The 57,671-nt window shown below is 68.8% G+C and carries 44 protein-coding genes and 1 pseudogene (2 of these 45 running past the window's edge); 17 read left to right on the top strand and 28 right to left on the bottom strand.

Going from position 1 to position 57,671, the window contains the following annotated elements; genetic code table 11:
- Window positions 1-986, bottom strand: the 5' portion of a protein-coding gene (locus tag ACFVBH_RS22960; protein WP_379004221.1) for an esterase/lipase family protein. Its footprint begins 205 nt before the window's first position; the window shows 986 of its 1,191 coding nt (coding positions 1-986); the start codon lies at window positions 984-986; its stop codon lies off the left edge, out of view.
- Between the two features lie 411 nt (window positions 987-1,397).
- Here ACFVBH_RS22960 and ACFVBH_RS22955 point away from each other — a divergent pair, with 411 nt between their 5' ends.
- On the top strand, window positions 1,398-2,399 hold the full coding sequence (locus ACFVBH_RS22955; RefSeq protein WP_379004219.1) for a MaoC family dehydratase N-terminal domain-containing protein: 1,002 nt from the start codon (window positions 1,398-1,400) through the stop codon (window positions 2,397-2,399).
- On the opposite strand, the gene ACFVBH_RS22950 is transcribed toward ACFVBH_RS22955, so the two are convergent.
- A complete protein-coding gene (locus ACFVBH_RS22950; protein ID WP_354984773.1) occupies window positions 2,377-3,609 on the bottom strand; it encodes a helix-turn-helix domain-containing protein in 1,233 nt (410 codons plus the stop codon). The genes ACFVBH_RS22955 and ACFVBH_RS22950 overlap by 23 nt on opposite strands.
- 311 nt (window positions 3,610-3,920) lie before the next feature.
- Here ACFVBH_RS22950 and ACFVBH_RS22945 point away from each other — a divergent pair, with 311 nt between their 5' ends.
- Window positions 3,921-4,976 carry an alpha/beta hydrolase gene (locus tag ACFVBH_RS22945; RefSeq protein WP_379004217.1) on the top strand — a complete coding sequence of 352 codons (1,056 nt, stop codon included), beginning with the start codon at window positions 3,921-3,923 and terminating at the stop codon, window positions 4,974-4,976.
- A 9-nt stretch (window positions 4,977-4,985) separates the two neighbouring features.
- On the opposite strand, the gene ACFVBH_RS22940 is transcribed toward ACFVBH_RS22945, so the two are convergent.
- Genes ACFVBH_RS22940 through ACFVBH_RS22925 form a run of 4 tightly spaced genes read right to left on the bottom strand, consistent with a single transcriptional unit; the run spans window position 4,986 to window position 15,716 of the window.
- Entirely contained in the window at window positions 4,986-6,380 is a 1,395-nt protein-coding gene (locus ACFVBH_RS22940) for a condensation domain-containing protein (protein ID WP_354984771.1), read from the bottom strand.
- A gap of 38 nt (window positions 6,381-6,418) precedes the next feature.
- Window positions 6,419-7,993: an ArnT family glycosyltransferase gene (locus ACFVBH_RS22935; protein WP_379004213.1), complete on the bottom strand. Its 1,575-nt coding sequence runs from the start codon at window positions 7,991-7,993 to the stop codon at window positions 6,419-6,421.
- On the bottom strand, window positions 7,990-9,402 hold the full coding sequence (locus ACFVBH_RS22930; RefSeq protein WP_379004211.1) for an MFS transporter: 1,413 nt from the start codon (window positions 9,400-9,402) through the stop codon (window positions 7,990-7,992). The genes ACFVBH_RS22935 and ACFVBH_RS22930 overlap by 4 nt, the downstream gene beginning before the upstream one ends.
- Window positions 9,399-15,716, bottom strand: coding sequence for a type I polyketide synthase (locus ACFVBH_RS22925; protein WP_379004209.1), 6,318 nt, complete (start codon window positions 15,714-15,716; stop codon window positions 9,399-9,401). The genes ACFVBH_RS22930 and ACFVBH_RS22925 overlap by 4 nt, the downstream gene beginning before the upstream one ends.
- 307 nt (window positions 15,717-16,023) lie before the next feature.
- Between ACFVBH_RS22925 and ACFVBH_RS22920 the strand changes: the two genes are divergently transcribed.
- The gene (locus tag ACFVBH_RS22920; protein WP_379004207.1) at window positions 16,024-18,183 is read left to right on the top strand and encodes an MMPL family transporter; all 2,160 of its coding nucleotides are present in this window, start codon (window positions 16,024-16,026) and stop codon (window positions 18,181-18,183) included.
- Here ACFVBH_RS22920 and ACFVBH_RS22915 read toward each other — a convergent pair.
- Entirely contained in the window at window positions 18,175-19,659 is a 1,485-nt protein-coding gene (locus tag ACFVBH_RS22915; RefSeq protein WP_379004205.1) for a phosphatase PAP2 family protein, read from the bottom strand. The genes ACFVBH_RS22920 and ACFVBH_RS22915 overlap by 9 nt on opposite strands.
- Before the next feature lie 268 nt (window positions 19,660-19,927).
- Between ACFVBH_RS22915 and ACFVBH_RS22910 the strand changes: the two genes are divergently transcribed.
- Window positions 19,928-20,797, top strand: coding sequence for an alpha/beta fold hydrolase (locus ACFVBH_RS22910; protein ID WP_354984765.1), 870 nt, complete (start codon window positions 19,928-19,930; stop codon window positions 20,795-20,797).
- Window positions 20,798-20,855: 58 nt separating this feature from the next.
- Here the strand turns inward: ACFVBH_RS22910 and ACFVBH_RS22905 are convergent, their stop codons facing one another.
- Together ACFVBH_RS22905 and ACFVBH_RS22900 are read right to left on the bottom strand one after the other, a co-directional pair.
- Complete coding sequence (locus tag ACFVBH_RS22905) at window positions 20,856-21,872, bottom strand: helix-turn-helix domain-containing protein (protein WP_379004202.1); 1,017 nt, start codon at window positions 21,870-21,872, stop codon at window positions 20,856-20,858.
- Between the two features lie 185 nt (window positions 21,873-22,057).
- On the bottom strand, window positions 22,058-22,201 hold the full coding sequence (locus tag ACFVBH_RS22900) for a hypothetical protein (protein WP_379004200.1): 144 nt from the start codon (window positions 22,199-22,201) through the stop codon (window positions 22,058-22,060).
- Window positions 22,202-22,536: 335 nt separating this feature from the next.
- On the opposite strand from ACFVBH_RS22900, the gene ACFVBH_RS22895 reads away from it, so the two are divergent.
- A complete protein-coding gene (locus ACFVBH_RS22895; RefSeq protein ID WP_354984762.1) occupies window positions 22,537-23,439 on the top strand; it encodes an SGNH/GDSL hydrolase family protein in 903 nt (300 codons plus the stop codon).
- A 99-nt stretch (window positions 23,440-23,538) separates the two neighbouring features.
- Window positions 23,539-25,008 carry an NAD(P)-binding protein gene (locus ACFVBH_RS22890; protein ID WP_379004196.1) on the top strand — a complete coding sequence of 490 codons (1,470 nt, stop codon included), beginning with the start codon at window positions 23,539-23,541 and terminating at the stop codon, window positions 25,006-25,008.
- Window positions 25,009-25,030: 22 nt separating this feature from the next.
- Here the strand turns inward: ACFVBH_RS22890 and ACFVBH_RS22885 are convergent, their stop codons facing one another.
- On the bottom strand, window positions 25,031-25,579 hold the full coding sequence (locus ACFVBH_RS22885; RefSeq protein WP_379004194.1) for a hypothetical protein: 549 nt from the start codon (window positions 25,577-25,579) through the stop codon (window positions 25,031-25,033).
- Window positions 25,580-25,789: 210 nt separating this feature from the next.
- Here ACFVBH_RS22885 and ACFVBH_RS22880 point away from each other — a divergent pair, with 210 nt between their 5' ends.
- From ACFVBH_RS22880 to ACFVBH_RS22870, 3 genes and pseudogenes are all read left to right on the top strand, one after another.
- Window positions 25,790-27,136 (top strand): DoxX family protein, encoded by a 1,347-nt coding sequence (locus ACFVBH_RS22880; RefSeq protein WP_379004192.1) that lies wholly within the window; start codon window positions 25,790-25,792, stop codon window positions 27,134-27,136.
- Window positions 27,137-27,199: 63 nt separating this feature from the next.
- The gene (locus ACFVBH_RS22875; protein WP_379004190.1) at window positions 27,200-28,291 is read left to right on the top strand and encodes an alpha/beta hydrolase family protein; all 1,092 of its coding nucleotides are present in this window, start codon (window positions 27,200-27,202) and stop codon (window positions 28,289-28,291) included.
- 92 nt (window positions 28,292-28,383) lie between these two features.
- A pseudogene (locus tag ACFVBH_RS22870) lies at window positions 28,384-28,569 on the top strand (DUF222 domain-containing protein); the annotation flags it as partial.
- A gap of 21 nt (window positions 28,570-28,590) precedes the next feature.
- On the opposite strand, the gene ACFVBH_RS22865 reads toward ACFVBH_RS22870, so the two are convergent.
- The 3 genes from ACFVBH_RS22865 to ACFVBH_RS22855 all read right to left on the bottom strand — a co-directional run bounded on the left by ACFVBH_RS22865 (window position 28,591) and on the right by ACFVBH_RS22855 (window position 37,009).
- Window positions 28,591-33,627 carry a DNA repair ATPase gene (locus tag ACFVBH_RS22865; protein WP_379004187.1) on the bottom strand — a complete coding sequence of 1,679 codons (5,037 nt, stop codon included), beginning with the start codon at window positions 33,625-33,627 and terminating at the stop codon, window positions 28,591-28,593.
- Window positions 33,624-35,534, bottom strand: coding sequence for a flotillin family protein (locus ACFVBH_RS22860; RefSeq protein WP_379004185.1), 1,911 nt, complete (start codon window positions 35,532-35,534; stop codon window positions 33,624-33,626). The genes ACFVBH_RS22865 and ACFVBH_RS22860 overlap by 4 nt, the downstream gene beginning before the upstream one ends.
- A gap of 1,010 nt (window positions 35,535-36,544) precedes the next feature.
- Window positions 36,545-37,009, bottom strand: a complete 465-nt coding sequence (locus tag ACFVBH_RS22855; protein ID WP_379004183.1) for an RDD family protein — start codon at window positions 37,007-37,009, stop codon at window positions 36,545-36,547.
- A gap of 235 nt (window positions 37,010-37,244) precedes the next feature.
- On the opposite strand from ACFVBH_RS22855, the gene ACFVBH_RS22850 reads away from it, so the two are divergent.
- The gene (locus ACFVBH_RS22850; RefSeq protein ID WP_379004181.1) at window positions 37,245-38,504 is read left to right on the top strand and encodes a VWA domain-containing protein; all 1,260 of its coding nucleotides are present in this window, start codon (window positions 37,245-37,247) and stop codon (window positions 38,502-38,504) included.
- A gap of 128 nt (window positions 38,505-38,632) precedes the next feature.
- A complete protein-coding gene (locus tag ACFVBH_RS22845; RefSeq protein ID WP_379004179.1) occupies window positions 38,633-39,133 on the top strand; it encodes a hypothetical protein in 501 nt (166 codons plus the stop codon).
- 269 nt (window positions 39,134-39,402) lie between these two features.
- On the opposite strand, the gene ACFVBH_RS22840 is transcribed toward ACFVBH_RS22845, so the two are convergent.
- From ACFVBH_RS22840 to ACFVBH_RS22820, 5 genes are all read right to left on the bottom strand, one after another.
- Window positions 39,403-40,044: an HD domain-containing protein gene (locus tag ACFVBH_RS22840; protein WP_379004177.1), complete on the bottom strand. Its 642-nt coding sequence runs from the start codon at window positions 40,042-40,044 to the stop codon at window positions 39,403-39,405.
- A gap of 268 nt (window positions 40,045-40,312) precedes the next feature.
- On the bottom strand, window positions 40,313-41,296 hold the full coding sequence (locus ACFVBH_RS22835; protein WP_379004175.1) for a GlxA family transcriptional regulator: 984 nt from the start codon (window positions 41,294-41,296) through the stop codon (window positions 40,313-40,315).
- A 48-nt stretch (window positions 41,297-41,344) separates the two neighbouring features.
- Window positions 41,345-42,055: a hypothetical protein gene (locus tag ACFVBH_RS22830; RefSeq protein WP_379004173.1), complete on the bottom strand. Its 711-nt coding sequence runs from the start codon at window positions 42,053-42,055 to the stop codon at window positions 41,345-41,347.
- 46 nt (window positions 42,056-42,101) lie between these two features.
- Window positions 42,102-43,061, bottom strand: a complete 960-nt coding sequence (locus ACFVBH_RS22825) for an alpha/beta hydrolase (RefSeq protein WP_379004171.1) — start codon at window positions 43,059-43,061, stop codon at window positions 42,102-42,104.
- 141 nt (window positions 43,062-43,202) lie between these two features.
- A complete protein-coding gene (locus ACFVBH_RS22820) occupies window positions 43,203-44,096 on the bottom strand; it encodes a DUF4437 domain-containing protein (protein WP_354984749.1) in 894 nt (297 codons plus the stop codon).
- An 83-nt stretch (window positions 44,097-44,179) separates the two neighbouring features.
- Between ACFVBH_RS22820 and ACFVBH_RS22815 the strand changes: the two genes are divergently transcribed.
- The 3 genes from ACFVBH_RS22815 to ACFVBH_RS22805 are packed head-to-tail and all read left to right on the top strand — an operon-like array spanning window position 44,180 to window position 46,392.
- Window positions 44,180-44,740, top strand: a complete 561-nt coding sequence (locus ACFVBH_RS22815; protein ID WP_354984748.1) for a TetR/AcrR family transcriptional regulator C-terminal ligand-binding domain-containing protein — start codon at window positions 44,180-44,182, stop codon at window positions 44,738-44,740.
- Between the two features lie 39 nt (window positions 44,741-44,779).
- The gene (locus tag ACFVBH_RS22810; RefSeq protein ID WP_379004168.1) at window positions 44,780-45,523 is read left to right on the top strand and encodes an arylmalonate decarboxylase; all 744 of its coding nucleotides are present in this window, start codon (window positions 44,780-44,782) and stop codon (window positions 45,521-45,523) included.
- Window positions 45,523-46,392 carry an HpcH/HpaI aldolase/citrate lyase family protein gene (locus ACFVBH_RS22805; protein ID WP_379004166.1) on the top strand — a complete coding sequence of 290 codons (870 nt, stop codon included), beginning with the start codon at window positions 45,523-45,525 and terminating at the stop codon, window positions 46,390-46,392. The genes ACFVBH_RS22810 and ACFVBH_RS22805 overlap by 1 nt, the downstream gene beginning before the upstream one ends.
- Before the next feature lie 97 nt (window positions 46,393-46,489).
- Here ACFVBH_RS22805 and ACFVBH_RS22800 read toward each other — a convergent pair whose 3' ends face one another.
- From ACFVBH_RS22800 to ACFVBH_RS22760, 9 genes are read right to left on the bottom strand one after another with little or no spacing between them, the layout of a single operon-like run.
- Window positions 46,490-47,233, bottom strand: a complete 744-nt coding sequence (locus ACFVBH_RS22800; protein ID WP_379004164.1) for an arylmalonate decarboxylase — start codon at window positions 47,231-47,233, stop codon at window positions 46,490-46,492.
- Window positions 47,230-47,880 carry a hypothetical protein gene (locus ACFVBH_RS22795; protein WP_354984744.1) on the bottom strand — a complete coding sequence of 217 codons (651 nt, stop codon included), beginning with the start codon at window positions 47,878-47,880 and terminating at the stop codon, window positions 47,230-47,232. The genes ACFVBH_RS22800 and ACFVBH_RS22795 overlap by 4 nt, the downstream gene beginning before the upstream one ends.
- A complete protein-coding gene (locus ACFVBH_RS22790) occupies window positions 47,877-48,647 on the bottom strand; it encodes an SDR family oxidoreductase (protein WP_379004162.1) in 771 nt (256 codons plus the stop codon). Before ACFVBH_RS22790 ends, ACFVBH_RS22795 begins: the two co-directional genes overlap by 4 nt.
- Complete coding sequence (locus tag ACFVBH_RS22785) at window positions 48,644-49,552, bottom strand: hypothetical protein (RefSeq protein WP_379004160.1); 909 nt, start codon at window positions 49,550-49,552, stop codon at window positions 48,644-48,646. Before ACFVBH_RS22785 ends, ACFVBH_RS22790 begins: the two co-directional genes overlap by 4 nt.
- On the bottom strand, window positions 49,549-50,247 hold the full coding sequence (locus tag ACFVBH_RS22780) for a hypothetical protein (RefSeq protein WP_379004158.1): 699 nt from the start codon (window positions 50,245-50,247) through the stop codon (window positions 49,549-49,551). Before ACFVBH_RS22780 ends, ACFVBH_RS22785 begins: the two co-directional genes overlap by 4 nt.
- A complete protein-coding gene (locus tag ACFVBH_RS22775; RefSeq protein ID WP_379004156.1) occupies window positions 50,244-51,365 on the bottom strand; it encodes a Rieske 2Fe-2S domain-containing protein in 1,122 nt (373 codons plus the stop codon). The genes ACFVBH_RS22780 and ACFVBH_RS22775 overlap by 4 nt, the downstream gene beginning before the upstream one ends.
- A 12-nt stretch (window positions 51,366-51,377) precedes the next feature.
- Entirely contained in the window at window positions 51,378-52,337 is a 960-nt protein-coding gene (locus ACFVBH_RS22770; RefSeq protein WP_354984739.1) for a dienelactone hydrolase family protein, read from the bottom strand.
- A gap of 26 nt (window positions 52,338-52,363) precedes the next feature.
- Complete coding sequence (locus tag ACFVBH_RS22765) at window positions 52,364-53,173, bottom strand: oxidoreductase (protein ID WP_379004153.1); 810 nt, start codon at window positions 53,171-53,173, stop codon at window positions 52,364-52,366.
- 45 nt (window positions 53,174-53,218) lie between these two features.
- Complete coding sequence (locus ACFVBH_RS22760) at window positions 53,219-54,823, bottom strand: nitrilase-related carbon-nitrogen hydrolase (RefSeq protein ID WP_379004151.1); 1,605 nt, start codon at window positions 54,821-54,823, stop codon at window positions 53,219-53,221.
- Window positions 54,824-55,079: 256 nt separating this feature from the next.
- Here ACFVBH_RS22760 and ACFVBH_RS22755 point away from each other — a divergent pair, with 256 nt between their 5' ends.
- From ACFVBH_RS22755 to ACFVBH_RS22745, 3 genes are read left to right on the top strand one after another with little or no spacing between them, the layout of a single operon-like run.
- Window positions 55,080-56,210, top strand: coding sequence for a hypothetical protein (locus tag ACFVBH_RS22755; RefSeq protein WP_379004149.1), 1,131 nt, complete (start codon window positions 55,080-55,082; stop codon window positions 56,208-56,210).
- Entirely contained in the window at window positions 56,207-56,809 is a 603-nt protein-coding gene (locus ACFVBH_RS22750; RefSeq protein ID WP_354984735.1) for a neocarzinostatin apoprotein domain-containing protein, read from the top strand. Before ACFVBH_RS22755 ends, ACFVBH_RS22750 begins: the two co-directional genes overlap by 4 nt.
- A 2-nt stretch (window positions 56,810-56,811) precedes the next feature.
- Window positions 56,812-57,390 carry a neocarzinostatin apoprotein domain-containing protein gene (locus ACFVBH_RS22745; protein ID WP_379004147.1) on the top strand — a complete coding sequence of 193 codons (579 nt, stop codon included), beginning with the start codon at window positions 56,812-56,814 and terminating at the stop codon, window positions 57,388-57,390.
- 56 nt (window positions 57,391-57,446) lie between these two features.
- Here ACFVBH_RS22745 and ACFVBH_RS22740 read toward each other — a convergent pair whose 3' ends face one another.
- Window positions 57,447-57,671 carry the 3' end of a helix-turn-helix transcriptional regulator gene (locus tag ACFVBH_RS22740; RefSeq protein ID WP_379004145.1) on the bottom strand. It continues 753 nt past the right edge of the window, so 225 of the gene's 978 nt are visible here — the last part of the coding sequence; its start codon lies off the right edge, out of view; the stop codon is at window positions 57,447-57,449.

The following is a 57,671-nucleotide window of genomic DNA, read 5'->3' as shown; positions in this document are numbered from 1 at the left end:
AGCTCGTACGGGTTGGTGATCTCGTCGTACCGGCTGCCGACGATCGTGTAGTCGATGCCCGGCACGGTGTCCCCGTTTGCGTTGAGCTTGTTCACGAAGTCCGAGCCGACGGTCTGCTGGATGCCCGCGTGGCCCACGAAGATCTCGACCAGGCCCAGCACGTCGATGCCGAAGTTGTTGACGGCCCGGCCCAGCGCCCCGATCCCGACGAGGGAGGTCCCGTGGTGGGTCGCCCCGTAGGTGATCAGATTCTGCGTCTTGGCCGCACCGCCCTCGAACTTGGTGTACCAGTTGGCCATCGAGCCGCCCTGCGAGTGCGCCACGATGTCGGCCTTGCCCGCACCGGTCGCGGCCAGCACCCGATCCACGAACACGGCCAGCTGTTTGGCCGAATCCTGGATGTAGCCGGTGCCCATCACACCGGGTATCAGCGACCCGAGACCGCCGCCCTGTACCAGGTCGGATCGGCCGTAGTTGAAGGTGAAGGTGCAGAATCCGGCGTCGGTGATGGGCTTGCTCATGTACGCGAAGCCGTTGTAGGCGTTCATCCAGGTGCCGTGCACCAGCACGACCGGACGCGGATGCTCCGCGGTGGGTTTGCAGTTCCAGTCGTTGGTGCCCGGCGGCGCGGCATCGGGATTGAGCAGCCCGTATCCGAAGGCCGCCGTCCACGAGGTCATCTCCGGGCCGTACTGCTGGGTGTCGGACGAGCGCCCGCCCGAGGAGCCCGAGCTGGACCCGGATCCGCCCAGGCAGTCCCCGGACCCGTTGCCCGAGCCCGCCCCGCTGCCGGAGGTGCAGGCGGATCCGGTCCCCGCGATCGGTCCCCCCTTGACCCCCGCCGCGATGTAGTCGGCCAGTTGCTGTTCGGTGGCCGGTGCTTCGGGTTCGGCCCGGGTCGTCGATCCGGTGAATCCCAGGGCCAGCATCGCCACCCCGGTCAGCACCGCCACCCGTATCGCCCCGGGGCGTTTGCTTCGTGTCATTCCTTGCCTTTCTCCAGCGCATTTCTCGGTGCGAGTCGTATTGCCACGGAAGTGGTTTCGGATCTCGCGACCACGGCAACGCTAGGACCGGCGCACCGGCGTCCGGACCCGCTGAAACCCGGTTCTGGATAGGTCACCAATTCGGTGGGTGCAAACCATGAGGCTCGACAAGATATGCGCGTCGCGCGGGCATTCGCGCCGAAACCGCGAGGTTGCGCCGGGCCTTGCCCGCTGGTTCGGCGGATGCTGCACCGTCACAAGTCGAAGCGGCGGCCGGTGGTGAATTCACCCAGACATCGAAATCGATTCCACACTCGCGTTTCCGGAAGGCGAATCATGGTCCGAACCGGCGTGCCGATTCCGGACGCGGGAACCGCCGCACGGCGGCGTCTCACCCGAAAGGAACCGATGATGAGTGGTCCCCAGCGAGTAGCGCCGGCCCGGTCCCGGGAATTGGTCGGCAAGCGGTTCCGGTGCGCGAGCCCGTTTCCGGTGGAACGCGGCCGAATTCGGGAATTCGCTCGCGCCGTGCAGGCCTATCATCCCGCGCACTGGCACGAATCCGCGGCTCGCCAGCTGGGATTCGGCGCGGTGGTCGCACCGCCCACCTTCGCCACGCTGGTCTGGCAGCGCGCGCGATCGGAGATCCTCGCGCGGTTGCTGTCGGGCCACCGGATCGATCGGGTGGTCCACGTGGATCAGACCCTCGAGATCGACCGCCCGCTCCTGGCCGGTGACGTGCTCGAGTGCGAGATCACCTTCGAATCGGTCAGGCACCTGCGCTCGTTCGACGTCGTAACGGTGACCGGGGTGCTCACCGACCAGCTCGGCGCGGTGGTGCAGCGCGGATCGGCGGCGCTGCTCACCAGCACCCTGTCCGCCGGTGACGGCGCGATCCGCACCGCGCGCCCGGCCCCGGTCACGGCGACGCCGGGCCGGCGGGTGATCCGCAACAGCCGCACGGCGTGGACAGGCATCGACTTCGACGCCCTGGTGGTCGGCACCGAACTGCCCACCGCGGACTTCACCCTCGCGGCCGGCGATATCGTGAATTACGGCCTCGCCGTGGGCGATCCGGAACCCGGGACGGTGTCGGACCGCTTCCTGTCCCGCGACCGGCCCGCGTTGGTGGTGCCGAGCATGCTGGTCTCGGCGCTGGCCACCGGCTACGTCAGCGACTGGACGCGGGATCCGGCCGCGGTCACCAAGTACTGGGTCGAGTACTCCGACCGCATGCACCACCTGGCGGTGCCCGACATCGGCGGCGCGGGACTGGAATTCAACGGCCGGGTCGTGGCCTGCGATCGCCGCCGCCGGGTAGCCACCATCGCCATCGACGCGAAGTCGCAGGGCGCCAAGCTCTTCGGCTACGCGACCGCCGAGGTGAGCTTCACCCCGGATCGGCGGCGTTGAACGAGCGCGCGATCAGCGCCGCGCGCAGCTGCCACAGTCCCGAGGCCGCCGCGGGGTCGAATCCGGTGAGCTGGCAGATCCGTTTGATCCGGTAGTCCACGGTGTTGGTGTGCACGTGCAGCAGGCGCGCGGTGCGCTGGCGATTGAGATTGGTGCTGATGTGGCAGCGCAGGGTCTGGAGCAGTTCCGGGTGGTTGTCCAGCGGATCCAGCAGCGCGCCGAGCATCTCCCGGCCCAATCCCGGCCGGGTCAGCTGATATTCCAGGGCCATGTCCGCGAAGCGGAACAGCCCGGCCTCGCAGTTCAGGCGCTGCACCATGTCCAGCAGCTCGTGCGCGCGATCGGCCGCGGACGGCACATCGCCGGGTGTCGTGACGACCACGGTCGCGGTGACCGGGACCCGGGCCGCCGCCGAGAGCCGGGCGAGCAGTTCGTCCAGCCCGGCGGGGTCGGTCGCCACGGTGGGCACGAGCAGGGTGCCGCCGTCCACGCTCAGCAGCGCCAGCGCGGTGTCACCGCAGCGGGTGGCGAGTTCGGCCTGCAGGCGGCGCAGTTTGCGGCGGGCGACCACCCGGCCGTCGAGCATGGGATGGCGTTCGTCCGGGTGCTCCGGAATCGACAGCGCCAGCACCGAATACTCGGGCGCGATGTCGATGCCGCATTCGCGGGCCATGGTCGAGGTGGCGTGCCCGCTCAGCAGCGCCGAGGTCAGCGTGTGCACCGAGGTGTGGTGCTCGCTCACGACCGCACGGTGCTCGCGCACGTACGCGGCGACCACCGGCACCGAGATGGTGTCCAGCATCTCCACCACGAGCTTCGCCCCTGTCACGAGACTGCGGTAGTCCTCGTGGGCCGCGGCGTCGGACAGGATCAGATCCATCCCGAGTTTGAAGCCCTCGTGAATCGAGTGCAGGACGGTGTCGATCGGCACGCCTTCGCGGGCCCAGCCGGCCGCCGCCTCGCTCAGCCGCCCGGTCTTGGCGGGGATGTCCTGGCCGTCCAGCATGCTCACCGCCAGCTCGAGGCAGACGCGGGTGATGGCGGTGACCTCCCCGGAGATGACGTCGCCGGGCAGCGTGCCGCACGGGATCACGTTGTCTATGAAGTGCCCCACCAGTTTTCGAGATACCTTGCCCACATCCCGCAGTGGGCCGGACATCGGCTCGCCCGAGACCATCAGTCCCGTTCCGTGTGCTCTGTCGGATGTCATCGTCGACTCCCTTCGAGATGGATACCGCACGTCAACGGCGCCAACCGAACTCTAAGGTGATCTTCGGCTCACCTTCTACTCCCTTCCGCCTCCGGTTTCCGTGCTCGGTGAAATCGGCTTCCACCTGCTGTTATCGCCGTTCGTTCAGCGTGCGGGGACCCAATGCGGGCGATAGATGTGCGCGGTCGCTCATCTTTTCGGCGCGATCGTGGTTGTGGCCGATACCAGCCCGGGCGCGGTCCGACTGGAGTGTTCTCCAGGATTCGGGTGACCTGCGATTTCCGTGGCCGCGCGGGCCTACTTTCGTCCGCATGATGCGCGTGGCCCTGCTGTTCGTCACCCTGCTGTTCCTGGCCTCGCTCGGCACGGTCCGCGCCGAGCCGGTCGTGGAGATCCAGGCCCCGCTGCCCGAGCGGGCGATGGTCGCCGCCCGGCCGGGAGCCGATGGCGCGCACCTGATCTCGGCCGGACAGGGGCCCGGGCGCATCGTGAACCTCAGCGTGTACTCGACGGCCATGGGCCGCCCGATTCCGGTGGAAATACTGCCGGCGCAAGATGATTCACGATCGGCCCCGGTGCTGTATCTGCTCAACGGCGTCGACGGCGGCTCGGACACCGGGCTGTGGAGCGACGGCGCGAACTGGCTCACCAGAACCGACGCCGAACGCTTCTTCGCGGACAAACAGGTGACCGTGGTGATGCCGGTCGGCGGCGGGGGCAGCTTCTTCGCGGACTGGCGGACCGACGACCCGGTCCTGGGCCGCCAGCGCTGGATCACCTTCCTGACCGCGGAACTGCCCCCGGTCATCGATTCGGCCTTCCGCGGCACCGGGGCCAACGCCGTCGCGGGCCTGTCGATGGCGAGCTCGTCGGTGTTCCGCCTGGCCCTGGCCGCCCCCGGCAGGTACCGCGCGATCGGTTCCTACAGCGGCTGCGTGCGCACCAGCGATCCGTCGGGGCAGTTGATGGTCAATGCCATCGTGGCCTCGCGGCGCGGCAATCCGCTCAATATGTGGGGGCCGCCGGGGGATCCGGCCTGGGCGGTCAACGATCCGTACCTGCACGCGGACGGCCTGCGCGGGCTGGCGATCTACGTCGCCACCGGAACGGGCATCCCGGGTCCCTACGACACCCTCGGCGGGCCGGGGGTGAACGGGAATTCGGTCAAGCTGGTCGACCAACTGGTGATCGGCGGCATCCTGGACGCGGTGACGGCTCGATGCACCGGTCAGCTACGGGATCGACTGCGCGAGTTGGATATTCCGGCGACCTTCGACATGCGCCCGAGCGGCACGCACTCCTGGCCGTACTGGCAGCAGGATCTGCACAACTCCTGGCCGCTGTTCGAAGCGGCCCTGGCTCGGTGACCGCTCGGCTCAGCCATCCACGCCCGCGGCGCGCAGGAAGCCCGCCCGCATGACGGTGAGATAGCGATCCACCGATTCGTGCGCGACGGGGGTGTCGGGATAGATGACGCTCAGCGACGTGCCTGCGGGCAGCCGGTTGATCCACATCAGAACCTGCTCGCTCGCAGCGCGATTGGCGTACACCCCGCCGTTGGCCACGTCGAACAGTTCGTTGCCCACGAAGTCCCGGGCATCGACGTAGGAGATCATCGGGGTCACCCAGCCGGCGGGCACCGCGACGGTGGCGTCGTCGGCGGCCAGTTCCAGCACGCGATGGAACGAGACCCCGGTCAGGCGCACCCCGTTCTCGTACGCGCGCTGGGCGCGAGTCACGGTGCGGTCGAAGTCCGCGGTGGCGCTCACCGGGAACGCGACCGGGACGAGGGTGACGAACCAGCCCACGGTGGCGATCTCGGCGAAGGTCGCGCGGGTGCTGATGGGGGTCATGCCGAAGTAGTAGTCACCGCCGGTGAGTTCGCGCTGGGTCAGCGCCGCGATCGCGAAGATGCCACCGGTGAACTCCGCGCCGTTCGCCTCGCAGGCGCTCTCGAAGCGGCGGGCCTGGGCTTCGTCGAACAGCGGCAGCGTGCGATGGGCGCTGCGGCTGTAACCGTCCAGCCGGGTGCCCAGATCCAAAGGAAAAGACGGCAATTCACCGTCGTTGCCGCGCACCAGCTCCAGCCATCTGCGCACCCCCGGGGACGCCGCGGTGAGCTGGGCCGAGCGTTCGCGTTCGCGCGCGCAGTAATCCACGAAGCTGGCCGGTTCCATGAGCGGCTCGGTGAGCTCGCCGATCTCGCGGGCGTACAACTGGGCCAGGTCGAAGCACGAGATGTACTGTGCGACACCGTCGGTGTGCAGATGATCGACCGCCAGGTACAGGGTGGTGGCGTCCCCGTGCTCGATGGCCCCGAAGGTGAAGCAGTCCCACTGGAATGGACCCGGTGTGGTCTTGTGCACGTGCTGGCGAATGGCTTCGGAGTTGTCTATCTCGCCGTGGTCGGTGGGTTCGAAGGCGACCGCCTCGGGCGGCAGCAGATGCCGCAGCAGTTCGCCGCCCTCGGCGCGCTCGAACCAGGTGCGGAAGGTGTCGTGCCGCAGCAGGAACGCGTTGATCGCCCGCGTCATGGCGTCCCGGTCCAGCAGTCCGGGCACCTCGGCGGTGACCAGGCACAGTCCGGAGAAGCGGAAGTCCGTGCCGGAGTTGCGGTCCGCGGCGCGCAGGTACTCCTCCTGCTGATGGGACGGCGGTGCGGGATGGACCGGTGCGATCGCCGCGGCGGCCAGTGCCGCGGGCGTGGCCGCCCAGGTCAGTACCCGGCCCGAGGCGGGCTCCCACTCGTCGATCAATCCGAAACTCACCATGGTTCATCCCTGTTCGTTGCTGCCGGAGTCCGGCACTGTCACTTGCTCGTGCCGTCGACCATGCGCAGGGTGCGCAGGCTCGGCCAGTCGGTGGACCAGTGCACCCGAGGTTCGCGGCACAACCACACCGTCACATCGCGATTCACGCTCGGGAAGCCGAGCGGCCGGTCGATACGGGTCAGAGCGATCACTTCGGCGCACTCGACGCCGAGCCCCGTGTCGGGGGCGTCGACGCCCACGTACAGCACGGTGGTCGCGGTGTCGGGCGGCGGCGGGAAGTACCCGTAGCCGCGATTGAGGCTGTAGATCGGCGGCAGGCGCACGGTGCGGCCGAAGTGTTCGAGTCCGGCGGCCTGCCAATAGTTCTGGGTGATGATGATCAGCCCGGGGCGTTCGGCGGCGGGCACCCGGCCGTGCGCGTCCTCCACGCCCGCGAGCAGGTCGTTCCAACCGGAGGGGCCGAAGAGTCGTGCGCGCCAGTCGATCTGGGCGTAGGTGTCGGTGGGCCGCAGGTGGGTCTCGGAGATCGGCAGGGCCAGCACGGCCAGCACACTGATCGCCACACCCAGCGCCACGAGCGCGAGACCGCAGGCGCGCAGCCAGGATCCGACGCCGCGCCAGGCCAGATATGCCGCGCCGGCCGCGAACAATCCGGGGAACGCGCCCACCACGTAGTAGGTGCGCAGGCCACCGAGCAGCACGGCCAGCAGCCAGGCACACACGATGGGAATCAGGAATCGGTAGGGGCGCAGCGCCTCCCAGCGTGCCCCGGCCCACATGCCGATCAGCAGCAGTGCTCCCATCGGCCCGGTCACCATGATGATCTGCCACGGCATGGCCCAGGTTCCGCCGCTGGTGGCCAGCTGCTCACCGCGAATCACCGCGCCCATCCCCAACTGCGGCCAGCCGTTGACCTGCTGCCACCACAGTGTGGGCAGCGCGGCCGCGGTGAACAGCGCGGCCCCGAGCCAGAAAGCTCCGCGGCGCAGCATCTCCCGCGGACCGAACAGCAGCACGCCCGCGATCAGCCCCGCCCATACCAGGGGGACCAGCCATTTCACCTGTAGATCCAGGGCGGCCACCAGCCACGCCGCCACCAGCAGCGGGTCCCGCCGGGTGCGCACCCAGCGGATCAGCAGCCAGCTGATCGCGGCGGTGAACGTGGCGTCCAGGGCGAACGTGGTCAGGATCGCCGACTGCATGACCGCGGCGGGCGTGGCCGCGTAGGCCAGCGCCGCCAGGGTCTGCGCGGCGCGGCCGCCGCCGAATTCGCGGGTGATCGCGGCGCAGAGCACGATCGCGACCAGGGTCGCGACCAGCGCCGGCAGCCGCAGCGCCACGGTGGAACCGGGGTCGAGGGCGTCCGCGGCGGCGGCGAGCAGCGGTATCAGCGGGCCCTGATCGGCGTAGCCGAAGGCGGGATGCTTTCCGGCCGCGATGAAATACAGTTCGTCCCCGCCGAATTCGTACCGGCCGAGGCCGGCCGCGAACAACACGCCCGCGGCCGCGGTGACGATGGCGACCGCGCGCCAGGCGAACGGGGGCGGTTCGTCCGGCGCATGCCGTGCCGGCCGTGCCGTGTGCCCGGGATCGACGGCACGCGGGAACGTCATTGCCGCGCCGCCGGTTCGGGCAATGCCAGGGTCGCGATCGCCAGCAGCGCCGCCACCACCGCGATGGCCGCGAACATGGTGATGCTGCCCGTCATGCTGTGCGAACGGAAGAACACCGCGCTCAACAGGGCCAGCCCCAGCCCGTTGCCGATCTGCTCGACGGTCGGCAGCAGACCCGAGGCCGCGTCCATGCGTGCCTGGTCCAGGGCGGACAACATGATGGGCTGCAATTGCACGCCGAAGAGCCCGACGCCCAAGCCGGACAGGAAGATCGGCCCGGCGGCCAGCGGCAGCGCGGGCACGCTCTCCATGATGTACAGGTACGTGGTGCCGAACGCGATGCAGCCGGCGTACAGCGCCATACCCGCCGCCAGGGTACGAACGCCCCACCGTCCCACCACGATCGGCGACACCACCGCGCCCGCGCCCGCCCCGAGTGCGAACGGGGTCATGAGCAGGCCGGTATGCCAGGGCGAGAGGCCCATCTCGTCCTGCAGGGTGACCGACACGGTGAAGACGAACGCGGTGAACAGCCCGAAGAACACCGCGACCAGGCCCGCGCCGATCGCGAAACCGCGATCGGCGAACAGGTCGAAGCGCAGCAGCGGGTCGGCGCCGTGCCGGGTGGCGCGGCGCTGCTGGGCGATGAACACCGCGCCCCAGAGCAGCGCGACGCCCAGTTGAACCGCGGTGACCGCGCGCCAGCCGTGCTGTTGCAGATCGGTCAGCGCGTACAGCAGGGCGAACAGGCTCACGGTGGACAGGACCGCGCCGCCCGGATCGAAGCGGACCCGTTCGCGCGGCCTGCCCAGTTTCAGGTATCGCGCGCCCAGCGCGAACGCGAGCACGCCGAGCGGCAGGTTGATCATGAACACCGAATGCCAGCCCAGATCCCAGGGATTCGCGGTCACCAGCGCCCCGCCCAGAATCGGCCCGAGCATGCCCGCGAAGCCCGCGACGCCGCCGTAGAGGGCGAAGACCTGCCCGTGCAGGCGACGCGGGAAGGTGGCGGTCAGGATGGCGATGGTCTGCGCGCCCATGCCCGCGCCCGCCGCGCCCTGCACGGTGCGCGCGGCCACCAGTTCCACGGCGCTGTCCGCCATTCCACACCACACCGAGGCCGCGGTGAACGCCACCACCGCACCCAGGAACATGGCGCGCCGCCCGAGCAGCTGGCCCAGGCGCGCCGCGGTGAGCAGCGTGCAGGCGAAGGCCAGCGAATACGCGGTGACGAACAGCAATTGCTGCTGCCGGGTCGCGGACAGGTCCGCGGACATGGCCGGGAGCGCGGTGTTCACGATGGTCACATCGATCATCTGCATGAACACCGCGATCAGGCAGCCGGCGAAGCCGAGCCAGGCGGTCGCGCCGCCGGGCTCGGCGCGCTGATCGGCGGCGATCTCGGTCACGGATGGGCTCCGACGGGCTCACCGGTGGCCAGGATGAGTTCGGCCACCTTGGGCCCGGCCTGCAGCAGACTGAACGTGCGGCCCATCTGCAGCGACATGAGTTCGATCCCGAGCTGTTTGGCCACGCGCGCACCGAATTCGACGGCCATGAGCGAATCCAGGCCCAGTTCGGGGACCGGCACCGTGAGGTCGATCGATTCCGGGGCCACGCCCATGACGACCGCCAGCTGATCGGCCAGCATCCGGGCCACGGCCTGCCCGCGCTTGCTCTCCTCGAGGGCGCCCAACTCGGTCTTCAATTGCGCCAGTGCGGAATTGTCCCGGACCGAGGTCGCCACCAGGGTCGCGACCCGGCCGATCCGGGCCATCTGCGGGAAGGCGGCGGTGAGCTTGCCCCAGTCGGTGGGGATGATCGCGGCCCGGGTCACGCCCAGGCGCAGCGACTGCTCCAGATACGACGTGCCGTCGGACATGTCGATGGGCGCGAACCCGACCAGGTCGAGGTACTTGGAGACCTTCTCCTCCGCCGCCATGCCGCCGGTCGCGCCGGACATGTGGCCCCAGCCGATGCAGAGCGCGGGCACACCCGTGCGCGCCCACTGCTCGGCCAGCGCCTCCACCGCGACATTCGCGGCGGTGTAGTTGTACTGGCCGAAGATGCCGAACATGGAGCCGCCCGAGGAATACAGCACGAAGGCGTCCAGATCGATGCCCGCGGAGATCACCGCGCGGTGCAGGGCGCGCGCACCGTGCACCTTCGGGCGGTACACCCGCGCGAGCTGATCCAGATCCATGGCCGCCACGCGATTGTCCGACACCGCGCCCGCGGCGTGGAAGATGCCGCGCAGCGGATGGGCGGCGCTGTGCGCCCGGGCGACGAAACCGGCCACCGCCGCGAAATCGGTGACGTCGGCGGCCTCCTCGACGACCTCGACCCCCAGCGCGCGCCAGGCCGCGATCTGTTGGCGGGCAGCGGCCGTGGCCGCCCCACTGCGACCGACGAGCACCAGTCGGCGCGCGCCCTTGCTCACCAGCCAGCGACCGGTGGTCAGGCCGAAGCCGCCGAAGCCGCCGGTCACCAGATAGGTTGCCGCGCCGTCGATTCGGACCTCGGGCAGGTTCGGCCGCACCGGCGGGGCTTCCGCGTCGATGCGCAGGGCGACCCGCGAGGTTCGCGTGGAGCGGATGACCTCGTCGAAAGCCTGTGCCACCTCGTGGGTTTCGAAGCTCTCGTAGGGCAGTGCGCGATAGAACCCGGCCTCGATCTTGCTGTAGACCCGGCGCAGCAGCTCGGCCAACTGCCGCGGCCGCACCGCGCACATGCGGTCCAGATCGATGGAGAAGTAGGTGAGGTTCTTGTCGAAGTTGGCGAGTTCGAGCAGGCCGCCGGTGTAGACGTCGGCCTTGCCGACCTCCACGATCCGGCCGAATTCGGCCACGGCCTTGAAGTTCTGGCGCAGGATCTCACCCGGTGCGGTGGACAGCACCACGTCCGCGCCCTGCCCGTCGGTCAGGGCCAGCACGTCGTCGGCGAAATTGAGCGACCGCGAATTCAGTGCGTGATCGGCCCCCAGCTCCAGGATGTGTGCGCGGCGCTCATCGGTGCCCGCGGTGCCGATGACCCGCGCGCCCAGCGCCTTCGCGACCTGAATGGCCGCCGAGCCGACGCCGCCTGCCGCGCCGTGGATCAGCACCGTCTCGCCGTTCAGCAGCCGGGCCAGATCGAGCAGCGCGTACTCCGCGGTTCCGAAAGCGGTGGTGCTGGTGCACAATTCGGGCTCGGCCCCGGCGGGCAGGCGGATCACCAGGTGTTCGTTCACGATGCGGAAGCGCCGCATCATGTCCTTGGCGGCCACGGCCACCACATCGCCGATCGCGACCCCGGCCACCCCGGGACCGACGCGTTCCACCGTGCCGACGCCCTCCATGCCGGGCGCGGTGCCGAAGAAGGTGGCGGCGAGTTCGCGTTCCCCGAGGATGCCCATGACCTTGAGCGGGTCCTTGTAGTTGAGCCCGACCACCCGCATGCGCACTTCGACCTCGCCCGGACCGGGATCAGGCCGTGCACAGGCCCGCCATGTCAGTGCCGAGAGCAGTCGCGAACGCGGTTGTTCCAGTGCGAAATTGGCGTCGGGATCGGCCAGCGGGGTCGCAGTATCCAGGACGTCGACCCGGTCCTGCAGCGCGCGCTGGATCACCGGCGCCCAGCGTTTGCCGCCGCGCAGCAGGATCTCGTCGGAGTTGTCGAGGGTGAACGCCCCCGGCACCGCGAGTTCGGTGATCAGATCGATCAGGGCGATGCCCGGCTCGATGTCCACCAGCCGCCAGCGCAGGCGCAATTGCTCGTTGAGCAGCACGCGCCGGGCTCCGGCCAGGGCCGCCTGCGCCGAGTTCGGCAGCACCGTGCTGCCGGGCAGGGTGAAGGCGCGCTCGGTGATCAGGGTGGCGCGGTAGCGGCCGGCCTCGGTGGACATCGCGTCCGCGTCCTCGGTGGCGGCCGCGTACTCGTCCACGGCGACGGCGATGCGCTTGAACGCCCACAGCGCGGCCAGGTCGTCCTCGATCGCGCCCGCGACCACGCAGACGTGCACCTGGCGCACACCGGGTTCGGCCGCGGCCGCCGCCAGGTGGGCGGTCAGCTCGGCTTCCAGTTCGGCGTCGGCGGCATCGGCGTGCAGGTACCGGGACGGCTGCAGGACGGTGGCGAGCCGATCGGCGCGGCCGCCGGGGCCCAGCGCGACCACCACGCTGGCGGTGCCGTTGGTCGGGGGCAGGGCGCTGGGATCGAGCGGGTCGCGCTGCTCCATGGAGTCGGTGTAGAAGAAGTCGACCATGCGGCGCAGCGGGTCCGCACCCGGATTGAGCGCCCCGACCCGCACGCCGATCAGGCGCAGGCACAGGTTGCGATCCTGGTCGAGCAGATCCACGTCCGCGCACAGCGACGTCGACCGATCGCGGCGGGCCACCACGGTGATGTGTTCGGGCAGTGGACCGTACAGGCGCACGTCCTCGACGCCGACCGGCACCATCGCGCCCTCGCCCATGCTCGCGTCCGCGAACAGCAGCGCGACCGTCTGCATGGCGGCGTCGACCACGGCGGGATGTGCGAGATGCCCGGAATCGACACCGATGGCGGCGTCCACCGCGGCGACCACCGTGTCGACCGTGGCGCGCACCGAGGTCACCCGCCGGAACGCGGGGCCGTACTGGAGCCCGCGCGCGGCCAGGGCGGCGTAGAACAGTTCCGGGTCGAACTCGGTGGCCGAATCATCCTCGGGAACCGTGACTTTCGAGGGCTCGTAGCCGTCGGTCAGCAGGCGGCCGGTGGCGTTCACCGTCCATACCGAGCCGGTCGCGGCGCGCGAGCGGATGAGGAAGCGCCCGCTGGAATCCTCGACGCTGGTCTCCAGCAGCGGAATATCGGAGGGCGCCATGATGAGCGGCGCGACGAATCGCACGCCCTCGAGCGCCACCCGCCCGTGCCGGGAGCGGCCCGCCGCGGCGCTGAGCGCGGCGTCCAGATACGCCGCGCCGGGCAGGATTCGCGAGCCCGCGACCACGTGATCGGCGATCCACGGCAGGGTCTGCGCCCCGACCTGCAACTGCCAGCCGGAGCGGCCCTCCAGATCGGGATCGCCGAGCATGGCGTAGCCGCCCGGGGTGCCCAGGCGCAGCTGCTCGAACAGCGGGTGCGGGGCGTGCAGGCGGACGTGCTGCCAGGGGTAGCGGGGGAGCGGCAGATGCGCGGTCACCGGATGATCGGCAGGGAACAGCGTGTCGGCGTTCAGGACGCCCGCGGCGTACAGGCCGATGAGTGTGCGGCGCAGGCTCACCGAATCAGGCTGCTTGCGATCGAGGGTCGCGACCGTGACGCCGGTGTCGTCGACCCCCAGCAGCACCTCGCGAATGTTGCCCGACAGCACCGGATGCGGGCCGACCTCGAGGAAGACCCGGTGTTCGGCGCTTGCCAGGGCCGCGATGGCGGCCGCGAAACGCACGGGCTGCCGCACGTTCGCGCACCAGTAGTCACCGTCCCAGTTCCCCTCGGTGACAACCGCTCCGGTCACCGTGGAATACAGCGGCAGCCGGGGCGCGCGCGGGGTGATGTTGGCCAGCGCGGTGCGCAGCTCGTCCAGGATCGGATCCATCAGCCGACTGTGGTACGGCACCTCCACATGCAGTCGGCGCGCGAATACGCCTTCATCGGTGAGGGTTTCGGCGATCTCGTCCAGTCGGTCGACATCGCCGGACAGCGTCAGCGAGCCCGAGCTGTTGATGGCGGCGATGTCCACCCGCTCATCGCCCTCGACCAGGGCCGCGGCCCGGTCGGCGGGCAGACCGACCGCGAGCATCCCGCCGGACCCGGCCGTGGTGGCCTGCAGGCGAGCGCGGTGATACGCGACGGTCACCGCGTCCTCGAGCGACAGCACGCCCGCGACGTAGGCGGCCGCGACCTCACCGACGCTGTGGCCCACGATGGCGGCCGGGACGACGCCGAACTCGGCCAGCGCGTCCACCAGCGCGACCTGCACCAGGAAGTTGGCGGGCTGGGCCACTTCGGTGGCGGTCACCCGGGATTGTTCCTCGGGCCGCAGCAGCTCCTCGACGATCGACCAGCCGGCCACCGCCGCGAACGCCTCGTCCACGCGGCGCGCGGTGCGCGCGAAAACGCCATCCGCGCCGAGCAATTCACGCGCCATACCCCACCACTGCGGGCCCATGCCCGAGAAGACGAAGACCGGCTCGGGAACGCGGTGCGCGAGTGTGCGCACCGCGTCCCTGCCGTCGCCCGCGCAATAGCGACGTAATTCCCGCCCGAGGTCGTCCCCGACGGGGACCCCGGTGCGGTACGGATGATGGGCCATGCGGGTCCAAGCCGCCTCGGCCAGGTGATCCCGGTCCGCGCCGGCGGCGAGCAGATCGGCGAATCGCCCGGCCAGCTCGCGCACCGCCGCCGGACTGCGCCCCGACACCGGCAGCACCCCGAAATGCTTGGGTGCGTGCGGTTCCGGACCCGCTGCCGCGGCATGCTCGGTCAGGATGACGTGCGCGTTGGTGCCGCCGTAACCGAATCCGTTGACCGCGATGGTCATGCGCTCGACCGCGGGGTCGACGGGTTCGGGCTCGAGCTGGACGTGCAGGTTCAGCTCGGCGAAGGGAATGTCCGGGTGGGCGGTGTCGAACCAGCCCTGCGGCGGAATGGTGCGGTGGGAGATGGCGAGTGCGGACTTGATCACGCTCGCCACGCCGGACGCGGCCTCGGTGTGGCCGAGCGTGGCCTTGAGCGAGCCCACGCCCAGGGTGCCCGCGCGCCCGCCCGCAGCGCCGTAGACCCGGCCCAGGGCGCGCAGTTCGATCGGGTCGCCGACCGGGGTGCCGGTGCCGTGCGCCTCCACGTAGGTGATGTCCTCGGGATCCAATCCCGCACGGGCGCAGACCGTTCGAGCCAGCGACTCCTGCGCGGTGGCATTGGGCACGGTGATGGCCGTGGTGCGCCCGTCCTGATTGGTGCCGCTGGCCTTGATCACCGCGTAGATCCGGTCGCGGTCGCGTACCGCGTCGTCGAGCCGCTTGAGCACGATCATGCCGCCGCCCTCGCCGCGGCCGTAGCCGTCACCTGCGGCGTCGAAGGATTTGCACCGGCCGTCGGCGGCCAGGAACCCGCCCTTGCACATCATGACGAACGTCTCGGGCTGGAGCATGATGTTCACCCCGCCCGCCAGCGCCACCGCGCAGTCGCCGCGATCGAGCGCCTGGCAGGCCAGATCCACCGCGACGAGCGAGGACGAGCAGGCGGTGTCGACGGTGAGCGCGGGGCCGGTCAGGTTGAGCGCGTACGCGATTCGATTGGAGAGCATGGTGTAGGAGGCGCTGGCGGCGGTGTGCATGTCCACCTGCGGCAGCGCCGGGCCGACGACCCCGACCACCGACTGGTCCACCACGAAACCGCCCACGTACACCCCGACCGGAGCGCCGGCCGCGCGGGCCGCCACGCCCGCGTCATCGAGTGCCTCCCAGGTGATTTCGAGCAGGAGCCGCTGCTGCGGATCGAGACCGGTCGCCTCCCGGCGGGAGATGCCGAAGAAGTCGGGGTCGAACTCCCACGGATCGGTGGTCAGGAACGCGCCGTGCTTGGTGTAGCTGCGGGCCGGAGCCCGCCGGTCCTCGTCGTACCAGCGCCGGTAATCCCAGCGGCCGGCCGGTATCTCCACGACCCCGTCCCGCTTCTCGACCACGAAATCCCAGAAACTCTGCGGTGAATCGATTCCGCCGGCATAACGGCACCCGATACCGACGACAGCGATATCCGACATAGGTTTCCTTTCGAAGGGGGTGCGCAAATACGGCGGTCTCTCGAAGGGGAACGACGCCGGATCATCCGGAGGTGCGGCACGACCGGATCTCGCGGCCGTGGAGATCGGCCGCCCACCGCGCTGTGGTGCGGCCGATATTAACGCTGCCACAAGGGGTTTCGTCTTGCGAGCGGCCAGGTTGATCCACGGCCACAAAGGTTCGTCCGGCGCACTGTGAGGCGCCACGAATGCGATCGTGTACCCCGTGCGGGCGTTCGGGATTCGGTAGCATCGGCGCGCGTTACCCACGAATCTCTGGAGTTGATCTTTGTTCATCGGGTTCGCGCTGTGGGCGGATTTCGTCGTGCGTCGGCGGTTGCTGGTGCTGGGCCTGGTGTCGGCGGGGTTGCTCGCGCTCGGCGGATACGGGCTGGGTCTGCACGAGCAGCTGAGTTCGGGCGGTTGGGACGATCCGCGCTCGGAGTCGGTGCGCGCGGCGTGGTTGCGCGAGAGCGCTTTCGGACGCGACCGCGCCGGTGACGTGATCCTGCTGTTCCGCGCCCCCGAGGGCGCGACGATCGATGATCCGGGGTTCGCGGCCACCGTGTCCGGCTTCCTGGACAGCCTGCCGCGCGAGCACCCCGGCGAGATCTCGAAGGTGAACGGGGCCTACTGGCCGACCGAAACCGGTGTGGCGCAGCGCAATGTCTTCGGCACCGCGGATCGGCAGTACGCCTTCGCCTCGATCGCCCTGACCGGCGACGACGAGACGGCGATCATGCGCGACTACCGCACGGTCGCCGGGGCGTTCCACCTCGACGGGGTGGATATGCAGGTCGCGGGCGGGCAGGCCGTGGGCGGCGCGCTCAACGACACCATGGTGCAGGATCAGCTGCGCATGGAACTGCTGGCCATTCCGGCGGTGGCGGTGCTGCTGTTCTTCGTCTTCGGCGGTGTCGTGGCCGCCGCGCTGCCACTGGTGATCGGTGCGCTGACGGTGCTGGCCGCCTGGGGCGTCATGCGGGTCGTCGCGATCGGCATGGACGTGAATTCCTTCGTCTCACCGGTCGTTTCGATGATCGGGCTCGGGCTGGCGGTCGACTACGGGCTGTTCATCGTGAGCCGTTTTCGGGAGCAGCTCGAGGCGGGCGACGAGGTGAACGACGCGGTCCGGCGTGCGGTGACCACGGCCGGGCGCACGGTGGGCTTCTCCGCGATCATCGTGGTCGCGGCCAGCGGCGGCGTGCTGCTGTTCCCGCAGAACTTCCTGCGCTCCTTCGCGATCGGGGCGATGGTGACGGTGGCACTGGCCGCAATCACCGCGCTGACGGTGCTGCCCGCCCTGCTGACACTGCTCGGGCGGCGGGTGAATCTGCTGGGGGTGAGCTGGTTCCAGGGTCGCGGATCCGGACAGCGGTGGTATCGGCTCATCTCCGGTGTGGTGAAACACCGTGTCGCGGTGCTGGTTTCGGTGTGCGCTGGGCTGTTGCTGCTCATCGCCCCGATCGCCGATATGAGCTTCGGCGGCATCAGTGAACGGTTCCTGCCGCCGGACCATCCCACACGGGTGGCGCAGGAGCAGTTCGACGAGTTGTTCCCCCAGCGCCGCGTCGATCCGGTTCACCTGATCATCCGGACCTCCGATCCCACCGCGGCGGGCGCGGTCTGGACCGCGGCCAATTCCGTCCCGGGTCTGGCCGCTCCCTTCGGCGTACCCCGGCGCAGCACCGAGTTGCCCGACGTCTTCACCACCGAAGCGCCGCTGGTGGACCCGCACGCCGCGGGCCCCACCGTCGACGCCCTGCGCGCCATCGCTGTTCCGGACGATGCCACCGTGCTGGTCGGCGGTTCTCCCGCGATACTGCGAGACAGCCTGCGCGCGTTGGCGGATCGGCTGCCGCTCATGCTCGCGATCGTGCTGCTGACCACCTCGGTGCTGCTGTGGCTGGCCTTCGGCTCGGTGGTGCTGCCGCTGAAGGTGGCGCTGTTGAACGCACTCGGGCTCGGGGCCACCCTGGGCATCCTGACCTGGGTCTTCATCGAAGGGCACGGCGCGGGTCTGCTCGAATTCACCCCGCAGCCGATCATGGCCCTGATCCTGGTGGTGGTCATCGCGGTGATCTACGGTCTGTCCACCGACTACGAGGTGTTCCTGCTGTCCCGGATAGCCGAGGCCCGGGCCGCGGGGCTGTCCACCCACGAGGCCATTCGCACCGCCACCGCCGAGACCGCGCGCATCATCACCGCCGCCGCGCTCATCCTGCTCGTGGTGGTCGGGGCCTTCGCCTTCTCGGATCTGCTGATGATGAAGTACATCGCGTACGGAATGATGGCGGCGCTGTTCATCGACGCCACCATCCTGCGCATTCTGCTGGTCCCGGCGTCCATGGCCGTGCTGGGCGAGTGGTGCTGGTGGGCTCCGCGATGGCTGCGGCGCGCCCGACCGGCCGCCCCCGAAAGCCCAGCGCAGCACCTGGTTTCACAGTGACGCGGTGTGGGACGCCCGCGCGGGCACCGGGTCGATGACCCGCCAGGCGACCGTCGTCCACAGCACGGCCAGGGTGATCGAGCCGAGGATGTCGGTGGGGTGGTGCGCGCCCGCGTAGAGGCGCTGCACCGCCACCAGGACCGGGATCAGCAGCACCGTTCCGGCCAGGACCCGGTAGGGCCACCCGGTGGTCGTGAACCACAGCAGGACGGCGATGCTCAGGTAGAGCGTCAGGGCGGCGGCGACGTGCCCGGACGGAAAGCTGGAGGTCGGTGGCAGATCCGGGTTGAGATGATCGACCCGGGGGCGGTCGCGTTCGACGATGGCGGTGGTGGCCAGGAACAGGGTGATCTCGCCGACCATCGCCGTGGCCAGAAACAGCGCGGGCCGCCAGTCGCGTCGCGCGCCCAGGGCGATGACCGCGACGATCAGGGCGACGACGATCACCGCGGCGGTGTTGCCCACCTCTCCGAACACGCCGAGCACGGAATTGAGTGCGCCGTTGCGGTTCTCGGACAGCGAGGCCACGATCGCGTGATCCCAATGCAGCACGGTGGTGTCGGATTGCAGGGCCCGGATGGACATTCCCAGGCCGATGAGCAGTGCGGCGATGAGCAGCCACGCCACCGCGAGCCGGGCCGTTCCGCGCCACGGGTGAGACAGGATGGGGGCGTGCGGATTCGGGACGGGGCGCAGTTCCTGCTCGTCGTCCTCGGGCAGGTCGCCCGGCAGCGGCCCGGCATCCGGGAGCCCCGAGTCCTCCCGCCAGCGCAGGTAGGCGAACGTCGCCGAGGCCAGCCACAGCGCACCGAGCAGCCAGCCGCCCACCACGTCGGTGGCATAGTGCACGCCCAGGGCGATTCGGCTGAAACCGATGGCAACGACGAGCAGCGTGACGAACGCGATGACCGCGCGCCCGGTCTTCGCGCCCAGCACGGGGGTGAACACCAGCAGCAGAATCCCGTAGCACACCAGGGAATTCATCGAGTGCCCGCTGGGGAAGCTCCATCCGCCCGCCGTGTAGACGGGGTTGTCCACTTCGGGGCGCAATCGTTCGACGACCGCTTTGACGGCCACATTGAGCAGGAAACCGCCTGCGCTGGTGAGAATCACGTAGACCGCCAGGCGTTGCTGTCCGCGCTGTGCCAGCCAGATCGCGGCCAGCGCGAGCAGCACCACCAGGGTGACGCTCGACCCGAACCGGGTCAGGACCTCCAGCCCGCTGCGCAGCCCGTCGTTCGCCGAGACCGCCGAGACCACCCGGTCGATGATCCGCTGGTCCATCCGCTGCATGGGCTCCCAGCGCGTACGGGCCAGCACCGCCAGCACACCGAACCCGGCGCCGACCGCCACGGCCACCACCAGCGCAACACCGCTGCGCACGGCGAACCGCTCGGCGGCCAGCAGTTCCTCGTGCTGCGCGCCGGGATCGGCCTCCCGCGCCGGGACTTCGATGTCGTGCCGGTCGACAGACAATCCGAACCTCCTGCCATCGTGCGACGCCCGCCGGAATGGCGGATGCCGGTCGTTGTCCCCGGTTTCCCGGAACGGGCCGTTGCAATCAGGCCGGATCGATTCGGGGTGTGCACCGGCCGGCGCGGGGCGAACTCATCCGACGTCGCGACGGCAATACTTCCGGATGGGGGAGTTGGCGTGCGAGGTCCCCTCGCTGACGTGTGTTGACCTCCCCGGGGCGTGCGCACCCGGCATAGGCTCGCGCGGTCCACACGATTCGAGGGATTCGATGAGCACAGAACTTTTCAGTTTCACCAGTGCCGGCGACCGGCTGGCGGGGGTCCTGCACCTGCCGGTGGGGGAGCCGCTCGGCGCGGTGGTCACCAGCGGTCCGCTGACCTCGGTCAAGGAGCAGGCGGCGGGCGCGTACGCGCGGGCGCTGGCCGAACGCGGATACGCCGCGCTCGCGTTCGATCACCGCACCTTCGGGGAGAGCGAGGGGCAGCCGCGGCAGTTCGAGAATCCGTACGGCAAGGCCGAGGACATTCGCGCGGCGGTGACCGCGTTGCTCGCCGACGAGCGGACCCGGGAACTGCCGGTGGTGGCCGTCGGGGTGTGCGCGGGGGCCGGGTACATGGCGCGCGCGGTCGCCGATGATCCGCGGATCAAGGCGTTCGCCGGGGTCGCGGGGTACTACTCCGACACCTCGGTCGCGACGCCCAGCCCGGAGGCCATCGCGCGCGGTCGGGCCGCCGAAGCGCGCTGGCGCGAAACCGGTGTCGCCGAGATGATTCCGGCGGTCGCCCCGGACGGCGGCGACGTGGGTATGCCGCTGCGCGAGGCGTACGAGTACTACGGCACGCCCCGGGGTGCGGTGCCGAACTACACCAACGGTTTCGCGGTCCAATCCTTCGCCTACACCAGCGAATTCGACACCATCGAGGCCGCCGCCCGCATCGCGGTGCCCTACGTCATGGTGCATTCGGAGCACGCGCTGGCTCCGGCGTTCGCGCGCAAGTTCTACGCCACGGTGTCGAGCCCGAAGTCCGAGCTCTGGCTGGAATCGGTGGGGCAGATCGACTTCTACGACGATCCCCGGCTGATCGACGCCGCCGCCGACGCGGCCGCGCAACTTTTCCGGTCGGTGCTCGAGCGCTGAATCGGCTGCGCCGGAATCGGTGTGCCGCCACGGGTCTGGGCACGAGGGGTACCCGCGGCTAGCGCGCCGATTCCAGGACGCGCGCGGGATCGGCACGAAATTCGTTGGGATTGCGGCCGGTCCACTGCATGAACGCGCGGCGCAGCGCCCGGGCGTCGGAATAGCCCACCCGGCCGGCGACCGCCTGCACGGTCAGGTCGGTCTCGCGCAGCAGCGTCATGGCGCGCTGGCGCCGCACCCGGTCCACTTCCGCGCGCCAGCTGGTCTCGGATTCGGTGAGTCGCCGTTGCAGGGTGCGCGGGCTGAGCGTCATGCGCGCGGCGACAGCGCCGAGGCCCAGGTCGCCGGCGGTGAGCGCTTCGGCGAGGGCGGTGCGAAAGCGGTCCAGCCAACTCGGCAGCGGACGGGCCGTCGTGAGCGAGAGTCGCGCGTAATCGCAGAGCAGTTCACCCAGGCGCGGATCGCCGCCGGTGGGCAGCCGTGCGCCGTCGCGAAAACTGATCTCCGAATGCGTCGCGCCGAATTCGATTCTGGTGGTGCCGAATTCGGCGGTCATAGCGGCGTACCGCGCGCTGGTCCGGTGCGTGAATGCCACCCGGGCCGGAATCACGCCGGTTCTCGTGGCTTCGCGAATCCGCCGCAACACCAGCGCGAGCACGAATTCCTCCACCGGCACGAAGACCGGGTCGGCCTCCTGCGCCACCCCCACCCGCACGGTGAGCAGCCTGCCTGCTTCGATCACCTGCCAGTCGACAGCGGGATCGGTGACCGCGGCCCGCAATTCCATGACCGTGCGCAGACTCTCGCCCAGCGTCTCTCCGCTGGAAAACAGGTAGTCCCACACCCCCAGCGCCCCCGGCGCGGCCGCCCCGCTCGCGCACAACCCGGCCCCCGGCCCGCCCGCGGCGCCGATCATCTCCCACATGCGCCACGCGGACTCGATAGGCACCCGGAACCGATCGCCCTGATCGGCCCCCAACTCCACTCCGGCCACCTGCACCGGCGAGACCCCGACCGCCGCGGCGGTCTGCCTGAGCACGAGCGCGGTACGGGTGGGGATGGTGCCTTCGATCACCGGCGCAGCATATCGGCACATCGGCAGCTACCCGATGGCCCGGGTGCCTTCCGACCTGCGAAAACTTACCGAATGGAAGGGATTGCAATTCGCATTCGAATAACGGACTCCGACTCGGAATTCACGTCCCGGAGCAATCGGTCCCACTCGGCGGGATGGCAATCGCTCCGGGAGCTGTTCACCCGTCAGTTCGGAGTATCGCCCTCGTTGTCCATGTTGGCCGCCGGATCTTCGGTCGTGGCAATGGGGTCCGGCTCGGCCTCGGGCCGCTCGTCGTCCCGCTCGCGTTCGCGCTCATCGTGACGTGCGGCATCGGGGGAGGTGGTCATGGTTACGTGTCCTTTCGTCGCTTCGGTCCGAGCTCTACCCGTCGGCTACCCGGAAAGATCGAATGCAATCGCGCCGCCGGTCGGGGACCGGTGCGAGCAGTCGGGCGGCCGGTAGTCAAGCCGGTAAAGTAATTGGCGTCCATTCGGATTCTCGGGGAGGAAAGCGTAAGAGTTCCCTTCGAATTCTCTCGACGCCGAGCCAGGCGTTGCCGGAGAAATGGGTCTGCAGTACTGTCTGGCCGAAAGTTCATACGGCCGCACCGCATGGAATCGCGCGCGATTCATCGGTCATCGAGGTCGGCGGCGGGCAATTCGGTATAAGGCGGGAAGTTCGAGTGTTCGGCAATGGCGTGCGGTGGCTGTGTACCGCTGCGGTGGCGGTTTCCGCGTCGGTGAGCGGGGCCGGGGTGGCGGGAGCGGACGCGCCCGAGGGCAAAGAGCTTGTCGTACTCGGGGATTCGTTCTCGGCGAACGTGTGGAACATCATCGAGCAGGAGACCGACTGCCGCCGGCACGGCCCGACCGCGTGGCCGACGCAGCTGGGCAAGCTGATGGGGGTGGACGGGACCGACCAGATGTCGAACCCGTCGTGCCCCGGGGCCTCGATCGACAGCGGGCCCGGCTGGACCCTGGCCATGCAGGCCAAGCGGGCGGACGAGGAGGGCGCGTTCGGGCCTCGGACCAAAGTGGTGACACTCCAGTTCGGGCTCAACGACAAGTGGGGCAAATCCGAGCAGACCCTGTGGAACTCGCTGGAGCAGTGCGTGTTCAACCTCGAGCTCGGCTGTGGCCCGGAGGCCGTGGACGAGGGTCGCATGACCGACTACACCGGAGTCTCGGGCAAGCTCTTCGCCGAGCGCATGCGCAACGCGGTGACCTACATCCGCTACTACGCGCCGAACGCCCGCATCGTCCTGGTCGGCTACCCGGAACTGTTCGTCTCGGGCTCGGATACGGTGTGCCTCAACTTCTTCGGTGTAGCGCCGTTCATCAACCCCCGCGGCCGCGCCGCGGTCGAGTATTTCGACCGCATCGACCGGGCCCAGCGCGAAGCCGCCCAGATCCTGAACCTCGAGTTCATCGACGCCCGCGCCCTGACCGCGGGTCACGGCCTGTGCTCCGCCACCCCGTGGGTGAACGGGGTCTTCGACCCCCGCGCCGACTTCGGTGGTCTGTTCTTTCACCCCTCGACCCAGGGTGATGCCGTGGTGGCCAACGCGATCCACGCCGGCCGCTGAATCGAAGCCCGGGCCGGGACCGCATCGTGCGAACACGCGGTGCGGTCCCGGCCCGAGGCGCATACTCGGGGTTCCGCGTTCGTGTCGATGGGAGCTCCCATGGATGTCACCGCACCCGTATGTGTCGTAGGGGCCGGTCAGAGCGGCATTCTGGCGGCGGCGCAGTTGCGCGGGCTCGGATACGAGCGGATCGACATCCTGGAGGCCGGGCCGGAGCCGGGCGGGTACTGCCGAACTGCCGAGGTCGATGGTGAAATCTATGATTTCCAAGCGCATCTCATCATTCAGCAGGACTTCGGGGCGGACATGTCCGGCACCGCCATCGACGAGCTGGTGCGGCGGCATCCGGTGGAACTCCAGCCCGAAGCGCTGTACTTCGTCTCCCGAACCGATTCCGGCAAGCCGGGATTCGCGGTGCCCCCGCATTTCCTGCCGCTGCTGACCACGCTCACCGCCGAGCAGTCGGTGGATCAGCTGGTCGAGGCGTGGAACATCATCGAGCGGGCTGTCCGCGCCAAGCACGGGCCGGGTCTGAGCGGGCTGAACTTCGACCGGGTGCCGGGGGAGACCTGGGAGACTTGGCGGGCGCGGCACGCCCCACTCGTGGGCGAGGTGCTGCAGGGGATCGCGCTGTACGCGAACATGCGCCGGCCCCGGCAGCCGGTCGAGACGATCATCAACATCAATGCCCATATCTCCGGCCATGTTTCGCAACTCGCCAAGATGCTGCTGTCCCTGCACTCGGGCCGGCGCGCGGAGCTCCTGGCCCGCATGCCCGCCTCGCTGGTCGCCCAGATCGGTTCACGCCGCCCGGTGACCCTGAGCTTCCGTCGGGGCTTCATCAGCTTCCTGCGCCGAATCGTGGACGACAACCGCTTGGAGATCCAGGTGAACAGTCGCGTCACCGCGATAGAACCCGTTGGTCCCCGGCAGGTTCGGGTGACCTGGCAGCGCTCGGGCGCGGAGCACAGCGCGATCTACTCCCACGTGGTCGTCACCGTACGCCCCACGCAGATCCGGGAAATCTTCCCGCGGGGCGACATCCACGACCTCTTCGCCGAGCGGAACTGCCCCCGCACCTGGACCCGCAGCTACCTGATCAAGGCGCCCGAGGACATCGTCACCTTCCCCACCACGGCCCCCGACCCCCTCGGCTTCTGGCTCATGGACCCCCACGGCAGCCTCACCGATACCGACCCCGACCGGTCCCTGCACCGCATCACCGCCGCGAACAAGCAGCACCCCGGCCCCTACTGGGTCTGCTTCAGCAACTCCGACCTCTCGGTGAGCGCCGATGAAGCCTGGGCCCTGGCGAAGGAGAGCCTGTTCCTGTTCCACAATCCCGAACTGATCACCGAAGCCATAGCCGAGTGGCCGGTCTACCCGAGCGCATCCGCGATCCGCTCCGGCTGGTTCGATCGGGTGGCGAAGGTGCAGGGCAGCCACGACATCTACTTCACCGGCGAGGTTCTCTCCGGCCCGACCGCCGAGTGCATCAGCACGTTCGCCCGCGAGGTGATCCCGGGCTGGTTCGGCGCCGGCGCGGATGCCGTCGCCGGACAGCGGTGAATGAACGGTTCCCCGGTGTGAGTTACCAGCGGTGCGCGACGTCGATGACGATTCGACTGCCGCTGCCGGGACCGTCGAGGGTGAAGACCCGGAACGGCAGGCGGGCACGAACACCCAGTCCGATGGTGGTCTGGCCTTCGAACGTTCCGGCCCAGGCCAATTGGCGGAAAGTGTCGTAGCCGCCGACGTTGGTCAGCTCGTTGCGATTGCCCGGGTTGTAGGTCAGGTTGCCCGAGTTGTCATAGGCGGGAGCAAATATCACGACCTGTAGAAAGGCGCTGCCGCGCAACGAAACCGGAGCGCCCGAGGCATCCATGTACACCTGGTCGACATACCCGGCCCGGTACCCCGCGACCGGCCCCGCGAGGTCGACGACCATCCGGTCGTAGCAGTCCTGCCGCCCGGTCCGCACGTTGGTCAACGTGGCAGTCGAATGGTCCGGATCGGACTTGTCGAGCGACCCCCAGGTCAGCCCGCAGTAGGACGGTGTGGCGCTCGCCGATCCGATCGGCACGAGGAGGGTTAGAAACAGCGCGGACAGCGCGACGAATATCGAGAGTATGCGACGCATGTCGCACCAGCCTTCGGCAGAGAGTCAGTTGATACCGGATAGATCGGCTGGTCCGAACACCGCGTTAGACACGGGACGGTCGCTACTGGATATCGATCCGGGTGCATCGGAGGTTCCTGTTGCACGCGGGGCCCGGTCTTGTTGCGCGCGGGAGGCGTACCGCGATCTTGTTTCCGGAGGGGTTGTGCCCTTGGGGGAAAGGGACCGGGGATGAGTGCTGGATTTGTTGTATCGGGCCGGGCTGCGGCAGAGGCGGATTCGGGGGAGGCGGCGGGGTGGCGGCCGGTTACCAGGGTTCTGTTTCGATTCGGGCTGGTGTACTTCGGGTTGTTCGCGATCCTGACCCAGGTCATTCTGGAATTGCCGGGAATGGCGTTGTGGTGGAAGCCGATCGGACTGGGGTTGCCGGAGCCGGGCGTCGAATGGGTGGGACGAGCGGTTTTCGGGGTGGAGGTCGTGCGGCGGGACTCCGGCAGCGGTGACACCGCGTACGACTGGGTGTTGTTGTTCTGCATCCTCGTCACGGCGGCGGGCGCGACGGTTGTGTGGAGTGTTCTGGACCGCAAGCGCGTCGACTATCGTGCGGCGGCAGGCTGGTCGATGGTGTTTCTTCGCGTCTGCCTCGCCGCGACGATGCTGAGCTACGGCATCGTCAAAGTCTTCCAGTTGCAAATGCCGTCGCCGTCCCTCGCGAGGCTGGTCCAGCCCTTCGGCGAGCTCACGCCCATGGAGGTGCTGTGGAGTCAGGTGGGCGTGTCACCGGTGTACGAAAGCGTGCTCGGAGCCACTGAAATCCTCTGCGGCGTATTACTTCTGATCCCGCGCACAGCGGCTGCGGGAGCGCTGGCGACCGCGTTCGGCGGGGCGCAGATCTGGATCCTGAACATGACCTACGACGTGCCGGTCAAGATCCTCTCGTTCAACATTCTGCTGATGGCCCTGGCCCTCGCGGCCCCCGAGGCTCGCCGAATCGCAACCGTATTCCTGGGCAACGCAACCGGCCCTTCCACCGCACCCCGCGCCGGTGGAACGGTCCGCCAACGCCGAGTCGTCGCGACCCTGCAGATTGTCCTGCTGCTGTGGCTGCTCATAGCGGGCACGGCCAAAGGCGCGGTGTCCTGGCAGCAGCGCCAGGACACCCCGGAGCTGTACGGGATCTGGGAAGTCGCCACCTTTGTTCGTGACGGCGAGTCGATCGCGCCTCTGGTGGGAGACGAAAACCGCTGGCGACGAATTATATTCGACCGTCAGGACACCGTGACCATCCAAACGATGACCGATCGATTCAGCTCCGCCCGAGCGGAGTTCGCCGATGGCACGCTCGCGCTCCATGCCCGCACCGACGCCGATGCCACACCCTGGGCAACGTTCATCGTCGAACGCCCCACCTCTGACCACCTCCGCCTGATCGGCGAAGCGAACGGCCACCTACTCGTCCTCGAACTGACCCTCCGCGACCCGTCCGCCTTCTCCCTACGCCGAGAAGGCTTCCACTGGGTCAACGAGTACCCCAACAACAACTGTGTCTCCGGTCGCCCGGCCTGTCCTGCGCGATAGGGCGAGTTCGATCCTGGATAAAACGTACATATCTAGTACGCTCGGATCTGATACGTTAGTTTTATGGAGAATGCAGGTGGCTCGGCAGCCGCCCCGGACCCAGCGGCAGCTCCGGAAGGTGTGGACCGCCCGCGGCGCTGGTTGCGGCGCGCAGTCGTCGCGGTCGGCTGCGTGATCGCCCTGGCCGTCGGCGCGGGCGCGTGGGTGGTCTATGTGAACGACTTCGCCTTCCGGCGGCAAGAACTGACCATTCCGGGACCCGCGCAGCCGCTGCACGCGGTCCTGGCTCTGCCCGAGCAGGGCGACGGCCCGTTCGGCTTGGTCGTCTTCGTGCATGGCGACGGCCCCGCCGACGCCACTCGTGACTCGTTCTACGAACCGATCTGGGAGTCGTTCGCCGAGGCGGGGTACGCCTCGGTGTCCTGGGCCAAGCCGGGAGTCGCTGGGGCGCCGGGGAACTGGCTCGACCAGACCATGCACGACCGTGCCGGCGAGACCGAAGCGGTGATCGAGTGGGCGCGGCAGCGGGCCGACATCGACCCGCGTCGCATCGGTCTGTGGGGAATCAGCCAGGCCGGATGGGTGGCGCCCGAGGTCGCCGCGAACCTGCCGGGCCTGCAATTCCTGATTCTCGTTGGCGGGGCGGTGAATTGGCTACGTCAGGGCGAGTACAACCTGCTCGCCGAACTTCGGCACCGAGGTGCCACCGAGTCCGACATAGCCGCCGCCCTCGATCGCCGCGCGATCGGCCTGCGACTGCTCCGTGAGAACGCCACCTACGAGCAATACCTTGCCGCCGGGTACGACCCGGATCCGATGTCCGAGGCCCGCTGGAATTTCGTTCGCGCGAACTATCTCTCCGACGTGACCGCGGTCCTGCCCCGGCTCGAGCTGCCGGTCCTGCTGGTGCTCGGCGACGATGACCTGAACGTCGACGTGGACGAAACGGAACGCACCTATCGAGCTCTGCTCGCGCCGGAACTCTTGACGGTCCAGCGCTTTCCGGACGCTTCCCACAGCATCGCCAAGGCGTCCTACGAGAACGATCGAGACTGGCGCGCGACGGCGACGGCCCTGTTCGCTCCCCGCGCCCTCTACGCCCCCGGCTACCTCGATCTCCTCCGTGACTATGCGGGATCTCGGCCGGTTCGCTGAGCGGGTCGATTTGCGGGAAAAGCTTGAAGATCGGGAGAGCATTTCTGAACGGGTCGTAAGTCTGAATAGCGTTGTACCTCGCGGCTCGTGCGGTGTTGCGCGCTGCAGCCAAGCGCGATCACCGCTCCGAAGCCCAGCGCAATCACGATGCGCTGCTGCGGTTCCTGCACCCCGATATCGGACCCACCAAGCTCGGGTATCACCGTGGTTTGCCGGCCTCGACGGTGGTCACCATGCGTCTGACCGACTTGGAGCAGCGCACCGGGGTCGCGACCACCGCGACCGGCGGTGCGGGCAACTCATACAGCTGGGTCGTGACGGCCACCGCGGGTGCTCAGCGCGATCCCGCGCAGAGCGGATTCGATTCCTCCCATCTGTTCGGTCAGCGTTGCGAGCGCGGTTACCGCGCGGGCTACCGGATCATCGTCGGCGCCGCCCAGGGCTTGTTCGCGGCGGTAGGCCGCGGTCACCTCGGACCACCTGCGCGATTGATCGGGCGTGAGCAGGTTGCGGAGTTCCGCGAGTTTCAAGAGGTTGGACTCGGCTCCGGAAGCCAGGGTCTGGGCCTCGGCGCGGTAGTGGTCGTCGATGACGGATTCGAGTTCGGCAGTGTTCATCACCGGCACGATTCGGGCGGCGAGGGCGTTCATGTCGCGGTACGAACCCTGGAGGTGGAATGGCGGTTCGGTGCGGCTCGCGTCGGAGGTAGCGGCCGAAGCGATGTAGGCGCGGTTGACCGTGAGTACCACGTCGCGGACTCGCAGTAGCTTGGCCAGCACCGCGATCAACTCGGCTACCTCGACTTCGGAGTACGGGTGGGTGAGCAGACCGGCGTGTGCGTCCTCCTCGCCACGCGCGAGCCGTACGAGCAACTCCAGATCCCCGCGTCCGCGGCCGGACAACGGTGCCAGCACGGGATTCGAGGTGAGAGCGTTCTCCACGTAGCTGAGTGCGAACTCCGCTTCCCGGCCCGAGAGCACATCGCCGAGGTTCCAGACGTCGGCGCGGTTGGCAAGCATGTCGGGCACTCGAAAGCGCTTGCCCTGCTCGGTATACGGGTTCCCGGCCATGCAAACGGCGAAGCGTTTGCCGCGCAGATCATAGGTGCGTGTGCGGCCCTGCCACACGCCTTCCATGCGGCGCTGGCCGTCGCAGAGTGAGATGAACTTCTGCAGTAGCTCGGGTGAGGTGTGCTGGATGTCGTCCAGGTACAGCAACACGTTGTTGCCTAACTCCAGTGCGAAGTTGATCTTTTCGAGCTCTTGGCGCGCGGTCGCGTTCGGTGCGCGGTCCGGATCGATGGAGGTCACCTCGTGGCCGAGTGCCGGTCCGCTCACCTTCACCAGGATCAGCCCCAGCTTGGCTGCGACGTACTCGATGAGGGTGGTCTTGCCGTATCCCGGCGGGGAGATGAGCAACAGCAGCCCGGACTGGTCGGCGCGCCGGTCATCGCCGGCGGTGCCCAGCTGTTTGGCCAGGTTGTCACCGATGAGCGGCAGGTGTACGAGGTCCAGCAGTTGATTGCGCACGAATCCGTGCATGGGCCGCGGGCGATATTCGTCCAGCCGGAGTCTGTCGCGTTCGGCGGTCACCAACTCGTTGCGCCGGCGCAGATACGCTCGGAAGCCCGGTGCGTGGTCGAGTCGGTGCAGGCGGCAGCGTGCGAGTAGCTCGTCGAGCCGGAAGGTCAGTTGCTGGTTGGTGATCAGCGGATGGGTGCCGAGCAGGCTCGCGACTGTTGCGCGAGTCGAGGCCGGCACTTCGCGGCGGGCAAGGGGATCGCACAGTTCGACGGCTATCGCCTCGGGCAGATCGACGGCATCGGCGGCGTCGCCGTGCGAGATGAACGTGTGCAACCAGGCGTTCGCCAGTTGATACTGTTCCGCCAGTGCGGGTTCGAGCGATCGCAGGTCTTGCGTATAGCTCGCGTGGGCTCCGGAATCGAGGCTGTCGAGACCACGGTGAAAGCTATCCAGGAGGCGGCGGACGGCGGCTGAGGTCGCAAATTCGGCCCCTCCGTCGCAGAGCTCCTCGAACAGGTACTCGGCTGACCGGCGGCTGTCGACATCGAGACCGATATCGCTGATGAATTCGGCTATGGCAGTGCTCAATTCACCGCAGAGGTCATCGACAGCCGCCGATCGCCCGAATGCTCTGCGAGCGCGCGCAAGCGATCGGATTCGGGTCTGCCAGCGCACCCGGAAAGGGTCCTCGCCGCTCTGCGCCTCGTGCATCCGTGCCGGTCGATCGCCGACGCCGAAGGTCCACCACAGCTGCGCCGCGGCCCGTTCGGCGGGTAGAAAGCGCAGCAGCTCCGCCTCTCGGTACAGGCGCAGCATTGCCGCGAGAATCAGCGCGGCGTCGTGGTCGTGCACCCCGCGTTCGTACCCCTCGTCGAAGCGCTGCTCGGCGGCCGCGCGCACGATGTCGTCCAGGGTGCCGTCGGCGGCCGCGGCGAGCAATTCGTCCACGGTGCCGCTGGTTTCGGCCGAGTCCAGTAGGTCCGCGGCGAGATACTCGCCGCGATACACCTCGGGGGTCTCGGACACCAGCAGCTGTGACCAGTACGGCGCGGTGTCGGCGAAATTCTCGTCGCGCACGGGAGCGCGGTAGTCCGTCCCCGTGATCGCGAAACCGAGCGAATCCCGATGCGGTACGACGGTCAGCTCTGCGGGCTGGGTATTGACCGTGAATCGGTGTCGCCCCAGGGTGATCGTTCGCCCGTCACCGCTGTACAGGTCGTGGCGGTCGAGCAGCGTGCGCCCGGCTTCCTGCCTGGCGGCGATGAGCCGCCCGTCGAGTTCCGCCGCGCGGACCGGATCACCGAGTGCGCGCAATTCTCCGGCGGTCCGGCGAAGACGCTCGACCATCGGATCGGCGGCGAAATACGCATTGATCGCCTCGGACGAATCGATTGCGGCCGTTCGTCGCTGGATTCCGGCGAGGATGCGCTGGGCGGAGTTCGCCAGCCGGTCGGCGTGCCGGGCGCGTTCGTCGAGCTGCGCTTGCTTGCGACTCGAGAACGCCTCGTAGACATCATCGCGCAGCTGTGCGAGCTGATCGGTGGCGCTGTCGAAATCCCCACTGCGGCTTTCCAAATTCTCGATCGCGAGTAGCAGCTTCGCCAAGTGCTCGTCGCAGGATTCGGGTGTGCCCGCGCTGCCCAGCGCTCCGGCGATGCTCTGGCGCAGCACGCTGAACTCGGCCGCGAACTCCGCGCTGCCCTCGGCGGCGGCCAATGCGCGCTGCCGGGCAGCCAAGATCGCGCGGGTGCTGTTGATTCCGGCGAGGGCGGCGCCTATCCGGTCCAGGATCGCCGTGCGGACCGTGGCGTCGGTGATCCCCAGTGATCCCACCACTTCGGTGACGAGGTGCAGCCCGTCGGCCTGCTCGTCGAGTCGCGCACGCAGCGGCGAGGCCGCAGCGACGGTCGTGATCTCCTCGGATCGGCGATGCAGGTCCGCGTTTTCTCGTTCGTAGCTGTCGAAAGAGTCAGCGCTGCTCAGGAACTCGGCGGCGCGATGACCGAAGTCCCGCAGGAACTCGCCGACCTGCTCCTCCAGATCGTCGATTCGCTCGAGATCCACGTACTGCAGTTCACGCAGGGTGAGCAGACTGCCCCGCATGTGCCGCAATTCGGTGAGCCCGCGCACCCAGTCCTCGGCGCTGCGCGGGGTCGAGGCGCGGGTGCTGCGATGCAGAGATGCCACCTGTTCGGCTGCCGCGTCGACGGCGGATCCGGCCTGATCGGTCAGGGCCGCGACTCGTTCGAACTCACCGAGCATCTGCGCGGCGGTATCGCGCAGTTCGCCCAGCGCTGGCGCGATACCGCCGCTGTCGGGGCCGGTGAGCCAGTGGTAGCGGTCGAAAGCGCGGTCGCAAGCGGCGATCATGGCTTCGAAAACCGCGGTGGCGGGGGACATGTCACTGACCATTCGGGCCAGGGCCAGGCACTCGGAGATGCCGCGGACCAGATCGGCATTGCCGATTCGCGCGAGCGGGCCGGTACCGGTGGCGTGGGTGGCGCTGTACAGATCCGAGACATAGGGGGAGCGCCAGAGCTGGACCGGGTGCACGGGAGACGGGTCCGCGGTAGTGGTCCGCAGCACCACCAGCACGCCGTTGTCCAGCACCGTGAACCCCGCCCCGGCGATGGGAGCGGTGATCTCGGCACGCACGAGGTTGTAGGGCAGCAGCAGTGTTCGGCTCGCGGCCCGGGCGCGAAAGACGTACAGCACGTCCTCGCCGTTGCCCGATCGGATGACCTGCTCGAATTCCAGCCCCTCGACCTCGGCATCGAAGGTCTTGTACACGCCGGTCGCCAGGTAATACCCGCCGGGGAACACGATGCCGTGCTCATCCGGGAGCTGCAGGCACGATCGGCCGATTCCGTCCAAGCGGACGACATCTCGTGTACGGGTGTTGAAAATCAGGTAGCGCCAGTCTGTTTCGTTGTAAGGCAGGACTCGCAGCAGAATCAGCGCGCCGACTCGCGCGTACCAGATCTGCGCATCCGCGAGACTCTGCAGTGGCTCGTCGACCGGTTCGGAGTAGATGCCGGTCTCGGTCTCGGTGTCGTTCTCGACCTTGACCGTGAGTGCGCCGCCGAGGGTATCGACGAACACCTCGCCGCCGATGGAGAGATGTGGATGCCGGCCGGGCACTTCGTCGGCCCGGACCGTCTGGATCCACTCGAAGTCGTGCGCGGGCGGGACAGTGTGGTTCCGCTCGCCGCGATTGTCGAGGTAGCGCACACCGCCGTCGGCCTCGAATTGCCAGCGCAGTACTCGCACATCGCCGAGGCGGTGCCCGGTCTGGAACACCGCCAGCAGCAGGTCGCCGACGTGTCGCAGCCGCAGCAGGCGGGTTTGGGCGAAGTACCGGTACAGCTCGGCGAAGTCCGCGCGGAAGCGCGGATCGTCGAGCAGGCCGGTGTCCTCCGCCGGTTCGAGGTCGAGGGCCTCCGACTCACCCTTATCCGTGCCGCCGCCCGGCACGATGTTCACCCGATGTACCGCGAAAGTGTCCGCTGGTGTCGTCTCCGCCCTACTGCTCGGGAAAGCGTTGAAGGCGAACAGCAGCCGATCGCCGGGCAACGCCACCACGTCCCGCACCACGCAGTTGTGCGCGGTGCGGATCCGGTCCGAGCTCAGCAGCGTGAGCTCGGAGCCGCCGAACGTCTCGATGCGGCGGTCGTTGAGGGCTTCGGCGTGCCGGGTCAGTTCGGCCGCGTGGCCGGTGAGGCGGGCGCGCAACACCTCGTACGCGCCCGCGTCCACCCCGGTCGTCGGTGCGGCGGCAACCTCCGCCGGCCGCGGTCCGGAGTCCACGCTCACTGGACCGAAATCCGGTCGTCGTCGAGCGATCCCGAGCCATTGACCGACTGTGCCGCCGAGACATCGACCGACTGCGCCGGTGCGGCTGTGCCGTTCCCGGCGAGTCTGCCGATGAGCGCGGCAGCCGCGGCCTTGCCGACCTCCGATCCGCCGACGACCTGATCGATACCCCGCGCCAAGCCGATCGACCCCACGACTCGATCCAGGAACACCGAATCGCCGCCGACGATATCGATGTTCGCCTGCTCCAAACCGGTCGCCAGCACTCGCGCCTGCGCCTCTGCAACCTCACGATGGGTTTGCAGCCGAGCCAGCTCGACATCCTTCTCGAGTTCGAGCCGAAGCCGGTATTCCTCATGCTCGCGGGTCGCGTCGTCGAGAGCGGCCATTGCCGCCGCCTTCGCGTGCAAGCCCGTGGCCTCGCCCTCGAGCTTCTCGCGCAGGGCATTCGCCTCGGCGGTCGCCTGTTCCCGGCGCACGGCGGCCTCGGCCCGCCCGACCTTCTCGATGGCGTCGGCCTCTCGTTCGCGCACCAGCACCTGTCCCAGCCCGGGCGCCGCGGCTTCGGCCTGGGTCGCTTCGGCGAGCCGAATCGTGGCGCGGGCCCGCAATTCCGAGGTCTGCTGCTCGGATTCGGCGAGCGTCAGTGCCTCACGGGCGCGATGCACGGCCGCGACCTCGGCGGCTTCTGCCGCCTTGATGTCCTTGACCAGGTGTTCCTGCGCCACGGCCTCGGCGCGAATGATGATCGCCTGGCGCTGGCGTTCGGCGGCCTCGACCGCGCGCAGCCGGTTGATCTGCTCCTCCTGCTCGGCCACGGTCTTGTCCACCGCGACGCGCTCGCGCACCACCTCTGCGACCGTGCGCTTCTCCGTTTCCACCTCGCGGTCGGCGGCGATGCGCGCCAGTCCCACCTCACGGTCGCGGGCGGTGACCTCGAGCAGTCGATCCTTCTCGATGCGCTCGGATTCGATGGCGATCACGCGTTCGCGGTTCTTCTCCGCCACCGCGATCTCCCGATCCATGTTCTGGCGCTGGATCCCGAGGACTTCCTCGGTGCGCAAGTGCGCGGTGTGTGAGCGCAGCCGCTCCTCGGCCTGCACGCGCGCGATCTCGGCTTCTTCACGGGCCCTTGTGGTTTCGACTTCGCGCTGCTGCTTGATCTCCGCGTCGGCCTGCTGCCGCTCCAGCTCCAGCACCGCCTCCCTGGCCTGCACGTTCTGCCTGGTGATCTCCTTCTCCTCGTTGCGCTGGAACTCGTTGGTGCGCACGTGCTCGATCGCCGTGAGCTCGGTGATCTTGCGAATGCCCTGTGCGTCCAGGATGTTCTGCGCGTCGAGCTGGGTGAGCGGGGTCTGCTCCAGGTAGTCGATCGCCGCGTCTTCCAGGCTGTAGCCGTTCAAGTCGGTGCCGATGACTTGAATGATGCTGTCGCGGAATTGATTACGCTGGGTGTAGAGGTCGATGAAGTCGAGGTGCTTGCCGACCGTCTTGAGCGCTTCGGAGAACTTGGCGCTGAAGAGTTCCTGCAGCGTGGCCTGGTCGCTGGCGCGCAGGGTGCCGATGGCCTGCGCGACCTTGATGACATCCTCGGTCGTCTTGTTGACCCGCACGAAGAACGTGATCCGGATGTCGGCGCGAATATTGTCCCGGCAGATCAGCCCGTCCCGGCCGACCCGGGCGATCTCGATGGTCTTGACCGAGATATCCATGTACTCGGCCTTGTGCAGCACCGGCAGCACCACCGCCCCGGTGAAGGTCACCTCGACCCTGCGCAGCTTCGAGATGATCAGTGCCCGGCCCTGTTCCACCTTCTTGAACAGTCTGCTGACGGTGAGCAGCGCGGCCAGCGCGACCAGTAGTACGACAGCGATGAAGATTCCGAATCCTATTGCGACAGTGAACATCACACCCCTCTATCGGCGCCACCCAGAAGAATTCCGCGGCGCTCTCGTAGTCGTAGACGACGGCCGAATCCCCCCGCGCGAGCGGGCGTTCGGCGGTGTGTCCGGCCGTCTGCCGGACTTGGATGATGGCCGACGATCCGTCGGCCGCGCGCAGCTCGGCTTGCCCGAAGTCCAGGCTCACGTGCCCGGTGCGAATGACACAGACGCGGCCCACGAAGTCGGCACGGACCGGTTCGCGACCGCCCGCGGAGAGTTTCCGCAGCAGCCGCGCAGCCTTTCGCGTTCCGGCCCAGGCGATCACGATCGCGCCGGCGAACAACGCCACCCGAGCGAACAGGGCTGATGGCCCGGTGATTCCGGATGCCGCCAAGCCCGCCGCGCCGATCAGGGACACCAGCCAGGCCAGTGAAATCAGCACTGTCACCATGACGGTGACGGGAACCCCGGGTAGGCCGAACGACGCCTCGACGGCGTCGGCCGCCCCGTCATCGATACCGGCAGCGCCGATCGCGACACCGAACCAGTAGACGAGTAGGACCGCCAGGCTGAATGTGAACAGTACGGCGGGAAATGACAGAGCTGCGGAGAAGAACTCGCTTACGCCCGTTGGGCGGAGGGCGAGAGGTACGACATCGAATAAGCGTGGCTCGTGAATGTCACCTGAAACCCCCTTTCGGTCGAAGTGGCATGAACGGACTCAGAACGTCCGTGCCGACCAGACTTCCCGGCTCACCTGCGGGTAATGATGCAGTAAAGAACGTTGAGAATCAAGTGGTAACGTTCTTGAAAGGGGTGGCTTGTTCATCAAAAGGCTTGGAGGACAAGTGATTAGGAACTTCTATCGATCGCCTGAACTCGGCCTCGGCTGTTGTAGAGGCCCGTGAGAGGTTGGCTCGGACAATCGGATTCGGGTCCTGCGGATTCCCGCTGCCGCAGCCGATTACGACCTCGTTGGGTCGGCGGCTGCGGCAGCGAAAAGTGCGCATCGTGGGCGGTGTTCGGAAGCTTCTTTACTGCTTCACAACTCGCGTACCACCGGCGAAGTTGTCGTGCCAGCCCTGCTTGGTCGAGCTGGCCGTCACCGTTACCGCGATCCCGATCGCGGCGAAGAACCAGAGGATTCCGCCCACCCAGGGGATCAGGTTCAGGAGCATGTAGGCGTTGCGCTTCGCGGAGTCCGCGACGGTGGGACGGGTCGCTCCCGCCGCGCCCAGGACCTGGAGGTTGAAGAGCTTCTTGCCGGGGGTCGAACCGGTCGACACCTCGAAGAAGACGAAGTACAGGAAACCGAATCCGGCGCCGGGCAGGATCGCGAGCCAGCTCGGAAGATCCAGTGCCCGTTCGAGAATCCAGAACAGGATGCCGCCGACTATGCCGGCGATGATCCAGTCGACGAACCTGGCGGCCGCGCGGCCCCCGATGCCCGCGGAGGCTCCGCCGAGTATTTGCCCAGAGTGCTGCTCGTTGCCGGTCATGCGTGCTCCTCATCGTGATCACGCCGCACCGCCCGTATCCGGCGCAGCGACGGCTCGAGCATCTCATAGATCATCCGGCCGGGCGCTTGTTCATCAGTCGGGGCAGGCGCGCGCAGGCTCGGAAACTGACGATTTGCGCCGGATCGCGGTAACCACGGTGGGGCAGAGGGGATCAGGTCGTAGCGTGGGCCGGGATCCCTATCGCTGGAACCGCTCACGGACAAGGCAATCGATCATGACAACGCAGCTGCTCAAGGGTCAGAACATCCCGCTGAACGCCACCGAGCTCCTCGTCTCCGTGCAATCCAGCGCGCCGGTGGATGTGTCCGCGCTATTGGTGACCCCGGCCGGCAAAGTCAGATCGGACGACGACTTCGTGTTCTACAACCAGCCGCACGCGCCGGGCGTCGAGCTGTCCGCGGGGGCGCTGCGGATCTCCCCGGCGCGGGTGCCCGCGGGCATCGACCAGATCCGCGCGATCATCACCCTCGAGGACTCCCGCGGCAGTTTCGGGCAGTTCGCCGCTCCGGTAGCCACCGTGACCGATCAGTCCGGAAATGTGCTGTGCCAGTATCGGATCGAGCAGCTCGGCCCGGAATCGGTGGTCATCGCCCTCGAGGTCTACCGGCGCAATGCCCAGTGGAAGATCCGCGCCGTGGGCCAGGGCTACGCGGGCGGATTCGCCGACCTCGTCACAGATCACGGCATCACGGTCGACGATGTCCCCACCGCCGCCCCCGTTGCACCGGCGGCGGATCCGTCGGGGGTGCGCACCGTCGCCGGGGAAGCCACGCTCTCCCTGGAGAAGCGCCAGAAACTCGACCTGCGCAAGCGTGAGGTCGCGAAGGTCCTGCTCACCAAGGGCGCGAGCGGAGTTCGCGCGCGCGTGATCCTGGTCATCGACAAGACCGGCAGCATGCACAGCCTGTACCGCGACAAGGTCGTGCACCGCGTGGTGGAGCGCATGATCCCGGTGGCCATTCAGCTCGATGACGACGGCAATCTCGAAACATATTTGTACGGCGACAAGTTCGCGAAGCTGCCCGATGTCACCGTCGCCGATGCCGACAGCTGGAGCGCGACCTTCCTGCACATCTCCGGCCGGCACGGCGGCATCGATTACAACCGCCAGATAGGCGGCGTCAACGACGAGATCCCCGTCATGACCGACATCCTCCAGTCGCTGCGCCCGGGCGCGGACCCCGCCCTGGTCCTGTTCTTCACCGACGGCGGCTTCCACAAACGCGCCAAGATCACCGCCCTGATGCGCCAGGCCGCCGCCCTCCCCGCGTTCTGGCAGTTCATCGGCTTGGGCGACAACGATTTCGGGATCCTCCGCAAACTCGACACGATGGACGGCCGCGTGGTCGACAACGCGGGGTTCTTCGCCGTCCCCGACATAGACTCGATGAGCGATGCCGACCTGTACGGCCTGCTGCTCGGCGAGTTCCCGGACTGGCTGTCCGAGGCCCGCCGCGCAGGCGTCCTGCGCTGAACCCCGCCGAACCGAAGTGGTTCGACAGCGACCTGCGGAACGGCGGTCGCCTGCTATCCGCGCGCCGTAATCTGTTTGTTGGCAGGCGGATTCGTCTGCCGATGCGTTCGATCGGAAGGCGAACCACGATGCACGGCTGGCGGGACCTCTTCACCCATGACCTGGTCCTCTCCGAAACATTCACCACCACCGCGGTCGTCGGTCTCCGAGGCGATACGGTCGACGGTCTGTTCGAAGTCGATTCGGAGATCGTCGATCTGGACGGCAGTCATCCCACGGCGGAAAACGCTGCGACTGCACGAGTCAACAATGTCATCGATGCCGCGATCGGCTTCGACTACACCGAGACGGCGATGGAAACGAAAGCCGAGATGAAGGTCTACCTGAAGGAGTACTTCGGGCGGATCCTGCGCCACCTGAAAGACGCCGGTGCGACACCGGATCAGGTGGAGCGGTTCGAGTCCGACGCGGTGAAGATCATCACGCATCTGAACTCGATGTACCCGCGGTTGCAGTTCTACCTGTTCCGTTCGATGGATACCGAGGCGGGCCGGGCGTTCGCGTACTACCGCGGCGAGAATCGCACGCCGACGTTCATGTACATCACGCACGGCCTGACTCCGGCGTGACCGCACGTCCTCCATGAGAACCGCACAGTCCTCGTTCCCGCTGTCGCTGCGGTGGAGCGTCCAGCCATCGCCTTGATCAGCTTCGGGAACTTGCTGTTGCCCCCGGTGAAACGCCAGGCACGCCGGGGTGTCCGGCGTTGGTGTCGGCCAAGCGCTCCCGGCCGGGCTGTTCGACGCGGGGATCGACCGCTCGTGCGGTCCGGGCCCTTGGATGCCCGGTGCACCGATACCGCCGAGCGAGCAGTGGGCCAGGACCGTTCGCCTATGGGTCAGTCGCCCCAGCTATTGGTTTCGAGCACCGTGTTCCAGGTGAACGGGACCAGGTCCGGGCGGGTCAGGCGCAGGATCTCGCCGGACAGTGTGCCCGGTGGAGCCTTGTGCGGATCGGCGAGGACCTGGCGTTCGATCGCGGCGGTGAGGGCGCGGACGCCGCCGAGGCGGGGGTAGGTCGCGTGGACCGCATCGGCGAAACCGGGAGGTAGGTCGTCGGGCTCGCCGCCTATGTCGAGACCGATGCCGGCGACCGAGATCCAGATCTCGGCTGGACGACGGCGCTGGTAGACGGGGGAATCGCTGATGCCCGTGGTGTGGGCGGCAATGGCGTCCCAGATGATGTCGACGCGTTCGTCGGTGATGCCTCGGGATTCGAGATACTGCGCGGCGTAGTCGGCCCCCTGTACCTCGAAACGTTGTGGGCCGGTGGCGCTGTCGGACAGGCCGATGTCGTGCAGCGCGCAGATGAGGAACATGTTTTCCTCGTCGTAGTCCACGCCGGGCCGCAGGCCGCGCGCGGCGGCGAGGGCTCTGCCGAACAGGAAGCCGCGGATGCTGTGGTTGCGCAGGTGGAGTTCCAGTGCACCGGTGATCAGTTCGAGGGTGTCGGTGGCCAGTGTCGTCGACGGGAGGGTCAATGCGCTCGTAGTCGCTGAAACTGCTGCGGGGGAGGGTATTTCGGCCGTGGCTGATGCGCGTCGAGGGTGTGTCATGGCGTGGTCCTGTCTGCGTGTCCGATGGCACGCCGAGAAGAGGGATTGCGCCGCGGTCGACGACCGGCGTGCCCTGCTGTGCATCAAATCCCTTCCGGCGGTGCACACTCAGTCTCGTTTCGACAGAACCCACTGCCCAGTGACCGGATGGCCACGTATCGAACAATTCTGGCCAGCCCGACGAACGTGTTCGCTAGCCGGCCACACTCGCTGCCCGCGGCTCCGCCCGGTGCTGAAAGCTGTTGCGGTAGGCCTGCGGCGTGGTCCGCGTCTGTCGTGCGAAGTGATAGCGCAGCGAGGTCGCGGTACCGAATCCCGCTTCTGCCGCGACGCGGTCGATGGACAGCGGCGTGGTTTCCAGCAGCCGCTGCGCGTGGTGCACGCGGGCGCGCAGTAGCCACTGCATCGGCGTCGTCCCGACCTCGCGGCGAAAACGGCGATTCAGGCTCCGCACACTGATGGCCGCCTGTGCGGCGACCTCGTCGAGCGTCAACGGGCGGTGCAGGTTCGACTGCATCCAGTCGAGCACCGGCCGTAGCGAGGTGTCGGTGCGTACTGGTTCTGCATGGGTGATGAACTGTGCCTGCCCGCCGTCTCGCTGCGGCGGCATTACGATTCGGCGCGCGGTGTCCGCGGCGATCGCCGCTCCCAGGTCCCGGCGCACGATGTGCAGGCACAGGTCCAGCCCGGCGACAACCCCGGCCGAGGTCAAGATCTGCCCGTTGTCGATGTACAGGACCGAGGGGTCCACCTCCACGCGCGGGTGTCGTCGCGCCAGTTCGGCGGCGTACTCCCAGTGCGTGGTCACCCGGTGCCCGTCCAGGAGTCCGGTCGCGGCGAGCGTGAACGCGCCCACGCACACCGAGGCCAGCCGGGCGCCACGCTCGGCGGCGGTCCGCAGCGCGTCCACGATGACCTCGTCCGGCTCATGCAGGAAGCCCGCGGCGCCGGGCACGACGATGAGGTCGGACTCCGCGAGAGACTCGATGCCCCATCGGGTGTGCAGTCCCACCGCACCGCGTCCCGACGCTATGTCCGCGGTGCCGCTCTTGGACGCGATCCGGATGTCGTAGTGCTCGCGGTCCACCGTCGCGTTCGCCGCGCCGAACACCACGTCCGCGAGCATCACCTCGAAACCGAGTGCGTCATCCGGCGCCACCACCGTCACAACCACCATGGCGCGAATCTAGCGGGTGTCCGAGTCCGCCGAGGTCGAGCGGGCCGGTCAGGGGGTGATGGCGCCGGACAGCAGACGCAGCAGGTGGGACGGCGCGGCCAGGGTGCAGTAGTGCTGGCCCTTGAAGGCCTCCGGTATGCCGGGAGTGTCCAGGGGCACGAACAACGAGCTGGACGGCAGATGCAGGCGGCCCGCGGAATCCACCGTGGCCGTGGGGAAGTCGGCCAGCCACTGCTGGCCGGTCGCGGCCTCGGTGTCCGCGTCGAGCACGACGTCGTTGGGACGGTACTTCAGGGCCTTGCGCTCCTGCGGAGTCAGGGAGCGGGCGACCTCGCGCAACGTGCGGCGGTTGGCGGCCGCGCAGGTGCCTTCCGGGCCGGCGGTGTTCTCGCCGTACACCGCGTTGATGTGGTCGGCGGATTTCCCTTTGCAGCGCACCTGTTTCGGCAGCGTCCCGCCCGCGTCCTCGTAGGTCGTGTAGTGGGTGAGGGTGAGCGGCTGGATCTGTGGCTTCGACGCCGCGAAGGACGCGAGGTCGGGGTAGGCGGTGTCCTGGAGTTCGCCGCCCCGGCGGTAGAAGCGATTCGAGTGCAGGTTCGCGGACTCGATCTGCGCGCGGCGGCACAGCTCGCCGCTGGTACTGGCGGCGGTGAGTTCGGCGTCCTCCGGGTCGGCGGCCGCCGGTGGCGCGGTGAGAAGCGCCGTGCCGAAACAGGCGGCGAAAATGATTGCGAGGGTGCGGATTACCGGGGCGAGCATACGAAATCTCCGGGGTCGTGGTGCGGGTGAAGTCGCGCGGCGCGCCTCAGGAACCGGTCAGGACGCGGGCGGTGGGCGCGGCGGCGATCGCCGCGCCCGCGGTGGCGGGGTAGTAGTCGGACGTGTTCGTCCCGGTCATGTAGTCGTGAGTCCAGGCCAGGGCCAGCGTCCGCACCGCGGTCGCGTTGACGGCGGACGGTGTGCCGCACATCAATTCGCCGAGCAGGTCCGAGCTTTCCCCCTCGGCGTCGGTGTGCGCGCCCGCCTGTAACTCGACGCCGACGAACGGGCGATGCAACCGGGTGCGCACCGCCAGGGTGCCGAGGCCGAGACTGTTGCACGCCGAGGGCGGTGCGGAGATGGACAGCACGGGCAGCTGCGTCGCGTCGAGCGAGATCAGCGCGCGGTCGATGTTGTCGCCGATGAACGAGCGCACCGGGTCCAGCAGCACCAAACCCCGCAGTGCCGTCCAGGTTTCGGGATGCAGGGCGCGCAGGAGGTCGGCGACGAACAGGACGGCCTCCGCACCCGCGGAGTGCCCGATGAACACCAGATCGGTCGGCAGGGCAGGGGCCGGTCGCTGCGCCTTGCGCGCGGCGTCGGCGAGGCTGGCGGCCAGCGGACCGGTCGCGTCGCCCGCGCCCCCGAACAACGCGGTCACGTTGCGCAGGAAGGCGGTGTTGTCGCCCAGGTTCTGCAGGGTGCACCCGGAGAAGTTCATGAACGGCAGGCTGGGCGCGAAGACGAGGTAACCCGCGTCGGCGAAGGCGGTCGCCAGCGCGGCGACATTGGCGTTGGTGCGGGCGAATCCGTGCTGGAGCCAGATCAGCCCGGTCGGTTCGCCGTCCGGCAGGTACCAGGCGGTGTCCTGCTCCAGAACCCCCGCGGCGCAGGGGATGGCGATGGTTCCGCTGAGTTCGGTGGTGGCCGCCGCGGTGGCTCCGGTGCACAGGACGGCGGTGAGCAGGGCGGTGACGGCGGTGAAGGCCGGGCCTCGGTGGAACATGGTGACTCCCACGGCGATTGCCTGTTTCCCTTGAAGAAACGGCGTTTCTTTTATTGGGTGACAATTAGGGGGCACGCGCGGGGTGCTGTCAAGCCGAACCGCCTCGCCGCCGATGACGCGGTCGCGCGTGCCCCCCGGGGTCTACTGGTAGGACGGTGTGGTCCACGGACCGATCGAGCGCGAGCGGACCGGCTCGATGTACCGCGGGGACATGCTGTGCGGGAAATCCGGACCCCAGTTGGTGGCATCGCCGGACATGACCACGGTCGCGTTATCGGTGTACCAATCGACCAGATCCGCGTCCGAGCGCACGATCCAGGTGCAGCCCCGCTCGGCGTCGGCGGTGAAGTCCCCGTGCCGAATGCCCTTGGGTCGCCAGAAATATGTTCCCGGCCACATCTTTCCGTAGTTGTAGTCGAAACCCCCGTCCAGGCAGTACGCCTCCTCGCTGCACGGGTGGTGGGCCAGCGGCTCCTCACGCCAGCCCGGCTTGGCCTTGATCAGCCGGGTGTAGAAGCCGGTCTTCTCGTCACGGTGCAGCAGCTTGATGTACAGCCCGGGTACGGGGGTGCCGCCCAGGTCGAAGCGCATCGGACTGCCGTCCTTGACGTCGATCCACGGCATGGCGGCGGTGTCGAGCACGGTGAGTCGCTGGTCGGCGCGCACAGATTCGAGATCGGCATCGGCCGGGTCGAATCGCCAGTCGCCGTGTTCGCGGCACAGCAGGATCTCGGTGCCCGCGGTGACCGAGATGGCCGGCGTGAGCACCCCGGCGGGCGCCATCCAGAACCCTTCGGCCCCGAGTTCGGTGTCGCCGATGGTGACCGATCCGGACAGCACGAACCACTCGGTGTCCGCGTGATGCACCCCGGTCGGGCGGGACCAGTCGCCGGTGAAGCGCACCTTGAGCGAGGCGGACCCGTCCTCCTCGTCATAGCTGAGGTTGCGCTGTTCGGCTGTGCCGGTGGCGTTCTGGAATTCGGCGAGGTGCCAGATCAGATCTTTCTCGTCGACGAGTTCTACGTGTGGACGCATGCGGCGCTCCTCGGAGAAGAAGTATTTCCGATACGGAATGTACTGCTTATCAATAACCAAAACAAGATGTATCGTTTATTGCTGTGAGCCGACCTGGACGCCCCGCCGGACCCGCGACCGAAACCGAGGCCGCGGTGCTGACCGCCGCCCTGGAACTGCTGCTGCGCGAAGGGGCCGTAGCGCTGACTCCGCAACGCCTGCACGCGATTACGGGCGTCTCGCGCAGCACGATCTACCGGCACTGGCCCGGCCCCCGGGCCTTTCTGGCCGCGCTGATCGAGGTCGCGCCGCATCCGCCCGCTCGCCCCTCCGGCGACCCGGTCGCGGATCTGCGCGCCGAGGTCGACCTGCTGTGTGATCGCCTGCGGGACAAGCCGGTCGCGGCGTTCCTGCGTGCGCTGGTCACCGCCTCGGCGAGCGATCCGGACTGCGCGCTGCTGCGCCAGCGTTACGTCATGGACCTGCTCGCCCCCTTCCGCGCCGCGGTGCGCGCGGTCGGCGTCCACGGCGCCGATGCCGTGGAAGAGGTTGTCATGGCGATCGTTTCGCCGCTGCTGGTGGACGCGCTGCTGCTCGATCGGCCGGCCGACCGCGATCGGGCGCAGCGCGCCGTCGACGATTTCCTGGCCCGGGTCGCCTCCTGAGGCGGCCATAGTGATCGAAACCCCGCGAAGGACGGTCGAATGACCAATGTCGTCGGTACGCGCGCCGTCTTCGGCGTGATCGTGCCCAGCACGAATACCGTTGTAGAGCACGACTATTGGCGTGCGGGTCTGCCGGGCATCGCCTACCGGGCCGGGTCGATGTACATCCCGAACCCGGTGATGGGCGACGACGCGGACTTCGAAGCCCTGCTCGGGCAGATTCGCGCCTCCATCGATACCGCGGTCCGCGACGTGCTCACCGCCGAGCCCGACCGGATGGTCATGGGCATGTCCGCCGAGACCTTCTGGGGCGGGGTCGAGGGCAATGCCGCGTTCGAGCGCCGCCTGCGCGAGCGCACCGGGCTACCGGTCACCACCGGGGCGAGTTCGTGCCGAGCGGCGCTGCGCGCGTTGGGATGTCGCCGGATCGCGGTGTTCTCGCCGTACCAGCCCATCGCCGATCGCGAGGTGGGCCGGTTCTTCACCGAAGCGGGCTTCGACGTCGCCGCCATCACCGGCCTGCGCTGCCCCACGGCGATGGATATCGCCAGGGTGGGCGACGAACGTCTTCGGCAGGTGGTCGCCGACCTCGATGCGCCCGGTGTGGAGGCGATCGTTCAGGTGGGCACGAATCTGTCGTTCGTGAACCTGGCCGTGCAGCTGGAGTCCGAACTCGGCAAGCCCGTGGTCGCCATCAACACCGCGACGCTGTGGCACGCACTGCGCGAGCATGGTGTCGACGACCGCGTCGAGGGCCTCGGCGCGCTGCTGCGGGAGCACTGATGCGCGCCGGTTCTTCTTGCGGCAGCGCGGCGGCCCCGGTGCGTTCGGCGCTGTACGTCCCCGGCAATCGGCCCGAGCTGTTCGACAAGGCGGCCGCCGGTCCGGCCGATGTGATGCTGCTGGACCTCGAGGACGCGGTGCCGCTGGCGGACAAGGAGTTCGCGCGCGAGCAGGTGGCTTCGTGGCTGTCCGGGCGACCGGCCGGGCGGTCGATCTGGGTCCGGGTCAACCCGGGGGAGTTCGGGCACGACGACCTCCGGGCGGTGGCGTTGCCCGCGGTGAACGCGGTGTGCCTGGCGAAGACCGAATCCGCCCGGCAGGTTCGGGACGCGGTGCGCGTGCTGCACGACCACGAGCGCGTTCCGGACCGCATCGGGGTGTGCCCGCTGCTCGAGAGCGCCACGGCGGTGCTGGACGCGCGCACGATCGCCGCCGCGCCGCGCGTGGCCCGGCTGCAACTGGGCGAGGCGGATCTGTGCGCCGAACTCGGCGTGACGCCGGGCGCGGACGAGCGCGAACTGCTGTGGGCGCGCAGTCAGGTGGTGCTGGCCGCGGCGGCCGCGGGCATCGCCCCGCCGCTGGGGCCGGTCCGTACGGACTTCCGCGACCTCGAATCGCTGCGGGAGTCGACGATTGCGCTCGCGCGCATGGGATTTCGCGGCCGCGCCTGCGTGCACCCGGGTCAGGTGCCGGTGGTGAACGAGGTGTTCACGCCCACCACGGCCGAGCTGGACCGAGCGCGCGCGGTGGTTGCCCGCTTCGAGGATGCCGCCGGCGGGGTGGTGCTCGACGAGGACGGGCGCATGGTCGACCTGGCCGTCATTCGCCAGGCGCACCGGCTGCTCGGGTCGGTTGGCGGACAGCGCTGACCGGGCGCGACCCCGCCCGGATCGGATGCTCGCGGACCCGCCGCGACCCGCGCCGACCGGCGCGGGGTCGGGCCCACCACGGAACCGCGCGCGGCGGTCAGTGGTCGCGCAGCAGCCCGCCCGCGCCCTCGATGCGGTCCTCGATGCCGTTGTCGCGCAGCGCCATCCACCAGGTAGCGGCATTGATCGCGATCACCGGTTTGCCCAGCCAGCGCTCTGCCTCGTCGGCCAGGCGCACCATCGACAGGTTCGTGCCGCACTGCACGAGCGCGTCGATCTCGTCACCGTCGACCTCGAGCAGCGCCTCCCGCAGGTCGTTCTCACCGACATGGGCGATGGAAACAGCCGTGGGACAGCGCAATCCCCGGATGTTCTTGACCTCGAAGCCCAGTTCGCCGAAGAACCGCACGACGTTCTCGTCCCCGATGGGCTGATACGGCGTCACCACGCCGATCCGTTCGGCACCGTAGAGGTGCAGCGCGCGCCGGCATGCCTCGGCCCCGGTGGCCACCTCGAGTCCGGTCGCCTGCTGGATCTGCTCGATGAACTGGCGGTTGCCTTCGATTCCGCCCCAGAAGGTTTCGGCGGACATGCCCATGACCATGTAGTCGGGTTCGCAGGTGAGCACCCGCGCGCAGGCCCCGCCGATCTCGGCGCGGATCTGCTCGAGCAGCCGGGTCATCCCGGCGTCGTCGCTCATGTTCTGATCGCGGATGTGGATTCGGCTGAAGTGGGAGGTCACGCCGGGCACCGCCATGCGGTAGAAATCCGGTTCCACGATGGTGTTGGTGGAGGGCGCGATCACCCCGAACTTGCGGCGCCAGCCCAGGGCGTCGGTCATCGGATCATCTCCTTGCCGGTGTCGGCGTTAGTTCGGGCCGTGGCGGAGATGCGCCACGCGCCGATGAGGAAGGCGGCCTGGGCGGCGGTGTTGCACGATTGCTCGACCCATTGCAATGCCACCGTCTGGTCCTCACGGGAGGCCAGCGGCCCGAGGATGAAGAACCCCAGCAGTTGCAGCCCGAACAGCCCGGCGCTCACCGTGTCGCCCTGGGAGCGGGCCCGATCTATCAGGTACACGCCGGTGATGGTCGCGAAGACCGTGGTGCTCACGAGCATGGGTATCGGGTCGCGCGCCGCCACCGCGCCCAGCGCGCAGAGCGTGAGCAGCGCGGGAACCGTCACCGCGAGCCAGCGCGGCGTCGATCCCTGCCGCAGCCGTGCCAATTCCAGGCACAGCACCCCGAATCCGAGTGCGAGCAGCGGAAACAGCATGCCGCGCAACCACGGCAGATCCGGGCCGCCCGCCGCGGCGATGAGTTTCGCTGTGGCCTTGGCGAATCCGCCCGCGCCGATCAGGACCGCGGCGGCCACCGCGCGAGCGGGCGGCACGATGCGTCCGAGCAGCAGGACCCCGGCGGTGGTGAACAGCACCGGCACGAAGTCCTCCACCGCGAGGGACACCGGGTAGTCGACGGCCGCGCTCATCCGGCGAACAGATCGCGACGCCGGAACGGAGCTGCCGCGAACCGCCCGATCACCTTCGGCGTGGTCAGCCAGCGCACATGCGCGCCGTTGCGGGCGCGCGAGACCGCGCGTTCGGCCAGCCACGGGGCGACCGTGTCCACGGTGTCGGCGAGGATGTTGAACACCTTGCGCGCCTTGGCGAGTTCGGCGGGGTCGTCGTAGCCGTGGGTGAGCAGATCGGTGGCCACCATGCCGGGACTGAGCAATCCGGCCGAGACGCCCGGCGGCGCTTCCTTGCTCAGTGCCCGGGTCAGGTAGGTGACCGCGCGCTTGCTGGCGCCGTAGGCGGCCAGTCCGGGCACGGTGCGGCCGTCGCTGCCCAGCCCCTCCATGTTCCAGACGTGCCCGCCGCCCGCGTTCGCCATCGCCGCCACCGCCACCGCGGATCCATTGATCACGCCCAGCAGATTAGTGGTGACCACCTGCTGCGCGGTGGCGGCGGGCAGCTCCCACAGCGGTTTTCGATCGTGGGAGATGCCGGCGTTGTTGATCCAGATGTCGACGCCGCCGAATCGGTCCGCGGCCGCGTCCCAGAGGTGCCGCAACTGCTCGCGATCGGTGACGTCGGCGGTCAGCACCACCGCCTCCCCGGACAGCTCGGCCCGTACCTTCTCCACCCGCTCGGGATCGGTGCCGCAGATCGCCACCCGGTGGCCGCCCGCGAGCAGTGCGCGCGCCATTCCCAGTCCGATGCCGCGGGTACCGCCGGTGATCACGACCGTGCTCATGCTCGCTCCAGGGTTCCGTGCATGACCGCGGTCAGGCCGTTGTGCTCGAACAGGTGGTAGACCACGGCCATGTGCCCGCCCGCGCCCATGCCGGGTTCGGCGTCGAGCATGAACTCGCGGCCGTGCAGGCGGCGGCCGTCGGCGGTGTGCAGGCGCACGAAATGGGCGCGGCCGTAGGAATTTCCGTTGCCCCAGATGTCCGGGCCCTCGTGGAACGAGCGCACTCCGTCCCGGCGCACCGTGAACCGCGAACTCGACTCCAGCGACCCGGACATGGTCAGCCGATGGTCGGCCACCACCAGACTCACCGGGTCGATCTCGAGCTCCATGCGGACCGATCCGAGCGATCGCTGATCGGCTCCCCACAGTTCCAGCTCACCGGCGTAGCGGCTCTTGTCCTTGGTCGGAACCCGGAAAACCGTCGCGCCACACCGTGTCTCGTGTTCGACGCGGGCGTCGGCGAGGTCCGGGTCGCGGGTGTATACCCCGTCGAAGACCCCGACCATCGCCGGACCCTGGTACAGGACCGACGAATACACCTGGGTGTCGCCGATCGTCTGATTCCAGGTGTTCAGCGACACCTGCCAGCCCGGTCCGTAGTAGTTGGCGTCGACGAACCCGCCGTAGGGCTGTCCGGAGCCGAAGAAGTCGGGACCGGTGTAGACACGGTCGCCGCCGGTGTCGAGAACGCCGAAGGCGAACGGCGCGCCCAGCGCGAAGCGGCCCGCGAGCGGCCCGCCGCCGGTCAGTCCGCCGTCCATGTAGTACGTGGTGGTTCCGTCCGCGTGGACCGAGGATCGCCGGATGTCCTCGAAGCCCTGCCAGGTGCCCGCGGCGTCGAAAAGGGATGGCCGGCCCACCCACTCGCCGGCGATGCGCTGCTGAAAGGCGCTGGGCGCGGTCATGCCACCAGCTCCCCGCGCACGCGCTCGCACTGTTCGGCCCCGAGCAGCCGGGTGACCTGCGCCCAGACCGGATCGACGGCGGGGCTGAAGAGATTCGCGCGGTTGGCGCGATCCCGGCCGGGCAGATCGGCCTGCACGGCGGGAACGCCCTTGTCCAGCAGCGTGAGCCAGTGCGCGAGGTAGGCGTCCACGGTTCCGGTGAGTTCGCCGAATGCTTCGGAGGTGGCGCGGCACACCAGCATCCACGGTGACATCATCGCGCGCTGGCGCGGGCCGATCGCGGCGGGGGAGACGCCCGTGAGCTGCCACGCCTGTTCCAGCAGTGGCGTCAGCGGCAGGAACGCGGCGTCCAGGTAGTCCAGGTGCACCGCCAGGTCCGCGCGGGGGATCAGGTCCAGGTGCATGGCGTGGTAGTCCCCGGCGAACACCGAGTCGAGCGTGAAATGCGGTACCGCGGAATCGCTTCCGGTGAACGCGAACACCATGTGGCTGTCCAGGCCCAGCGGCGGGACCACCAGATCGACGGTCACGGCCTTGTCGATCGGGCCGCCGCGTAGCACGCGCAGGCGGCCCACCGGGTCGGGGGACATCGCACTGGTGAGCGGGATGTCTTCGGTGGTCTCGAGGTGCAGCGCCGAGGTCAGGGCGTCGAGTGTGCGCTCGCTGAGCGCGGTGGGCAGGCTCGTCATGGTCATCGGGGATCGCCTCCGGTTCGGGCCTTGTGCACCCAGGCACTGGCCAATTCGGGATTGTCGCGGCGGCCGGGGGATGCGATGACGGTCGCGGTGCGCCGGGGCGCGTCACCGGTGATGATGTCGTCGCCTCCCACCCACCAGCCCATCTTGATCAGTTCGAGCCGGCGGCGCCGATAGGCGACCTGCAGGGCGTCGCTGCGGACGTGCAACTCGTCGGACAGATCGAACGGCAGCAGTTCGGGCCGCTGCGCCTCCACGACCGGTCGGTCCTGCAGCAGGATCTTCTCGATCCGCTTGCGGGTGTTGGCGTCGGCCCAGTCGCCGGTGAAGAAGTTCCGGAAACCCAGGATCTTGATCAGCGTCTTGTCCTGGGAGAGCGGGATATTGAAGTCGTAGAGGATCAGGTCGCCGATCGGCAGGCGCACGTGCAGCTTCACGATGTTCGGCAGGTACCAGGCGTTGGTGACGGTCACGTACTCCGGTCGCGGCCGCCGCCGGGCCAGCACCCCCCACAGGCCCTTGGGCAGCGGTGGACTCAGTTCGATATCGGCCTCGGCCGACCAATCCGTCTGCCGCACACGAAAATCCGGGATCTCTGGCTTATCGGGATTGCCGAAGGACGTGCCGTGCACGAACGGTGTGTGCGAGGCGTCGACGACGTTCTCGAAGGTGCGCTCGTAGTTGGCGTTGATCACCATCTCGTACTGCACGGCCTTGAACGCGGGATCGCTCCACTGCGGGAGATCAGGGATCGGCGGGCGCTCGGCCTCGGGCAGATCGCCCAGGAACGCCCAGACCATGCCGTCCTGCTCGCGGGTCGGATAGTTGTCCACCCGGGCCTTGCGCGGGATGTTCCGCTCGGCGGCGTTGGCCGGGATGCGCACGCACGCCCCCTCCGCGTCGTACTGCCAGCCGTGATACGGGCAGGTGATGCAGTCGCCGGTCACCGTGCCCATCGACAGCGCGCCGCCGCGATGCACGCACAGATCGGACAGGCACACCACCGCGCCGGCCTCCGTCCGGTACAGCACGAAGTCCTGTCCCAGGCAGGTCACCTTGCGCGGTTCCCGGGTGACCTGATCGGCGAATTCCACCGCGTACCAGAAGTTCTTCAACATCGTCGGGTGCTCCTATCGGCGAATCAGCGTGATGCCGGTCTCGGGTGGCTCGTCGCCGAGCCGGGCCAGTGCGGTTTTCGCCGCGGGATCGCCACGCAGGTGCGCGTGCAGGAAGAGCGTGGTCAGACGGGCGAACGGCGCGACCGCGTCGGTCCCGCCGGGACCGTCGAGGAAGGCGCGCGCGGCCGTCGGGTCGGCGTCGGCGATGCCGAAGTGGTTGGCGCCCGGCACGACCGCCAGCAGATGCTCACCGGCGGGCAGCGCCTCGTCGAAGGTGCGCCGCACCGGATCGGGCCGATCCGCCCCGTCCTCGCCGTAGCGGTCCGCACTGCCCCGGATGACGCCGTCGTCGTCGCCCACGCCCAGCAGCACCGGGCAGTTCACCTGGGCCGGCAGCACGGTCCCGGGATCCCAGCCCAGCATGGTGGCGACCATGGTGTGCGCGCCCCAGGCGAAAACCGCTGCCACGGAGGGGAAATAGCGTGCGGACTGCAACACGACGGTGCCGCCCGCCGAATGCCCGCCCAGGGCCACCCGTTCCAGGTCGAGCGCGCCGCGCAGGGGCGGTGATGCGTTCAGCTCGGCCAGCGCCTCGAGTATCGCGCCGATCGCAGGACAGGTGGGCCGGGTGCCGTAGGCGTCGGGGCGAGCGGCGTCCAGGTCGACCCCGGGGGTCAGACCCCGCTGCCCGCCGAACAACTCGGCGACCCGATCCATCGTCACCACCGCGTAGCCCGCCTCGGCGATGGCGGTGGCGTAGCGGCGGTAGGCGTCCTGGCCGACGTTGACCCCGGACAGGAAGACCACGACCGGCAGCGGGGTCCGCGCGGGATCGGGCGCGAATACGCCCGTCAGCCGTTCGGCGTCGTCGCCGGTCGCGGTCGCCGGGTAGTACACCTTGAGATGTGCGGTGTCGAAGGGGGATTCGCCGCCGGTGCGCGCGGCCCACCACAGGGATCGAATCAGGGCCATGCGGTCCTGCCTTTCCGGGAGAGAGTTCAGGGCTGGGGCCGGGGCAGTTCGCGGTCGCCGCCCCAGAGCGCGCGCACGAGCCGGTTGGTGAGTTCGGGTCCGAAGAGTCGCTCGCCCATGACGTTCGCGGGGTCGCGTTCGGCGATGTTGCGCCGCACGGCCAGGTCGCGTGCGGCCAGTGCCGGACGGTCCTCGGCCGCAACGGGTTCGGCCGCGGCCACCCAGCCCAGCCACTGTTCGACCCGCGCGGTGAGCAGGTCCGCGACGGTGTCCAGATTGGGCCGGGTCGCGGGGAATGAGTAGCAGTGCGCGGTCGGTGACAGACTGCCGCGAATGAAGCCGGTGCGGCTGGTGAACCAGGTGAAGTCCGGGTGCTCCTGCTTGAAATCGAGCCACGGCGCGTCGTTCTCGGCGTAGTAGGAGTCGAAATACGCGCCGTCGCCGATGATGTCGCCGCGCGGGATGGCGTCCACGTAGAACCAGCCCTCGGGCCACAGCAGCAGCGCCGAACCGAAGTGCGGTACCCGGATCTGCGGGCCCAGCCACGCGGTGAGGTGCAGATTCACGAATCCGGTTCGGGGATCACCGATCCAGGAGTGCACCAGCCAGTCGATCTCGGGTCCGGAGTAGGCGGCGAGGCTGCCCGCGGGGCCGATGGCCGGGTCGCCGTAGCTTTCCAGGTCGTCGGTGCTCGGATCGCGCACGAGCTCGAAGCGCTCGGCGATGCGGGATCGGAGCCCGGTCAGCAGGTCGCGCCACTCCTGGAACGTCGCGGTGACGTCGGTGCGGGGGTTCTCGTCGACCATCTGCTCGACGTGTTGCACGGTTTCACTCATCTTCGCTCCGGTCGGGTTGTGCGGGTCGTTGTTCCGTGCGCCTTCTCATCGCTGCCCGGTCATGGCGTCCATGGGCCGGCGGGGTCGTCCGGCGACGAGGTCGGTGCCCCGGGAGATGAGCCGGTTGACGGCCTGTGCGGGGCGGATCGTCGCGCGGACGGCGGCGGCACCCGGCGGCACCGGTGTGACCTCCGGGTGGCTGATCACGCCGGTGAACGGGCCGCGCCAGGCGGACCACAGGGTGAAATCGGGGCTCAGGCCGTAGATTCCGCCGACCAGCGCCCGATCGGGGGCGAAACCGGCGGCGACGACGTTGAGCCGGTTCTCCGCCGATCGTTCGGGCAGGCCCAGCCGCAGTTCCCACTCCTCGCCCGGGGTGTGGGCCACGGCGACCACGTCGGCGTCCTGCACCGCGGCCAGGCGGAAGGTCTCGGGGAAGAGCGCGTCGTCGCCGACCACCAGCGCGAGTCTGCCCCAGGGCAGGGCGAATACGGTGAGCTCGTCGCCCGGCTCGGTCAGCCACGGATGCCGGGCGGTGGGGTGCAGTTGCGGCTGCCGTCCCGCCACGCCCCCGGCGTCGATGAGCACCCCGTGGTGCGCGCCGCCCGCGCGGAGCGAGGTCACCACGCGGCAGGACGTATTCGCGAGTGCGCGAACGATTTCCGGAACGGTCACCGCGGCCAGTTCGGGCAGCACGATCAGATCGAGGTCGGGAGCCATGCGGGCGATGGCGTGCGGATCGGGGACGCTGACGGCCGCGGTGAGATGGTCGGCTCCGGGGGCGGCGCTGCGCAGGGCGTCCTCGCGCAACGGGGTGTAGATCGCGGGCCTGAGCGCGGCGATCACGTCGGTGCCGTCGGGCCGGTGTTTGTCATCGGCGCGGGTGAGGTCGATGTCGGCGAAGACGATTGCCTCGCCGGCGGCGGGCGCCATGGCCACGCAGGTCCCGTCCGGTGCGACGATCTGGCTCTCCCCGGCCCCGTGCAGCCGATCCGGGGGCACGCCGAGCCGCTCGGCGATCGCGGGCAGTTGATCGCCGGGCAGCAGTGGGCCGATCTTGTTGGCGGCCACCACCCAGACCTTGTTCTCGGCGGCGCGCACGGGAATGTGCAGGCCCGCTTCGTCGATGGCGAAGGAGTTGAGGCTGTTGAGCAGCAACTGCGCGCCGCGCACGGTCAGCGAGCGGGTGACCTCGTTGATGACGCCTTCCATGCAGGCGTACATGCCGATCCGGCCGAGCGGGGTCTCGATCACCGGTGAATCGTCGAGTCCGGGGTCGAGGTAATCGTTCTCCGCGCCCATCAGGATCTGTTTGTCGGATTCGCCGAGCAGGGCGCCGTCCGGGCCGAAGAGCAGGCTCGTGCCGGTGGTGCGGCCGTCGTCGCGGGCCAGGGTGACGCCGATCTTGACGTAAATCGCGTGGCGGCAGGCGCGGTCGGCGATCGCGGTGAGGAAGGGGTCCTGGATTCGGCAGGCCATTCGGTGCGCGTGAACGCGGTCGTCATACCAGGATAGGTGGTTACAGAACTCGGGCAGCACCACCAGTTCGGCTCGCGCGTCCGCGGCGGCGTCGATCATGCGCAGGCAGGCGTCGAGGTTGGCCGCGACATCGGTGCCCGCGGCCAGTTGTGCGGCCGCGACTCGGATCATCCGCCGGCCTCCTTCGGTGTGGGATTCTGTTTCGGACATCGAAACAGCGTTTCCAATAGTGCCGATTCTGTACCCGTGTCGGAGTTCTGTCCAGCGCTGGTCGGGATTTTCACGTTCCCGAAATCCCCGGTAACCGAAGTGCCTTGTTGCCGTGTTGTTTCGGCGCGGCCCGGCCTTGACACCCGATTGCGGTGCGGGTTCAATATGGCAATTCCGAAACCGCGTTTCCATCAGCGAAACGCCAGAGGAGGGTGACATGGTGACCTCCGATTCGTCCCGCGCCACCGCGGCACTGCTGGTTGCCGGGATGTTCGCCGGGCCGGTGGCGGGTGGCGCGCTTGTGCTGCTGGCCAAGCCCTTCGGCGGGCGATTGGGAATTCCGGGCGCGGTCGTCGGCTACATCGCGCTGACCGCGCTGCTGTGCGCCTGCGGTGCAGCGCTTTTCGGCCCTCGGCTGGCGCTCGCGCCGCGTCGTGCGGGGTTGTTCGTGCTGGTGAGCGGTGCGGCGCTGCTTGTGGCCGCGAGCGTGACGCACGTCGGTGTCTTCACCGCCGCGGTGCTTATCGCCGCACTGGCCGCCGGTCCGGTGCTGGGGTTCGGACGGGTGTCGGCTGTGGCACGGGGCGGGCGGGCACTCGCCGGGTGGCATCTGGCGCAGTGGGGCGGGATCGGCGTGGCCGCGGGGGTTGCGGCGCTGTGCGACACCGCGCCCGCAACGGCCCTGCGGGTCACCGGAATTGCCTGCCTGGTGCTGGGCTCGATACTGCTGCTGCCGGAGTCGGCTGCCGCGCAGGCTGTTTCCATTCGGCGCGGAACGGACGGTGAGCGAACCCCGTCCGGTTGGAGCAGGGGGCTGGTCGCCGGGTACGCCGGTGTCGGCTTCGCGGTGGGCGGCACGGTGTTGCCGGGCCTGCATCTGCTGCTGTTCCGCTGGAACGCGCTCGATGCCCAGCAGTGCGTGTTGCTGCTGCTGGCGGTCGCGCCGGCGATCGTGGTCGCCGCGCTGCCCGCCGTCGAACCCGATGCGATACCCCTCGCGCTGATCGCGGCGGCCGGGGGAGCGCTGTTGATCGCGACCGCGCCCGGCCGGGTCACCCTCACGCTTGGCCTCGCGGTGACGCTGGGCGCGGCCGCGTGCGGTGCTCGGGCGCTGGATGCCGCTGCGGGATCCGGTGTTTCACCGGCGCGAGCCGTGCACACCGGACTGTTGTCCGTGCTCGCGGCCCTGGCGGGACTCGGTTTCGTCGCGCTGATCGGTGCGAGCGCCGGTACCGGAACGGGTGTGACGCTGCTGTCGCTCCCGGTATTGCTCACCGCGCTGATGTGGGTGCGCGCCCCACGAACGTTCGCGCCCGCTCGCCTCGCTCCGGAAGGAAACACCCCGTGATCCGTCCCGTCATCGCCCGAGTCCTGACCGTGCTGGCCGTAGTCGCCGGTGCGGGCTGGCAGCCGTCGCTCGCCGCCGCCGATTCCGGTGCGGCGATAGACGTTTCCGTCGATACCGATCTCGCCGAGGGCCAGCGGATCACCGTGGACGGGCGTGGTTTCCGGCCCGGACTCGCGGCCGTGGCCGTCGGCCTGTGCAAACAGGGCTTCACGAGCGGCATCAAACACTGCGATCTCGAGGGCGGCGCGACCTTCGTCAACATCTCCGGCGACGGCACGTTCCCGACGGTCACCCTCACCGCGCATCAGCGCTTTCACGACATCGATTGCGGCACACAGCCCTGCGTGATAGCCGCCGCGCCGCTGCCCGGCAGTGAACCCGCCGCGGTGATCGAAGCCAATTCCGCACAGCTCGCGGTGGTGTTCCAAGGAACCCGCCCGCCCGCGGCGGCGCTCCCCGCGCCCGCCACCCACCGGGACGACGACGTCTCGGGTCCCTCGACGCCACTGTGGACGGCGACCGCCGTCCTGCTGGCCCTGGTTTCCGCCATCGTGATCGCCGATCGGCGGCGGTCGCGAACGTCCCCGGAGGAGAAATGACAATGAGAAGACTCGACGCGCGGGCCGCCCTGCTCGCGGCCGCCACCGCGACGGCCCTGACGTGCGGCGCTCCGACGGCCTCGGCGGACCCCGTGCTCCAGGCCGATCAGGCGACGGGTGTTGCCGCCGGCCAGTCGATTACGGTCACGCTCGCCGGCCTGCCCGCGAACCTCGCGAGTGTCGCCGTCGGCCAGTGCAAGCCGCAGATCGTCTCGCCCGCGGACTGCAACCTCTCGGGCGCGCTGCTCGGCGCGGCCGACGCGACCGGCGCGTGGCAGCCCAACGGCGGCAAACGCACCCTGGTCCTGGCCGCCTCGGTCGGCGCCACCAACTGCGAGTCCGCCCCCGGCGCCTGCACACTCAGCGTCACCAGCCTGACCAACCCCACCCAGATTCTGACCTCGATCCCCCTGACCTTCGGCGGCGCGCCGGCTCCCACGACCGCACTGGCGGCCCCGGCCGCCACCGAGGACAGCGACGATGGCAGCAACCTGGGGTGGATCCTCGGCGGTGCCGCCGTCGTGGCCCTGGCCGCCGCGTTCGGCATCGCCCTGTGGCGGCGCGGCGCGAGCTCGCGCTGATCGGAAGTCCCTGCGGCGGTACCCATCCCCGGCCGGACGGCTCCCAGATGCGCGTCCTACGTGGGCCGGGCGTCAGCGGCCCGGTGCAGCCGGTCGGCGAGCTGGGCTGCTTGATCGCGGAACTCGGCGGGCTCCTCGATAGCGAATTCCGCGCCGATCATTCCGACCTGGAGTATCAGCCAGTGGAACGAATCCACCTGGACGATCAGGCGGCAGCGGTCCGGCCCTAGGGACTCGATCTCGCAGTCCTGGAATTTGAGGACGTCCGCGACGTCGGCGGC

Origin of the sequence: Nocardia sp. NPDC057668 (assembly GCF_042799795.1) — a bacterium.
GTDB lineage: Bacteria > Actinomycetota > Actinomycetes > Mycobacteriales > Mycobacteriaceae > Nocardia.
This window is presented reverse-complemented; position numbering and strand designations above follow the sequence as displayed.

What these genes read in the sequence shown, in the direction of transcription:
- ACFVBH_RS22805 (WP_379004166.1), top strand. Translation starts at nt 45,523, where the DNA reads ATGCGCGCCGGTTCTTCTTGCGGCAGCGCGGCGGCCCCGGTGCGTTCG.
- ACFVBH_RS22950 (WP_354984773.1), bottom strand. Translation starts at nt 3,609, where the DNA reads ATGACATCCGACAGAGCACACGGAACGGGACTGATGGTCTCGGGCGAG.
- ACFVBH_RS22890 (WP_379004196.1), top strand. Translation starts at nt 23,539, where the DNA reads ATGGATGTCACCGCACCCGTATGTGTCGTAGGGGCCGGTCAGAGCGGC.
- ACFVBH_RS22770 (WP_354984739.1), bottom strand. Translation starts at nt 52,337, where the DNA reads ATGGCCCTGATTCGATCCCTGTGGTGGGCCGCGCGCACCGGCGGCGAA.
- ACFVBH_RS22745 (WP_379004147.1), top strand. Translation starts at nt 56,812, where the DNA reads ATGAGAAGACTCGACGCGCGGGCCGCCCTGCTCGCGGCCGCCACCGCG.
- ACFVBH_RS22935 (WP_379004213.1), bottom strand. Translation starts at nt 7,993, where the DNA reads ATGACGTTCCCGCGTGCCGTCGATCCCGGGCACACGGCACGGCCGGCA.
- ACFVBH_RS22875 (WP_379004190.1), top strand. Translation starts at nt 27,200, where the DNA reads ATGGAGAATGCAGGTGGCTCGGCAGCCGCCCCGGACCCAGCGGCAGCT.
- ACFVBH_RS22900 (WP_379004200.1), bottom strand. Translation starts at nt 22,201, where the DNA reads ATGACCACCTCCCCCGATGCCGCACGTCACGATGAGCGCGAACGCGAG.
- ACFVBH_RS22860 (WP_379004185.1), bottom strand. Translation starts at nt 35,534, where the DNA reads ATGTTCACTGTCGCAATAGGATTCGGAATCTTCATCGCTGTCGTACTA.
- ACFVBH_RS22855 (WP_379004183.1), bottom strand. Translation starts at nt 37,009, where the DNA reads ATGACCGGCAACGAGCAGCACTCTGGGCAAATACTCGGCGGAGCCTCC.
- ACFVBH_RS22955 (WP_379004219.1), top strand. Translation starts at nt 1,398, where the DNA reads ATGAGTGGTCCCCAGCGAGTAGCGCCGGCCCGGTCCCGGGAATTGGTC.
- ACFVBH_RS22765 (WP_379004153.1), bottom strand. Translation starts at nt 53,173, where the DNA reads ATGAGTGAAACCGTGCAACACGTCGAGCAGATGGTCGACGAGAACCCC.
- ACFVBH_RS22910 (WP_354984765.1), top strand. Translation starts at nt 19,928, where the DNA reads ATGAGCACAGAACTTTTCAGTTTCACCAGTGCCGGCGACCGGCTGGCG.
- ACFVBH_RS22820 (WP_354984749.1), bottom strand. Translation starts at nt 44,096, where the DNA reads ATGCGTCCACACGTAGAACTCGTCGACGAGAAAGATCTGATCTGGCAC.
- ACFVBH_RS22810 (WP_379004168.1), top strand. Translation starts at nt 44,780, where the DNA reads ATGACCAATGTCGTCGGTACGCGCGCCGTCTTCGGCGTGATCGTGCCC.
- ACFVBH_RS22845 (WP_379004179.1), top strand. Translation starts at nt 38,633, where the DNA reads ATGCACGGCTGGCGGGACCTCTTCACCCATGACCTGGTCCTCTCCGAA.
- ACFVBH_RS22940 (WP_354984771.1), bottom strand. Translation starts at nt 6,380, where the DNA reads ATGGTGAGTTTCGGATTGATCGACGAGTGGGAGCCCGCCTCGGGCCGG.
- ACFVBH_RS22925 (WP_379004209.1), bottom strand. Translation starts at nt 15,716, where the DNA reads ATGTCGGATATCGCTGTCGTCGGTATCGGGTGCCGTTATGCCGGCGGA.
- ACFVBH_RS22775 (WP_379004156.1), bottom strand. Translation starts at nt 51,365, where the DNA reads ATGTTGAAGAACTTCTGGTACGCGGTGGAATTCGCCGATCAGGTCACC.
- ACFVBH_RS22880 (WP_379004192.1), top strand. Translation starts at nt 25,790, where the DNA reads ATGAGTGCTGGATTTGTTGTATCGGGCCGGGCTGCGGCAGAGGCGGAT.
- ACFVBH_RS22795 (WP_354984744.1), bottom strand. Translation starts at nt 47,880, where the DNA reads ATGAGCGCGGCCGTCGACTACCCGGTGTCCCTCGCGGTGGAGGACTTC.
- ACFVBH_RS22885 (WP_379004194.1), bottom strand. Translation starts at nt 25,579, where the DNA reads ATGCGTCGCATACTCTCGATATTCGTCGCGCTGTCCGCGCTGTTTCTA.
- ACFVBH_RS22850 (WP_379004181.1), top strand. Translation starts at nt 37,245, where the DNA reads ATGACAACGCAGCTGCTCAAGGGTCAGAACATCCCGCTGAACGCCACC.
- ACFVBH_RS22830 (WP_379004173.1), bottom strand. Translation starts at nt 42,055, where the DNA reads ATGCTCGCCCCGGTAATCCGCACCCTCGCAATCATTTTCGCCGCCTGT.
- ACFVBH_RS22825 (WP_379004171.1), bottom strand. Translation starts at nt 43,061, where the DNA reads ATGTTCCACCGAGGCCCGGCCTTCACCGCCGTCACCGCCCTGCTCACC.
- ACFVBH_RS22790 (WP_379004162.1), bottom strand. Translation starts at nt 48,647, where the DNA reads ATGAGCACGGTCGTGATCACCGGCGGTACCCGCGGCATCGGACTGGGA.
- ACFVBH_RS22780 (WP_379004158.1), bottom strand. Translation starts at nt 50,247, where the DNA reads ATGACCATGACGAGCCTGCCCACCGCGCTCAGCGAGCGCACACTCGAC.
- ACFVBH_RS22945 (WP_379004217.1), top strand. Translation starts at nt 3,921, where the DNA reads ATGATGCGCGTGGCCCTGCTGTTCGTCACCCTGCTGTTCCTGGCCTCG.
- ACFVBH_RS22800 (WP_379004164.1), bottom strand. Translation starts at nt 47,233, where the DNA reads ATGACCGACGCCCTGGGCTGGCGCCGCAAGTTCGGGGTGATCGCGCCC.
- ACFVBH_RS22835 (WP_379004175.1), bottom strand. Translation starts at nt 41,296, where the DNA reads ATGGTGGTTGTGACGGTGGTGGCGCCGGATGACGCACTCGGTTTCGAG.
- ACFVBH_RS22760 (WP_379004151.1), bottom strand. Translation starts at nt 54,823, where the DNA reads ATGATCCGAGTCGCGGCCGCACAACTGGCCGCGGGCACCGATGTCGCG.
- ACFVBH_RS22785 (WP_379004160.1), bottom strand. Translation starts at nt 49,552, where the DNA reads ATGACCGCGCCCAGCGCCTTTCAGCAGCGCATCGCCGGCGAGTGGGTG.
- ACFVBH_RS22755 (WP_379004149.1), top strand. Translation starts at nt 55,080, where the DNA reads ATGGTGACCTCCGATTCGTCCCGCGCCACCGCGGCACTGCTGGTTGCC.